52 protein-coding genes and 1 riboswitch (1 of these 53 running past the window's edge) are annotated in these 56,560 nt (G+C 66.5%); of the genes, 23 read left to right on the top strand and 29 right to left on the bottom strand.

Annotation, left to right across the window (positions count from 1 at the left end):
* Both ASF14_RS09645 and ASF14_RS09640 read left to right on the top strand, forming a co-directional pair.
* A protein-coding gene (locus ASF14_RS09645) for a hypothetical protein (RefSeq protein WP_156361111.1) crosses the window boundary here: on the top strand, window positions 1-37 show its final stretch. Its footprint begins 782 nt before the window's first position; the window shows 37 of its 819 coding nt (coding positions 783-819); its start codon lies beyond the left edge, outside the window; it ends in the stop codon at window positions 35-37.
* Window positions 38-119: 82 nt separating this feature from the next.
* Entirely contained in the window at window positions 120-632 is a 513-nt protein-coding gene (locus ASF14_RS09640; RefSeq protein ID WP_056434472.1) for a thioredoxin family protein, read from the top strand.
* Window positions 633-820: 188 nt separating this feature from the next.
* On the opposite strand, the gene purB is transcribed toward ASF14_RS09640, so the two are convergent.
* Window positions 821-2,134: an adenylosuccinate lyase gene (gene purB / locus ASF14_RS09635; RefSeq protein ID WP_056434470.1), complete on the bottom strand. Its 1,314-nt coding sequence runs from the start codon at window positions 2,132-2,134 to the stop codon at window positions 821-823.
* Window positions 2,135-2,349: 215 nt separating this feature from the next.
* Here purB and ASF14_RS09630 point away from each other — a divergent pair, with 215 nt between their 5' ends.
* On the top strand, window positions 2,350-2,793 hold the full coding sequence (locus ASF14_RS09630; RefSeq protein WP_056434469.1) for an EF-hand domain-containing protein: 444 nt from the start codon (window positions 2,350-2,352) through the stop codon (window positions 2,791-2,793).
* Window positions 2,794-3,008: 215 nt separating this feature from the next.
* On the opposite strand, the gene ASF14_RS09625 is transcribed toward ASF14_RS09630, so the two are convergent.
* Window positions 3,009-3,623 (bottom strand): 50S ribosomal protein L25/general stress protein Ctc, encoded by a 615-nt coding sequence (locus tag ASF14_RS09625; RefSeq protein ID WP_056434467.1) that lies wholly within the window; start codon window positions 3,621-3,623, stop codon window positions 3,009-3,011.
* Window positions 3,624-3,759: 136 nt separating this feature from the next.
* Entirely contained in the window at window positions 3,760-4,353 is a 594-nt protein-coding gene (locus tag ASF14_RS09620) for an outer membrane protein (RefSeq protein WP_056434465.1), read from the bottom strand.
* Window positions 4,354-4,444: 91 nt separating this feature from the next.
* On the opposite strand from ASF14_RS09620, the gene ASF14_RS09615 reads away from it, so the two are divergent.
* Both ASF14_RS09615 and ASF14_RS09610 read left to right on the top strand, forming a co-directional pair.
* The gene (locus ASF14_RS09615; protein ID WP_156361110.1) at window positions 4,445-5,056 is read left to right on the top strand and encodes a hypothetical protein; all 612 of its coding nucleotides are present in this window, start codon (window positions 4,445-4,447) and stop codon (window positions 5,054-5,056) included.
* Complete coding sequence (locus ASF14_RS09610; RefSeq protein ID WP_056434461.1) at window positions 5,056-5,292, top strand: helix-turn-helix domain-containing protein; 237 nt, start codon at window positions 5,056-5,058, stop codon at window positions 5,290-5,292. Before ASF14_RS09615 ends, ASF14_RS09610 begins: the two co-directional genes overlap by 1 nt.
* Here ASF14_RS09610 and ASF14_RS09605 read toward each other — a convergent pair.
* From ASF14_RS09605 to ASF14_RS09580, 6 genes are all read right to left on the bottom strand, one after another.
* Window positions 5,247-6,116 carry a diacylglycerol/lipid kinase family protein gene (locus ASF14_RS09605; RefSeq protein ID WP_056434459.1) on the bottom strand — a complete coding sequence of 290 codons (870 nt, stop codon included), beginning with the start codon at window positions 6,114-6,116 and terminating at the stop codon, window positions 5,247-5,249. The genes ASF14_RS09610 and ASF14_RS09605 overlap by 46 nt on opposite strands.
* Window positions 6,117-6,224: 108 nt before the next feature.
* Window positions 6,225-7,112: a TraB/GumN family protein gene (locus ASF14_RS09600; protein ID WP_236697008.1), complete on the bottom strand. Its 888-nt coding sequence runs from the start codon at window positions 7,110-7,112 to the stop codon at window positions 6,225-6,227.
* Window positions 7,113-7,172: 60 nt separating this feature from the next.
* Window positions 7,173-7,616, bottom strand: coding sequence for a hypothetical protein (locus ASF14_RS09595; protein WP_056434455.1), 444 nt, complete (start codon window positions 7,614-7,616; stop codon window positions 7,173-7,175).
* Window positions 7,613-7,804, bottom strand: coding sequence for a hypothetical protein (locus ASF14_RS09590; RefSeq protein ID WP_056434453.1), 192 nt, complete (start codon window positions 7,802-7,804; stop codon window positions 7,613-7,615). The genes ASF14_RS09595 and ASF14_RS09590 overlap by 4 nt, the downstream gene beginning before the upstream one ends.
* Window positions 7,801-8,238, bottom strand: coding sequence for a hypothetical protein (locus ASF14_RS09585; protein ID WP_156361109.1), 438 nt, complete (start codon window positions 8,236-8,238; stop codon window positions 7,801-7,803). The genes ASF14_RS09590 and ASF14_RS09585 overlap by 4 nt, the downstream gene beginning before the upstream one ends.
* Window positions 8,216-8,419, bottom strand: coding sequence for a helix-turn-helix transcriptional regulator (locus ASF14_RS09580; protein WP_056434642.1), 204 nt, complete (start codon window positions 8,417-8,419; stop codon window positions 8,216-8,218). The genes ASF14_RS09585 and ASF14_RS09580 overlap by 23 nt, the downstream gene beginning before the upstream one ends.
* Before the next feature lie 280 nt (window positions 8,420-8,699).
* Between ASF14_RS09580 and ASF14_RS09575 the strand changes: the two genes are divergently transcribed.
* The 3 genes from ASF14_RS09575 (at window position 8,700) to ppdK (ending at window position 14,579) form a co-directional block, all read left to right on the top strand.
* Window positions 8,700-9,539: a glycine--tRNA ligase subunit alpha gene (locus tag ASF14_RS09575; RefSeq protein WP_056434449.1), complete on the top strand. Its 840-nt coding sequence runs from the start codon at window positions 8,700-8,702 to the stop codon at window positions 9,537-9,539.
* Window positions 9,539-11,794 (top strand): glycine--tRNA ligase subunit beta, encoded by a 2,256-nt coding sequence (gene glyS, locus ASF14_RS09570; protein ID WP_056434640.1) that lies wholly within the window; start codon window positions 9,539-9,541, stop codon window positions 11,792-11,794. The genes ASF14_RS09575 and glyS overlap by 1 nt, the downstream gene beginning before the upstream one ends.
* Window positions 11,795-11,918: 124 nt before the next feature.
* Window positions 11,919-14,579 (top strand): pyruvate, phosphate dikinase, encoded by a 2,661-nt coding sequence (gene ppdK, locus ASF14_RS09565; RefSeq protein WP_056434447.1) that lies wholly within the window; start codon window positions 11,919-11,921, stop codon window positions 14,577-14,579.
* A gap of 225 nt (window positions 14,580-14,804) precedes the next feature.
* On the opposite strand, the gene ASF14_RS09560 is transcribed toward ppdK, so the two are convergent.
* The 8 genes from ASF14_RS09560 to ASF14_RS09525 form a co-directional block, all read right to left on the bottom strand.
* Window positions 14,805-15,179 carry a hypothetical protein gene (locus ASF14_RS09560; protein ID WP_056434445.1) on the bottom strand — a complete coding sequence of 125 codons (375 nt, stop codon included), beginning with the start codon at window positions 15,177-15,179 and terminating at the stop codon, window positions 14,805-14,807.
* A 97-nt stretch (window positions 15,180-15,276) separates the two neighbouring features.
* A complete protein-coding gene (locus ASF14_RS09555; protein ID WP_056434443.1) occupies window positions 15,277-16,269 on the bottom strand; it encodes a type II secretion system F family protein in 993 nt (330 codons plus the stop codon).
* Entirely contained in the window at window positions 16,270-17,250 is a 981-nt protein-coding gene (locus ASF14_RS09550; RefSeq protein ID WP_056434441.1) for a type II secretion system F family protein, read from the bottom strand.
* Between the two features lie 5 nt (window positions 17,251-17,255).
* Window positions 17,256-18,518 carry a pilus assembly protein CpaE gene (locus ASF14_RS09545; RefSeq protein ID WP_056434440.1) on the bottom strand — a complete coding sequence of 421 codons (1,263 nt, stop codon included), beginning with the start codon at window positions 18,516-18,518 and terminating at the stop codon, window positions 17,256-17,258.
* A complete protein-coding gene (locus tag ASF14_RS09540; protein WP_056434438.1) occupies window positions 18,515-19,189 on the bottom strand; it encodes a CpaD family pilus assembly lipoprotein in 675 nt (224 codons plus the stop codon). The genes ASF14_RS09545 and ASF14_RS09540 overlap by 4 nt, the downstream gene beginning before the upstream one ends.
* A 26-nt stretch (window positions 19,190-19,215) precedes the next feature.
* On the bottom strand, window positions 19,216-20,766 hold the full coding sequence (locus ASF14_RS09535; RefSeq protein WP_056434436.1) for a type II and III secretion system protein family protein: 1,551 nt from the start codon (window positions 20,764-20,766) through the stop codon (window positions 19,216-19,218).
* Window positions 20,767-20,768: 2 nt separating this feature from the next.
* On the bottom strand, window positions 20,769-21,797 hold the full coding sequence (gene cpaB / locus ASF14_RS09530; RefSeq protein WP_056434434.1) for a Flp pilus assembly protein CpaB: 1,029 nt from the start codon (window positions 21,795-21,797) through the stop codon (window positions 20,769-20,771).
* A 50-nt stretch (window positions 21,798-21,847) separates the two neighbouring features.
* The gene (locus ASF14_RS09525) at window positions 21,848-22,327 is read right to left on the bottom strand and encodes an A24 family peptidase (protein WP_082442171.1); all 480 of its coding nucleotides are present in this window, start codon (window positions 22,325-22,327) and stop codon (window positions 21,848-21,850) included.
* A gap of 65 nt (window positions 22,328-22,392) precedes the next feature.
* Between ASF14_RS09525 and ASF14_RS09520 the strand changes: the two genes are divergently transcribed.
* The 3 genes from ASF14_RS09520 to ASF14_RS20760 are packed head-to-tail and all read left to right on the top strand — an operon-like array spanning window position 22,393 to window position 24,615.
* Window positions 22,393-23,331, top strand: a complete 939-nt coding sequence (locus tag ASF14_RS09520) for an alpha/beta fold hydrolase (RefSeq protein ID WP_056434637.1) — start codon at window positions 22,393-22,395, stop codon at window positions 23,329-23,331.
* Window positions 23,328-24,413, top strand: coding sequence for an NAD(P)/FAD-dependent oxidoreductase (locus ASF14_RS09515; protein WP_056434430.1), 1,086 nt, complete (start codon window positions 23,328-23,330; stop codon window positions 24,411-24,413). Before ASF14_RS09520 ends, ASF14_RS09515 begins: the two co-directional genes overlap by 4 nt.
* 25 nt (window positions 24,414-24,438) lie before the next feature.
* The gene (locus tag ASF14_RS20760) at window positions 24,439-24,615 is read left to right on the top strand and encodes a YegP family protein (protein ID WP_076718339.1); all 177 of its coding nucleotides are present in this window, start codon (window positions 24,439-24,441) and stop codon (window positions 24,613-24,615) included.
* A 37-nt stretch (window positions 24,616-24,652) separates the two neighbouring features.
* Here ASF14_RS20760 and rnhA read toward each other — a convergent pair whose 3' ends face one another.
* From rnhA to ispH, 3 genes are read right to left on the bottom strand one after another with little or no spacing between them, the layout of a single operon-like run.
* Entirely contained in the window at window positions 24,653-25,090 is a 438-nt protein-coding gene (gene rnhA, locus ASF14_RS09510) for a ribonuclease HI (protein WP_056434428.1), read from the bottom strand.
* Window positions 25,087-26,040: a homoserine kinase gene (gene thrB / locus ASF14_RS09505; RefSeq protein WP_056434426.1), complete on the bottom strand. Its 954-nt coding sequence runs from the start codon at window positions 26,038-26,040 to the stop codon at window positions 25,087-25,089. The genes rnhA and thrB overlap by 4 nt, the downstream gene beginning before the upstream one ends.
* Window positions 26,041-26,043: 3 nt before the next feature.
* The gene (gene ispH, locus ASF14_RS09500) at window positions 26,044-27,000 is read right to left on the bottom strand and encodes a 4-hydroxy-3-methylbut-2-enyl diphosphate reductase (RefSeq protein ID WP_156361108.1); all 957 of its coding nucleotides are present in this window, start codon (window positions 26,998-27,000) and stop codon (window positions 26,044-26,046) included.
* A gap of 114 nt (window positions 27,001-27,114) precedes the next feature.
* Here ispH and ASF14_RS09495 point away from each other — a divergent pair, with 114 nt between their 5' ends.
* The 5 genes from ASF14_RS09495 to gcvPB all read left to right on the top strand — a co-directional run bounded on the left by ASF14_RS09495 (window position 27,115) and on the right by gcvPB (window position 32,974).
* On the top strand, window positions 27,115-27,753 hold the full coding sequence (locus ASF14_RS09495; protein ID WP_056434422.1) for a hypothetical protein: 639 nt from the start codon (window positions 27,115-27,117) through the stop codon (window positions 27,751-27,753).
* Between the two features lie 297 nt (window positions 27,754-28,050).
* A riboswitch (glycine riboswitch) is annotated at window positions 28,051-28,159 on the top strand.
* A gap of 162 nt (window positions 28,160-28,321) precedes the next feature.
* Window positions 28,322-29,497: a glycine cleavage system aminomethyltransferase GcvT gene (gcvT, locus tag ASF14_RS09490; RefSeq protein ID WP_082442170.1), complete on the top strand. Its 1,176-nt coding sequence runs from the start codon at window positions 28,322-28,324 to the stop codon at window positions 29,495-29,497.
* Window positions 29,498-29,499: 2 nt separating this feature from the next.
* Window positions 29,500-29,871: a glycine cleavage system protein GcvH gene (gene gcvH / locus ASF14_RS09485; protein WP_056434420.1), complete on the top strand. Its 372-nt coding sequence runs from the start codon at window positions 29,500-29,502 to the stop codon at window positions 29,869-29,871.
* A 191-nt stretch (window positions 29,872-30,062) separates the two neighbouring features.
* Window positions 30,063-31,421, top strand: a complete 1,359-nt coding sequence (gcvPA, locus tag ASF14_RS09480) for an aminomethyl-transferring glycine dehydrogenase subunit GcvPA (RefSeq protein WP_056434630.1) — start codon at window positions 30,063-30,065, stop codon at window positions 31,419-31,421.
* Complete coding sequence (gene gcvPB, locus ASF14_RS09475) at window positions 31,418-32,974, top strand: aminomethyl-transferring glycine dehydrogenase subunit GcvPB (RefSeq protein WP_056434418.1); 1,557 nt, start codon at window positions 31,418-31,420, stop codon at window positions 32,972-32,974. Before gcvPA ends, gcvPB begins: the two co-directional genes overlap by 4 nt.
* Window positions 32,975-33,147: 173 nt before the next feature.
* Here the strand turns inward: gcvPB and ASF14_RS09470 are convergent, their stop codons facing one another.
* Complete coding sequence (locus tag ASF14_RS09470; protein WP_056434416.1) at window positions 33,148-33,405, bottom strand: SemiSWEET family transporter; 258 nt, start codon at window positions 33,403-33,405, stop codon at window positions 33,148-33,150.
* 100 nt (window positions 33,406-33,505) lie between these two features.
* On the opposite strand from ASF14_RS09470, the gene bluB reads away from it, so the two are divergent.
* Window positions 33,506-34,129, top strand: a complete 624-nt coding sequence (bluB, locus tag ASF14_RS09465) for a 5,6-dimethylbenzimidazole synthase (RefSeq protein ID WP_056434415.1) — start codon at window positions 33,506-33,508, stop codon at window positions 34,127-34,129.
* 27 nt (window positions 34,130-34,156) lie between these two features.
* Here bluB and ASF14_RS09460 read toward each other — a convergent pair whose 3' ends face one another.
* Window positions 34,157-35,062 carry a DMT family transporter gene (locus tag ASF14_RS09460; RefSeq protein WP_056434413.1) on the bottom strand — a complete coding sequence of 302 codons (906 nt, stop codon included), beginning with the start codon at window positions 35,060-35,062 and terminating at the stop codon, window positions 34,157-34,159.
* Window positions 35,063-35,154: 92 nt separating this feature from the next.
* Between ASF14_RS09460 and proS the strand changes: the two genes are divergently transcribed.
* A complete protein-coding gene (gene proS / locus ASF14_RS09455) occupies window positions 35,155-36,687 on the top strand; it encodes a proline--tRNA ligase (protein WP_056434410.1) in 1,533 nt (510 codons plus the stop codon).
* A 127-nt stretch (window positions 36,688-36,814) separates the two neighbouring features.
* On the opposite strand, the gene ASF14_RS09450 is transcribed toward proS, so the two are convergent.
* Together ASF14_RS09450 and rnr are read right to left on the bottom strand one after the other, a co-directional pair.
* On the bottom strand, window positions 36,815-37,783 hold the full coding sequence (locus ASF14_RS09450) for a glutathione S-transferase family protein (RefSeq protein ID WP_056434408.1): 969 nt from the start codon (window positions 37,781-37,783) through the stop codon (window positions 36,815-36,817).
* Between the two features lie 177 nt (window positions 37,784-37,960).
* Window positions 37,961-40,159 (bottom strand): ribonuclease R, encoded by a 2,199-nt coding sequence (gene rnr / locus ASF14_RS09445; RefSeq protein WP_056434406.1) that lies wholly within the window; start codon window positions 40,157-40,159, stop codon window positions 37,961-37,963.
* Window positions 40,160-40,389: 230 nt separating this feature from the next.
* On the opposite strand from rnr, the gene ASF14_RS09435 reads away from it, so the two are divergent.
* Window positions 40,390-42,885: a family 20 glycosylhydrolase gene (locus ASF14_RS09435; RefSeq protein WP_056434402.1), complete on the top strand. Its 2,496-nt coding sequence runs from the start codon at window positions 40,390-40,392 to the stop codon at window positions 42,883-42,885.
* Here ASF14_RS09435 and ASF14_RS09430 read toward each other — a convergent pair.
* Together ASF14_RS09430 and ASF14_RS09425 are read right to left on the bottom strand one after the other, a co-directional pair.
* Window positions 42,869-44,794, bottom strand: a complete 1,926-nt coding sequence (locus ASF14_RS09430) for a beta-N-acetylglucosaminidase domain-containing protein (RefSeq protein WP_056434400.1) — start codon at window positions 44,792-44,794, stop codon at window positions 42,869-42,871. The genes ASF14_RS09435 and ASF14_RS09430 overlap by 17 nt on opposite strands.
* 246 nt (window positions 44,795-45,040) lie before the next feature.
* Window positions 45,041-46,834, bottom strand: a complete 1,794-nt coding sequence (locus ASF14_RS09425) for an ABC transporter transmembrane domain-containing protein (RefSeq protein WP_056434398.1) — start codon at window positions 46,832-46,834, stop codon at window positions 45,041-45,043.
* Between the two features lie 225 nt (window positions 46,835-47,059).
* Here ASF14_RS09425 and ASF14_RS09420 point away from each other — a divergent pair, with 225 nt between their 5' ends.
* On the top strand, window positions 47,060-48,277 hold the full coding sequence (locus ASF14_RS09420) for a polyhydroxyalkanoate depolymerase (protein ID WP_056434396.1): 1,218 nt from the start codon (window positions 47,060-47,062) through the stop codon (window positions 48,275-48,277).
* A 109-nt stretch (window positions 48,278-48,386) separates the two neighbouring features.
* Here ASF14_RS09420 and ASF14_RS09415 read toward each other — a convergent pair whose 3' ends face one another.
* Window positions 48,387-48,866 (bottom strand): pyridoxamine 5'-phosphate oxidase family protein, encoded by a 480-nt coding sequence (locus tag ASF14_RS09415; protein ID WP_056434393.1) that lies wholly within the window; start codon window positions 48,864-48,866, stop codon window positions 48,387-48,389.
* Between the two features lie 577 nt (window positions 48,867-49,443).
* Between ASF14_RS09415 and ASF14_RS09410 the strand changes: the two genes are divergently transcribed.
* Complete coding sequence (locus ASF14_RS09410; RefSeq protein ID WP_082442155.1) at window positions 49,444-52,374, top strand: L-glutamate gamma-semialdehyde dehydrogenase; 2,931 nt, start codon at window positions 49,444-49,446, stop codon at window positions 52,372-52,374.
* Window positions 52,375-52,484: 110 nt separating this feature from the next.
* On the opposite strand, the gene ASF14_RS09405 is transcribed toward ASF14_RS09410, so the two are convergent.
* Window positions 52,485-53,648, bottom strand: coding sequence for a mechanosensitive ion channel family protein (locus ASF14_RS09405; RefSeq protein ID WP_056434389.1), 1,164 nt, complete (start codon window positions 53,646-53,648; stop codon window positions 52,485-52,487).
* A 30-nt stretch (window positions 53,649-53,678) separates the two neighbouring features.
* Entirely contained in the window at window positions 53,679-54,680 is a 1,002-nt protein-coding gene (locus tag ASF14_RS09400; RefSeq protein WP_056434387.1) for a DNA topoisomerase IB, read from the bottom strand.
* 123 nt (window positions 54,681-54,803) lie between these two features.
* Between ASF14_RS09400 and ASF14_RS09395 the strand changes: the two genes are divergently transcribed.
* A complete protein-coding gene (locus tag ASF14_RS09395) occupies window positions 54,804-55,376 on the top strand; it encodes a type 1 glutamine amidotransferase domain-containing protein (protein WP_056434627.1) in 573 nt (190 codons plus the stop codon).
* A gap of 235 nt (window positions 55,377-55,611) precedes the next feature.
* On the top strand, window positions 55,612-56,538 hold the full coding sequence (locus ASF14_RS09390) for a right-handed parallel beta-helix repeat-containing protein (protein WP_056434385.1): 927 nt from the start codon (window positions 55,612-55,614) through the stop codon (window positions 56,536-56,538).
* Window positions 56,539-56,560: the final 22 nt, after the last annotated feature.

The raw sequence follows: 56,560 nt of genomic DNA, 5'->3' as shown, positions 1-56,560 counted from the left end.
CGAACGGCATCAGCGCCGGGTCAACGTCCGGGGGTAACTCGGCGGGACGCTGGTTGAGGAGCGCTTGCCAGCATGGCGGGCGCTCCTTCATGATGGTTGGCGATATGAGGAGATTGCCGATGCGGAATATGATGTCTTGCATGACCATGGTGGCGGCCGCGCTGATGCTGCCCGCCGCCGCGCCGGTAGCGGCCCCGCGCGTCGGGATCGCCAGTTTCGAGGCGCTGTCCAAGCCGCTGCCGCTGCCCTATCATGCGGGTGATGCCAAAGCGGCGATCGCGGCGGCGCGGGTGCGGGCGGCGAAGGCGCGTAAGCGGGTGCTGATCGATCTGGGCGGCAATTGGTGTCTCGACTGCCGGTTGCTGGCGGGGGTGATGGAAACGCCGCAGATGCGTCCCTTCGTCGCGAAGCATTTCGAGGTGGTAACGGTCGATGTCGGCCGGTTCGACCAGAATATGGATATTCCGGCGTCTTATGGGATCAAGGGACGGCTTCAGGGCGTGCCCGCGGTGCTGATCGTCGATCCCAAGACCAACAAGCTAATCAATGCAGGACGCGAAACCGCGCTGGCCGATGCGCGGGCGATGACGCCGCAGGCGGTGGCGGACTGGCTGGCGGGTTGGGTGGGGTGATTTTGGAACCCACTGGCGGGTCGCTCACATAACTGCTGATGTTCCCTCCCCCAACCCCTCCCGCTTGCGGGAGGGGAGAGGAAAGAGGGTCCGTATTTCCCCAAGCTACTCCCCTCCCGCAGGCGGGAGGGGCCGGGGGAGGGGAGTCCCTGTCGGCATTTACCGCGCCAACGGGACTCCCCCGACAGTTACTCGCCGAACACCCGCGCGAAGATCGTGTCGACATTCTTATAGTGATAATCGAGGTCGAACCGAGCCTCGATCTCTTCGACCGACAGCGCGGCGGTCACGTCGGCATCGGCCTTGAGCAGTTCCATCAGCGACAGCTCGCCATCCGACTCCCAGACCTTCATCGCGTTGCGCTGGACGAGGCGATAGCTGTCCTCGCGGCTCACGCCCGCCTGGGTCAGCGCCAGCAGCACGCGCTGCGAATGGACCAGGCCGCCCATCTTGTTGAGGTTCTTCTCCATGCGCGCCGGATAGACGACCAGCTTGTCGATCACGCCGGTCAAACGGGCCAGCGCGAAGTCCAAGGTGATGGTCGCGTCGGGGCCGATATAGCGCTCGACCGAGGAGTGGCTGATGTCGCGCTCATGCCACAAGGCGACATTCTCCAGCGCCGGGGTCACGTAACCGCGCACCATGCGGGCAAGACCCGTCAGGTTCTCGGTCAGCACCGGGTTGCGCTTGTGCGGCATCGCCGACGAACCCTTCTGGCCGGGCGAGAAATATTCCTCGGCCTCCAGAACCTCGGTGCGCTGCAGGTGGCGGACTTCGGTCGCGAGACGCTCGATCGAGCTGGCGATGACGCCCAGCGTCGCGAAGAACATCGCATGGCGATCGCGCGGGATGACCTGGGTCGAGACGGGCTCGACGGTCAGGCCCATCTTCTCGGCGACATGCGCCTCCACGCTGGGGTCGATATTGGCGAAGGTGCCGACCGCGCCCGAGATCGCGCAGGTGGCGATGTCGGCACGCGCCGCGACCAGGCGGGCGCGGTTGCGGTCGAACTCGGCATAGGCCTGGGCCAGCTTCAGGCCGAAGGTCACCGGCTCGGCATGGATGCCATGGCTGCGCCCGATGGTGGGGGTCAGCTTATGCTCATAGGCACGACGCTTGATGACGGCGAGCAGCGCGTCCAGATCCTCGATCAGGATGTCCGAGGCGCGGGCGAGCTGCACCGCCAGGCAGGTGTCGAGCACGTCGGACGAGGTCATGCCCTGGTGCAGGAAGCGTGCTTCCGGCCCGGTGCGCTCGGCGACATGGGTCAGGAAGGCGATGACGTCGTGCTTGGTCTCGGCCTCGATCGAATCGATGCGGTCGATGTCGAAGTCGCCTGCGGCCTTGTCGGCTTCCCAGATGCGCGCGGCGGCTTCCTTGGGCACGACGCCCAGCTCGGCGAGCGCGTCGGTGGCATGGGCCTCGATCTCGAACCAGATGCGGAAACGGGTCTGGGGGTCCCAGATCCGGGTCATGGGGGCACGGGAATAGCGCGGAATCATCGGGGCACCTTCAGGTCGTGGAAACGGCACGGCTCACCGTGCACTTCCTCTCGGAATCACGGCGTACCGTGCCGTTAGCAGGGACGAGCCGAGCCTTCAAATCCCAAGGACGGATCCCCATCTGGCATAATGGAGTTTAGGACCGTATCACTAATGGTGAAGATGCGTTCCTGGTCTTCACAGTCATCGATCGACCAACGTAAGGGAGAGACGAGATGATGAAATATGCTTTTCTTGGCGCCGCGATGATGGCGTCTGCCCCCGTTCTGGCCCAGGTCACGCCTGCGCCGGCCCAGACCACTCCGGCCGCACCGCAAAGTGCTCCGGCAACCACCGCCGACCCGGCGCAGACTGCGCAACCTACCGCTGATGCATCCGCATCCACCCAGGGTCAGGTGCAAGCGAACGGCAGCCAGATCGCCCAGGTCGTCGACACGCAGTTCCCGACCTATGACAAGGACGGTGACGGCAAGCTGAACAAGGCGGAATTCGCCCAGTGGATGGTTGCGCTGAAGTCGCAGACCGACCCGTCGACCAAGGCCGAGGCGCCCGCGACGAAGAAGTGGGTCGGCAGCGCCTTTGCCCAGGCGGATACCGACAAGGACAAGACGGTGTCCAAGACCGAGCTGACCGGCTTTCTGAGCCAGGGTCAGGGCTAAGACCGGAACACCCCCCCTCCGTTCCGACGATTCCCCGAGCGGGGATGAGCGGGGCCGTCGGACCTTCGGGTTCGGCGGCCCTTTGCGTTGGGCCATCCCGATCCTTCCTATCGCAAGACGGAGAGGAATGTGACGGGGCACGAAAAAGGGCAGGGGCGTCGCCGCCACCTGCCCTTCTTTTCGTTCGCTGACCTCGAAAGGAAAGCGAGGCCGGATCAGGCCTCTTCCGAACCTTCGGCCTGCGCGTCGGCGTCGACCGCCTCGTCCTCGGCGGTCAGGACCGTCGGGGTAACGATGGTGGCGATCGCGAAGTCGCGGTCGTCGATGGCGGGCTCGGCGCCCTTGGGCAGCTTCACGTCCGAGATGTGGATCGAGTCGCCGATCGCCACACCCTTCAGCGAGACGCTGATTTCGGTCGGGATGTTGGCGGCGTCGACGACCAGCTCGATCTCGTGGCGGGTGACGTTCAGGACGCCGCCCTGCTTCACGCCGCTCTCGTCTTCGTCGGTGAACACGACGGGCACGGCGACCGTGACGGTCTCATGCTCGCCGATGCGCACGAAGTCGACGTGCAGCGGGCGATCGGTGACGGGATGGAACGCGACGTCCTTCGCCAGCGTGCGCTGGCCGTCCACCATGATGACCGAGGTGAAGAAATGACCGGTCATCAGCGCCTTGACGAGGGCCTTCTCTTCGAGATGGATCGACGCGGCGGCCTTGTTCTGGCCATAGATCACGGCGGGGACGCGGCCTTCACGACGCAGCGAACGGGAGGCTCCCTTGCCAACCTGATCGCGCGTCTCGGCGGCGAGCGTAAGGGTGTCGCTCATTCCAGTAACTCCGAAACAAAATGGATATAGGCTTCCGACCACGCCTCCAGGGATGACCATGACCGGAAGCGGCGGCGCATAGCGGCAAAGACTGAAAAATACAAGGCCGATGCCGCCGCGCCGCCCCCGTTCTCGCTTAAAACCGGATCGGCAGGCCGACCATGATGCGGCCATGGGACTCGCCGGCCTGTCCCCGCACGCGAAGCGAGAGGTTGCGGTTCAGCCGCTGCTCGATACCCAGGCCTACGACCAGTCCGCTGGTTTCATCGAGCGAGCCGTTCGACAGGACGTTCGACGAGAGCCGCGTGTCGAAGCGATAGCCGCCATAGCCTGCCTCGGCGACGATCATGGTGTCGCGGCCCAGGACATAGCCCGCGCGGGCGGTCAGGCTGTATCCCCATGTCGCCTTTTGTTCGGCATAGGCGAAGACCTGCTGGCTGCGCGCGGTCCCGCCGCCGCCATGGACCGCGACTTCGCCGCCAAGCCGCAGCCGCTTCCCCATAGGCGCCATCCATCCGGCAAAGCCGCCGCCCGCCAGCCCGGTCGTTCGATAGGTCATGTCGTTATCGCCATTGCCCAGCGTAAAGCCGTGGATCACGGCCCCGGCTTCGGGCCCTGCATAAGGCCCCGCAAATACGGGCTTTTCCTGCGCGAAGGCAGTGGCGGGCAGGCAGGTCAGCAGTATGGCGGCGAACAGGATGCGCATCGAGAACGTCCTTCGATCGGTCATAGGGCTCCCCATCGATTCCCTATGAATATTGATGTATGATAGTTATGAATTTCTGTAAAACAGAAAGATGATGATGGTGGGCAGATATTTCATGAGCCGGGGGCGGGCTCGGGCGGTGCGGGCGTTTGCGGTGTTGTGCTTCCTGATTGCGGGGGCGGGGGTCGCGACGCTGCCCACGATGCTGGTGGGGCCGCAGTGGCAGGCCTTCATGATCGACTGCGACGACGGATGCCGCGCCAAGCCCCAGCCGCTCGATCAATTGTCGCCGGAGGTCCGGCATGTCATCGCCAATCTGCCCAAGGCCTCGGAACGCATGACCGCTGCCATGGCGGAACCCTATTGGTGGTGGCGATTGTTGGGCATCCAGATGCTGGATGTCTTGCCCTTCACGCTATTGTTCTTCTCGGTCGGCATGGCGCTATGGCGTTTCGGCAATCGGCAGGAGCATCGCGATTGGAGCGGAATGCGCTGGTTGCAGCGGGCGACCGCCGCGGGCATTGCCATGGCGATCGCCGAACCCCTGGCACAAGTGTTGCGGGATGCCGTCTTTCTGGGGGCGGTGACGGATGTCGGGGCCTTTTCCTATTCGATCGAATTTACCCTGATTATCGAGCGACTGCTGCTCGCCTGTGCGGCCTGGGCCGCGACCTGGGCGCTGGCGGCGGGGTTGCGCGCGCGGGGCGATCTGGCCGAGATCGTCTGATGCCTGTGACCGTCCATCTCGATCTGATGCTGGTGCGTCGCAAGGTGAAGTCGAACGAACTCGCCCGCGCGATCGGGATCACCGAATCGAACCTGTCGCTGCTGAAGTCGGGCAAGGTGAAGGGGGTGCGCTTTTCCACGCTGGCGGCCATCTGCCGTTATCTCGACTGCGAGCCGGGGGACATATTGGGTTACGAGCCCTCCGACGACGACCTGGCCGCCGAGGATGGCGCCTGATCGGTCGCCAGCACGAGGGCGCTGGTCCGACCGGTGGTGATCGTACAGCGGGGGCCGAGCATCCGGGGCTCGCCGTCGAACAGCGCCAGGCCGGCTTTGCGGCTGGCCAGTCGGAATGACGAGGCGGTGACGCGCGTCACGCCCTTCGCCTCGGCCCAATCGCCCCGCATCGCAGCCCAGCCCAGTTCCATCATCCGCCGCCATTGTCGCGCATCCACCGCCGTCAGCGCCATCGCCGCCTCGTCCGGCTGGACGAACACCGCCTGATAGGCACGGGGCAGCTCCGGCATATCCTGCAACCGCAAGCCCCGGCTGAAGGTCCGGCGCCATGCCTGACCGATCGCACGGAGAAGTTGCCTGGGTCGCCCGGCGCGCGCGGCTTCACGGGCATGAACCCAGCGGGTGGCGGGGCCGAGGATCAGCCCGGCATAGGCGCGGTGTCCGTCGCCGGTGACATAAGGAAGCGCGATCCAGCGGGGCGGCGGCCTCTGCTCCAGCCTTTCCAAGATCGTTTCGGCCGAAACATCGCCGTGCAGCTGCTTGGCCAGCAGGTTCATCGTGCCGCCGGGCAGGATCAGCACCGATCCCGCCCAGCCATCGAGTGCGGTGAGTACGGCGTTGACGGTGCCGTCTCCCGCCAGAAGCACGACCAGCGTCGCGCCCGTCGCATTGAGGTCCATGGGGGAGGGGATGGCCTGATCGGGAAAGCCGGTCCGCCCGACCAAGGTCCGGCCTTGCGCGGCCAGCCGTGTCTCGATCTGCGCGATGCCGTCGGCAGCGGTCGAGCCGGACCCGGCATTCGTCACCAACCAGCATCGCCGCATCGTCGTCCCGCCCCTTCATCGGCCATCCGGGCCAGACTGTCGATAGAACAGGCTTTTGCGTCCGGGCGATGACGATGCCGTCGCCCGGACCGGCCCCCGTGACGGGGATCAATAGGCGATGCGTTCGGCCTTGATCCCCTGCTTGGCGAGCTGTGCCTGGACGCTGTCGTTACCCGCCAGATGCCCCGCGCCGATCGCGATGAAGATGGTGCCGGGCTTGGCCATGCGCTCCTTGATCCACGTCGCCCAGCGGGCGTTGCGGTCGGTCAGCAAGGTCTTGGCGACCTCGGGCGAGTCCTTCAGGCTTTCATTCATCGTCTTAGCCAGTGCGTCGGGATCGCCCTTGGCCCATTCGTCGACCATCTCGGCCATTTCCTCACCCGCCTTGGGCAGGTCGTCGACCGTCGAGGTCAGGAACTCGATCTGTGCCTTTTGCGACAGGCCGTTGAAAAAGCCGATCTGCTGCTCGGCGGTTTCCAGCCCTGCGACGGGCTTGTTCGCCGCCTTGGCCGCGTCGGCCAGCACCGTCTCCGGCCCGTTCTTCGGATCGTAACCCAGCTTCTGGATCGGCGCGAGCGACAGGGTGACGCCCACCAGCCAGGGCTTCATCCGGTCGAAGTTGCGCGGATCGGCCCCCAGATCGGTCACCGCCTTCAGATAGGCGCCGCGCTTGTCGGCGGGCAGCTGCTCGGTCAGGGTCGGGCCGGTGGTGACGAACCCGTTCTTCATCACGATCTGCTGCATGGTCGCCGGATCGGGCTGCACCATCTCCAGCATCAGCTGGTCCGACTTGTCGAAGGCGGTCTTCACCGCTTCGTCGAACCAGGACAGGCCGGGCTTCAGCACATGGATGGTGCCGAACAGATAGATGGTCGTGTCGGCATCCTTGACCACCCACAAAGCGGGATCGGCATCATTGGCAGCTTGCGCGGGCTTGCTCTGTGCACAGGCGGGCAGCGCCAGCATCAGCGCAAGCGAGGTGAGGGCGGCTTTCATGATCGTCTTCATGGGATCGGACTTTCGGAAAAGGAAGGGCCGGATGGGAAAAGGGAGATATCAGGCATATTTGCGCCACATCCAGACGATGCCGCAGCTCGCCATCAGCGCGCCGTACACCCATTCGACCTGAAGGGGCGGGAGCACGCCGCCGCGCCACAGGAACCACCAGACGGGGGCGCCCAGGGCCACGACGTAAAAGGCAGCCAGCGCGCCGTCGCGATAGGCGCGGCTCTCATGCTCGTCGACGACCCGATGCCAGCGCCAGGAGATGATCGGCAGGAAGACGCCCCACACCAGCGCCATGATGATCGCGAACCATAGCGGCAGCGGCGATGTCCACATATCGAGCGAACCGGGCTTGGCCCCGTGGGGCAGTTGGACGACGGACATGATCGCCATCGCAGCGCCGATCACGCCGCCCAGCGCCCCCGAAATGGCGACCAGTCGACGATTGGCACGCTCGCTGGGACCACGGGTATCGCGCTCGGATAGATCGGTCATGGCCGCACCTCGATGGAAAGATGGACGGAAAACTTTGGGATTGCGAGCTTGTGGTCGGCGATGCTGGCAGTCCGTATGGTTGGGCGAAGCGTATCGAGCGTGACCTCGCCCACCCGTCCGACACCCCAGCCGAGCAGCGATAGCGCGATACCGGTACCGATGGCCGTGCGGGTCAGACGGCGAATCATGACCGCACCCGCTGGATCAGGTAATAGATCAGTCCGGTTGCCACGGATATCTTCCAGACATGGGCGTTCCATTCGAAATGCCCGGTCCACTCGCTCAGGACATTGAAGGTCGGAACGAGCAGAAAATTCGTCAGGCCGATGACGGCCCAAGTCTGGATCGCCAGACGGCGTTGCATCTCATCAGTTTCGCGCCAGTTTCGCCAGATGAGCACGCCGCCGATCAGGAAGATCAAGACGATGGCGATGTGCGACAAGGCGCGGGGATTAGGAAACCCCAGGTCGCCGCCGAAGCCGGATAGAAGGGCCCCGATCAGCAGGATGCCGCCCCAGGCCGTCAACAAAACGGTGCGACGTTTGCGGCGTCGTGCCACGCGCCCCGCCTCGCGGCTCTCACCCCAGCGGGCGCTACCCTCACTCACCGTCATGTTCATCATCGAAAATCTCCTCGATGGGCATTTCGAACAGCCGTCCGATGCGGAAGGCGAGCGGTAGCGAGGGGTCGTATTTCCCCGTCTCGATGGCGTTGACGGCCTGGCGCGACACATCCAGCCGCCCGGCGAGTTCCGCCTGGCTCCAGTTGCGTTCGGCGCGCAGCACTTTGAGGCGATTTTTCATGTCCACCTCCTCTTGCATGGCCAACCTCCCTTTGTCACCCAAGCATGACGTAATGTCAGGTGACCATGACAAGGTGACAGTAAGTCGCGACACTGTCAATAAGACCTGACAAAATATCATGTCTGGCTGACTTTGCGCTTGATCCGCTCACGCGGATGCGGCGGCCGGTGCGGTTACGAAAAGCCCGCTCGCCTTGACCGCACAAGGGCCATCCGCCAAAGCCTGCCCCATTATGCAGACCCGAAACGGCCCCCCGGAAGGACCACTTTCCTTCCAGCGCATGATCCTCACCCTCCATGACTATTGGAGCGAGCGGGGATGCGTGATCCTGCAACCCTATGACATGGAGATGGGGGCGGGCACCTTTCACCCCGCGACCACGCTGCGCGCGCTGGGGCCGGACAGCTGGAACGCCGCCTTCGTTCAGCCGTGCCGCCGCCCGACCGACGGCCGCTATGGCGAGAACCCCAACCGGCTCCAGCATTATTACCAGTATCAGGTGATCCTGAAGCCCTCGCCCGCCGACCTGCAGGACCTGTATCTGGGCAGCCTAGCCGCGATCGGCGTCGACATGACGAAGCACGACATCCGCTTCGTCGAGGATGATTGGGAAAGCCCGACTTTGGGTGCCTGGGGACTGGGCTGGGAAGTCTGGTGCGACGGGATGGAGGTGACGCAGTTCACCTATTTCCAGCAGATGGGCGGATACGACATGAAGCCGGTCGCGGGCGAGCTGACCTACGGGCTCGAACGCCTGGCCATGTATATCCAGGACGTCGACAATGTGTACGACCTGCGCTTCAACGATGCGGGCGTGAGTTACGGCGACGTGTTTCTCGAAAACGAGAAGCAGATGTCGACCTGGAACTTCGAGGTCGCCGACACCGACACGCTGTTCGACGCCTTCAAAAAGGCGGCGGCCGAGTGCGAGCGCTGTCTGGAGGCCAAGCTGCCCATCCCCGCCTATGAACAGGCGATCAAGGCCAGCCACACCTTCAACCTGCTGCAGGCGCGCGGCGTGATTTCGGTGGCGGAGCGCCAGGCCTATATGGGCCGCGTCCGCGATCTGGCGAAGGGCGCGTGCGGCGCCTGGATGGACAAGAACGGCTGGGCCGCGTGATGACCGATTTTCTGCTCGAACTTCGCTCCGAAGAAATCCCCGCCCGGATGCAGGCGGGGGCGCGGGAGAACCTCGCCAAGCTGTTCACCGCCGAACTCGCCAAGGCCGGACTGTCGGCGGGTGAGATCGTAACCTATGCCGGGCCGCGTCGCCTCGCACTGATCGCACGTGGGTTGCCTGCCGCGACCGAGGCCGTGTCCGAGGAAGTGAAGGGGCCACGCGCCTCCGCCCCCCCGCAGGCGCTGGAGGGCTTCCTGCGCAAGACCGGGCTGACGCGCGAGCAGCTGACCGAGCGCGACGGCGTGCTGTTCGCGATCACCGAGAAGCCCGGCCGCGCGACGGCGCAAGTGCTGGCCGAGGCGATCCCCGCCATCGTCCGCGCCTTCCCCTGGCCCAAGTCGATGCGCTGGGGGGCGGAGTCCGCCTCGACCGAATCGATGCGCTGGGTCCGTCCGCTGCACGCCATCGTCGCGCTGTTCGGCGGCGAGGTGGTGCCGTTCGCAATCGCCGGGATCACGAGCGGCAATGTCACGCGCGGCCACCGCTTCCACGCGCCCGCCGAGATCGTGCTGACCGGTGCCGACACCTATGTCGAACAGCTTCGCGCCGCCAAGGTGCTGGTCGACCAGGACGAGCGCGCCGCGATCATCCGTGAGCGGGCATCGGCTTTGGCCGCCGAGGCCGGGCTGGAGCTGGTCGAAGACGAAGGGCTGGTGGCCGAGAATGCCGGGCTGACCGAATGGCCGGTGCCGCTGCTCGGGCGCTTCGACGAAGCCTATCTCGACGTGCCGCCCGAAGTCATCCGGCTGACCGCGCGGGTGAACCAGAAGTATTTCGTCTGCCGTTCGGGTGACGGCAAGCTGGCGAACGCGTTCGTCTGCACCGCCAATATCGAGGCGACCGATGGCGGCGCGAAGATCGTCGAGGGCAATGGCAAGGTGCTCGCCGCCCGCCTGTCCGACGCGCGCTTCTTCTACGAGACGGACCTGAAGACGAAGCTCGACGATCTGCGGCCCAAGCTGGAAAAGATCGTCTTCCACGAAAAGCTCGGCACCGTCGCCGACAAGGTCGAGCGGGTGGCCAAGTTGGCCCAATTGCTGGCCAGTGAGGGAGTCGTTTCTAGCTGTGACCCAGTGCTGGCCCGTCGCGCGGCGGAACTGGCTAAGGTCGACCTTGTTACCGGCATGGTCGGCGAATTCCCGGAATTGCAAGGTCTAATGGGCGGTTATTATGCCGCCGCGCAGGGTGAGGACCTGGCTGTCGCCGAGGCGGTTCGCGACCACTACAAGCCGGTCGGGCAGGGGGACGACGTCCCTACTGCGTCCGTCACGGTTGCCGTGGCGATGGCAGATAAGCTCGATACTTTGTGTCAGTTTCTTTTTGTTGGAGATTGGCCAACAGGTTCCAAGGATCCCTACGCGCTTCGACGCGCATGCCTTGGCATCATCGCGCTCATACAATCAAACAATATTCGGGTTTCGATTGCCAATTTAATTAGAGCGATTGCCCTCGTGACTTATGAGGTGATCAACGAAAGTCTGAAATCAACTATCGAGCAACGCGAAAAGCTTGCCGGTAGGATTGATCAAATAAGAATTATTTCGAAGTTCGCTATTGATAACGAACTTGACGCATTCTCCTACCTGTCGGAAATGGCTGGTGAGCAAAGCATTCCTCCGGAGCGGTTTCGGTTGCTCAATGACGCGCTTAATAAAGTCGCTCAAAGCGAGGTGTTTTATGGGCAGGTCGTTGAATTTTTTGCCGACCGCCTGAAAGTTCAGCAGCGTGAAGCGGGCGTCCGTCATGACCTTATTGACGCGGTATTCGCGCTCGGCGGTGAGGACGATCTCGTCAGCCTGCTCGCCCGAGTTCGCGCCCTCCAAGCCTTCGTCACCACCGACGACGGCACCAACCTGCTCGCAGGCTATAAGCGCGCCGCGAACATCCTGAAGAAGGAGGGCGTCGAGGGCGATCAGGCCTGGACCGCGCCGACCTATACGCTCGAACCCGCCGAGGCCGATCTGATCGCCGCGCTCGACGCGGCCGAGCCCAAGGCTGCGCAAGCGGTGCAGGCCGAGGATTTCGAGGCGGCGATGGCCGCGCTCGCCTCGCTTCGCGCGCCGATCGACCGGTTCTTCGACGACGTGACCGTCAACGACGCCGATCCGGCCAAGCGGACTGCGCGTCTTGCGTTGCTCGCGCGGGTCCGGGCCGCCGTGCATACGGTGGCGGATTTCTCGAGGATCGAGGGATGAGTTGAGCCGGATCGGGAGACGGGGGCGAACGTTCCTGTCTTCCCCTCCGGCAATATCGCCTTATTAACACCGACGCCTGTGTCCCCAGGGCGTCGGACGTGACGACCAGTAAAGGATCGAACCGATGACCTATGTGTACCGTTTCGGCGGCGGCGTTTCGGACGGCGGTAAGGGGGACAAGAACCTGCTTGGCGGCAAGGGCGCGAACCTGGCCGAGATGGCCTCGATCGGCCTGCCGGTGCCGCCGGGCTTCACCATCTCGACCGCGATGTGCACCCGCTATTATGAGGATGGCGAGCAGTTCCCGCAGGAGCTGCGCGACGAGGTGGCCGACGGCATCGCGCATATCGAGGCGGTGACGGAGAAGCGCTTCGGCGATCCGGAAAACCCGCTGCTGGTTTCGGTCCGCTCGGGCGCGCGGGTGTCGATGCCGGGCATGATGGACACGGTGCTGAACCTGGGCCTGAACGACGAAACCGTCGAGGGGCTGGCCAAGAAGGCGGGTGACGAGCGTTTCGCCTGGGACAGCTATCGCCGCTTCATCCAGATGTATGCCGATGTCGTCTTGGAGCTGGATCACGGTGCTTTCGAGGAAGCGCTTGAGATCGCCAAGGAAGACAACGGCTTCACTCTCGATACCGAGATGTCGGCCGAGGACTGGAAGGCGCTGGTCACCGTCTACAAGGGCCTGGTCGAGGAGCAGTGGGGCAAGCCTTTCCCCCAGGACGTGCACGACCAGCTTTGGGGCGCGGTCGGCGCGGTGTTCGGGTCGTGGCAGTCGGAGCGGGCGAAGGTCTATCGCCGCCTGAACGACATTCCCGCCGACTGGGGCACCGCCGTCAATGTGCAGGCGATGGTCTTCGGCAATATGGGCGACACCTCGGCGACGGGCGTGGCCTTCACGCGCGATCCGTCCAAGGGTGATCGCGCCTATTATGGCGAGTTCCTGATCAACGCGCAGGGCGAGGATGTGGTCGCGGGCATCCGCACGCCGCAATATCTGACCAAGGCCGCGCGCGAGGAAGCGAACGCCAAGCCCGCCTCGATGGAAGAGGCGATGCCCGAGGTCTATGCCGAGCTGGCCGCCGTCTTCGACCAGCTCGAAACCCATTACCGCGACATGCAGGACATCGAGTTCACGGTCGAACAGGCCAAGCTCTGGATGCTCCAGACCCGCTCGGGCAAGCGTACCGCCAAGGCGGCGCTGAAGATCGCGGTCGATATGGCGAATGAGGGGCTGATCACCCGCGAGGAAGCGATCGCGCGGGTCGATCCGGCGGCACTCGACCAGTTGCTCCACCCGACGCTCGATCCCGATGCCAAGCGCGACGTGCTGACCAAGGGGCTTCCTGCCTCGCCGGGTGCGGCCTCGGGGAAGGTGGTGTTCGACGCCGATGCCGCCGAGCGTGCGGCGGCGGCGGGTGAGGCGGTGATCCTCGTCCGTGTCGAAACCTCGCCGGAGGATATTCACGGCATGCACGCGGCCAAGGGCATCCTGACCGCGCGCGGCGGCATGACCAGCCATGCGGCGGTCGTGGCGCGCGGCATGGGGCGTCCCTGCGTCTCGGGTGCGGGCAGCCTGTCGATCGACAATAAGGCCAAGTTGCTGCGCGTGGGCTCGCGCGAAGTGCGCGAGGGAGACATCCTGACGCTCGACGGTTCGACCGGCGAGGTGATGGTCGGCGCGGTGGCGACCGTGCAGCCCGAACTGGCGGGCGATTTCGGCACGCTGATGGAATGGGCCGATCAGGTCCGTCGCCTGAAGGTCCGCGCCAATGCGGAAACCCCGCTCGACTGCCGCACCGCGCGCGAGTTCGGCGCGGAGGGCGTCGGGCTGTGCCGCACCGAGCATATGTTCTTCGACGCCGCCCGGATCACGGCGGTGCGCCAGATGATCCTGGCCTCGGACGAAGCTGGCCGCCGCGCCGCGCTCGCCAAGCTGCTGCCCGAACAGCGCGCCGACTTCACCGCGATCTTCGAGGTGATGGCGGGCCTGCCGGTGACGGTGCGCCTGCTCGACCCGCCGCTGCACGAATTCCTGCCGCAGCAGGAGGCCGAGTTCGCCGAGGTCGCGACGGCGGCGGGCGTCGACGTCGATACGCTGAAGCGCCGGGCCACCGAACTCCACGAGTTCAACCCGATGCTCGGCCATCGCGGCTGCCGCCTGGGCGTGACCTATCCGGAAATCTACGAAATACAGGCGCGCGCCATCTTCGAGGCGGCGCTGGACGTGGCGGAAAAGTCGGGTGAGGCCCCGATCCCCGAGGTCATGATCCCGCTGGTCGCCACGCGCCGCGAACTGGAGCTGATGAAGACGGTGGTCGACAAGGCCGCGCAGGCGGTCTTCGCCGAACGCGGCAAGACGGTCGAATATCTGGTCGGCACCATGATCGAGCTGCCGCGCGCCGCGCTGAAGGCGGGCGAGATTGCCGAAGTCGGCGAATTCTTCTCCTTCGGCACCAACGACCTGACCCAGACGACGCTGGGCGTCAGCCGTGACGACGCGGCGCGCTTCCTGAGCGCCTATGTCGAGAAGGGCATCTATGCCAAGGACCCGTTCGTCAGCCTGGATGTGGACGGTGTGGGCGAACTGGTCAGCCTGGCCGCCGAGCGCGGTCGCGCGACGCGGCCCGGGATCAAGCTCGGTATCTGTGGCGAGCATGGCGGCGATCCGGCGTCGATCGCTTTCTGCGAAGCGGTCGGGTTGGATTATGTCTCGGCCAGCCCCTATCGCGTGCCGATCGCACGGCTGGCGGCGGCACAGGCGGCGTTGAAGGCGCGGTGATTGTCGGGGAGGGGTGGTTTCGGCGGGTTTGTCGCCCGGAACCTTCCCTCCCCCATCCCCTCCAGCCTGCGGGAGGGGCGCGTTTCCGGGCTGCGGTTTCGCGTCCCTCAAAAACGACGGGCCGATTGAAGCGCTAGACGTTTCCGCTGGGCACACCCCTCCCGCAAGCGGGAGGGGATGGGGGAGGGCCGGGTGTCTCACCGAGCCCTAACTCCACGAAACCAATCACCCGCGCGTCGTCACCCGGTTCCCAAAGTCGAACCACCCGCGACGCTCACCCGCCGGATAGGCCGGACGCGCCGCGCTCGCCGCGACCGGGCGATAGGTCGAGGCGGGTGCCGCCCGCTCCACCACCGGCGCAGCCGCGACCGGCTGGGCACTGGCCAAGCGGCGGTTATCCTTTTCCAGCTCGGCGATGCGGGCCTGTGCCGCCGTCAGCTTGGCCTCGGTATCCTTCACCTGTGCGGCATGGGCATCCCGCTCGGTGGCGTAGCGGGTGCGCCATTTGCGGCCGCCCGGATGGCTCGCCAGCCCGAAGAGCCAACCCGCAATGAGGACCAGCCCCAGCACGGCGAACTGCGTCGTCGAAGTGAACAGCATCGCGTCGATCCCATCCTGTTGATTTTGGTCTGTTACGACCGGTCAACGACTGGCGGGGGCGCTGGTTGCGAGTGGCGGGCTTATTGCCCGGCCGTCCCTATTGTCCGGCGATCAGCGTGTCCTTGATCGAACAGGCGGCGGGGCCGAGGATGACGACGAACAGCACCGGCAGGATGAACAGGATCAGCGGCACGGTCATGATCGCGGGCAGGCGTGCGGCCTTTTCCTCGGCGCGCATCATGCGTTCGTGACGGAATTCGGCCGACAGGACACGCAGCGCGCTGGCCAGAGGCGTGCCGTATTTCTCGGTCTGGATCATCGTGGTGACGACCCCGCGCAGCGAATCGAGATTGACCCGCATGGCCAGGTTTTCCAGCGCCTGCCGCCGGTCGGTCAGGAAGCCGAGTTCGACCGAGGTCAGCTGAAATTCGTCGCCCAGTTCGGGATAGGCGCGGCGCAACTCGCGCGAGACGCGGGCAAAGGCGGCATCGACGGTCAACCCCGCCTCGGCGCAGATGACCATCAGGTCGAGCGCATCGGGCAGGCCCTTGCGGATCGCGGCAGTGCGCTTGTCGACCTGGTTCTTGAGCGCCAAGTCCGGAGCCTTATAGGCCAGCAGGAGCGTACCCGCGACGATCATGTAGCAGCTGAAGCCGCTCCAATCGGCAAAGTCCTCGGTGCCATAGACCCACAGGGCCATGCCGCCGCCCAGGACGATCGGCAGGGCCAGCCGTCCGAAGATGACCGCGAACGCCATCTCCTTCGAGCGGATGCCGGCCTGGAGCAGGCGCAGCTGAATCGCCTTGACCTGTTCGTCCTGCAGCATCTTGAGCGCGTCCAGGACGGTGCGCATCCGCTCCAGCAACGTGGCGCGGTCGATCAGTTGCGCACGGCGCTTCGGCGCATTGTCGATCCCGGCCTTCAGCAGCTCGCGCCGTTCGTTCAAGGCGCGCACCCGCTTCGTCATCGGGTCGCGACTGCCGATCAGGGCATAGCCCGCGACCAGCAGCGCAAAGACGCAGACGCCCCAAAGCAGCGCGCTGAGCGATGCGGGGTCGAGGCCGAGAATGGCGGGCGCGGGACTGGTCATTCAGATCTCGAAACTGATCATGCGGGACATGATGAAGGCGCCCAGGCCCATCCAGACGAAGCCCGCCGCCCCGACCAGCATCAGGCGCGGATCGATGAAGAAGCGGGCCATATAGGGCTGGTTGATCATCCAGATCATGCCGAACACGGCAAAGGGGAGGAAACCGATGATATAGGCCGACGCCTTGGATTCGGACGACATCGCCTTGATCTTCAGCTTCATCTGCGCACGCTTGCGCAGCACATCGGCCAGGTTGGACAGCGTCTCGGCCAGGTTGCCGCCGGTTTCGCGCTGGATGGCGATGGCGATGACGAAGAAGCGGAATTCGGGAATGTCGAGCCGGTCGGCGGTTTCCTGAAGCGCGGCGTCCATGCTGCGGCCGATGCGCATCCGGTCGGTGACGGCGCGGAACTCCTCGCCGATCGGACCCGGTAGTTCGAGCGCGACGACCGCCATCGTCTCGCTGATCGGCAGGCCCGAACGCAGGCCGCGGACCAGCAGTTCGATGGCGTCGGGAAAGCGGACGACGAACTTGTTGCGCCGCTTCACGATCATGCGGCCGACGACCAGATGCGGCACCCAGAGGCCGAGGGCGATGCCGAGCAGCAGCGCGCCGAAGAAGGGCAGGCCGAAGACCATCAGCAGGATCAGCATCCCGAACGACAGTCCCGCACTCGCCATGCCATATTGGCCGACGGTCCAGTCGCGTCCGGTACTGTCCAGCCGGGTGGCCAGCTTGGCGGGATTGGGGAGCAGGCGGCCAAACGCCTTGTCCATCCGCGTGTCACCGGCCAGCGCGATCCCGCGCGAGGCGGCGACGGCCTCCAGCGGCTTGCCGAGGTCGAGCGCGACGCGACCGCGAAGCCCCGCCAGCCGTCGCGTCTGGCTGCGCGAGCGGGCAGGCGCGGCAAAGGCCGCCATGGCCAATACCAGCGTCAGGAAGACGCCCATGGCCAGGATCAGGGTCGCCGTCATCGACATGGTCGTCAGTCGGCCCGGGCCCGCTTGCCGAGCAGCGACTTCAAGTCGAACCGGTCGAGCAGCCCGCGCTTGGCCGACATGTCGACAATGCCCTCGGCCGAGGCGCACAGCCGCTGGGTCAGCTCGATCAGCGGGGCGATGGTGCGCGAGGTGCGGCCGAGTTCGGCGATGGGCTTGCCGACCTTGGCCGCCTGGACGACCAGCTTGGGATCATAGGGCATGACGAAATCGATCGGGCGCTCGATCGACCCCTCGAAATCGCTCTGCGCGATCTCGCACTGGCCGGGCGGCTGGACCCGGTTGGCGATGGTCAGCACCGTCGCCTGCGGCGCATGGGTCTTGGCCCAGGACAGCAGGCGGATGGTGTCGCGCGCGGCGGCCAGGGTCAGCTCGGTGACGAGCAGGATGGTCTGCGCCGATCCGACCAGCATCGGCTGTTGGATCATCATCCCGCGCGGCAGATCGACGATGGTCGTCTCGAAGTTCAGGCGCATTTCGTCCTGCAACTGGGCAAAGGCCTGGCCATCGGTCAGGATCGGCGCGCTGATCGGCGCTTCGGCCGACAGGATCGCCAGCTTTTCCGACGCCTTGACCATGGCGCGTTCCAGGAACAGCCCGTCGATGCGGCTGGGATTGTCGATCGCATCGACCAGCCCGCGTCCCGGCTCCAGGTCCAGCGCCAGCGCGGCGGTGCCGAAATGCACGTCCAGGTCGAGCAGCGCCGTCGTCCGGTCGAGCCGCTCCGCCATCAGCCAGCCGAGCGAGGTGGCAACGGTCGAGGCGCCCACGCCGCCACGCACGCCGACCACCGCGACGCTGCACGTCGCCTTTTCGGGGGCCATCTCCATGGCGCGGGGGGCATGCAGGATGGTGCGGGCCTGCGCGATCGTCTCGCGCAGCTGGTCGGCGTTGATCGGCTTCAGCAGATAGTCGTGCAGACCGCTGGCGATCAGCGAGCGGTACAGCCGGACGTCGTTGACCGATCCGACCGCGATCACGATCGTGCCGGGTTCGCAGACTTCGGCCAGATTGCCGATCTCGCTGGCGGGATCGTCGGTATCGGTCAGGTCGACCAGCAGGATCTGCGGGCTGGCCAATACCGACAGCGACTGGATCGCCGCGGACAGGCCGCCTTTCATCACCTTGTCGACCGACCATCCCTGTTCGGCGACCAGCGGGCGGATCGCCTCGACCGTCCAGTCGTCGCTGACAAAGGCGAGGAACGGGTCGCGAATGGTCAGCATGGCGGGTTTCCAGGGGGCGTTCACTGTGCGCCTCCCGCAGAAGCGCCGCCACCACCGCCGCCCTGGCTGCTATTGGGATCGCGCAGCGTGGTACCGCCACGCCCCGTCGGCGGCGCGGCGCGCAGGGCCTTGACCCCGCGGGTGCCGGTTTCGGTATCGCTGGTGGCGGCACCGGGCACGCCCTGTGCCAGGTCGGTGGGGTTGGCGACCATCGCGGCAAGGTTGCGATTGATCGCACAGCCATGGTTGGACGAGGTCTTGCCATCCCAGTCGAGCGCGGTGTCGCTGCGCAGGTCGGGGCAGCCCGGCACGGTGGCACGGGCGCGAGTCACGACCACGCGAATCGTGGCGGGGGCGACCGGGCTGCGCGTGATCGGCGACGCCTGACCGAGCAGCAGGCCATAGCGACCGATGACGCCCGCGACTTCGCGATAGGCGCCGGGGCCTTCGCCCGCCGGGTCCTCCACCACGACGCGGTCGCCATAGCCGAGATGCAGGTTGCGCGCCCAGCCGTCGAGCCGCCGATCCTCGTCCGCCGCCAGCCGTCCGCCGGACAGCGCCAGGTCGAGCGCATAGTCGGTCTGCGACACGACCGGCTGATGCCGGGTTTCCAGATCCGGCTGACCGGCACCCATGCAGCCGCCGGTCATCAGCATCAGGCCGAGCGGCATCAGAAGGAGGGGCGAGCGACGCATGGGGCGCATTATCCTTGGGCAGGCGGTCATTCGGAAAAGCCCGGAGTCGGCATGGTCTTCTTCTTCGCGGACAGTGCGGTCGCGGAGCCATGCGGCACGGGGGCGACCTGGGCCGCCATCGGTCGACCCTGAACCGGCGGGGTCATGGTCGGCACCGGGCGCGGCGTCGACGTATCGCCGCCGCCGCCCATCCGGCCCAGCAACACGCGTTCGGCGTCATTGGCCGGACGCATCCCGTCGGTCGGCAGCGCGATCTCGGAGGGCGAGTTGACCGGCTTCACCAGATAGGGGGTGATGATGATGACCAGCTCGGTCTCGTTGCGCTTGAACGCGTTGGAGCGGAACAGCGAACCGATCAGCGGCAGGTCGCCCAGCCACGGCGTCTTCTCGATCGAATTGTCGCGCGAGTTGGACAGCAGGCCGCCGATCATCATGCTCTGGCCTGACCCCAGCTCCAGCGTGGTCTCGGCCCGCCTGGTGGTCAGTGCGGGGATCGAGGTTCCGCTGATCGTGACCGAGCCCACCGACGACAGCTGCGATACCTCCGGCCGGACGCGCAGCGAGATGCGCCCGTCGGACAACACCGTCGGCGTGTAGGACAGGCTGACGCCATATTGCTTATACTCGACCGACACCGCGCCGAAGCCGCTGGCCAGCGGAATGGGGATTTCGCCACCCGCCAGGAAGGTCGCGGTTTCCCCCGACAGGGCGGTCAGATTGGGATTGGCCAGCGTCGCCACCTGACCCAGCGACTCGCCCAGGTCGATCGCGCTAAGCAGGTCCATGCCCAACACGCGCCCGCCCAGGCCCAGCGTCGTGCGCTGCGTGCCGGGGTTGAACGTATATCGGGTACCGGCCGGAAGACCCGCCGCATCGGTCAGCTTGTCGATGCTGCCCGCATTCCGGCCCGACGCGATGCCGAACACGAAGCCGCTGGAATTGGCGTCACGGTTCAGCAGGTTGACGCCGATCTGCTTGACGAAGCTGCGATTCACTTCGGCGATGCGGACCTGAAGGTTGACCTGGAGCGGGGTCGCCGTCTTCAACCGGCTGATGATCCGCGTGTCCTTGCCGACATAGGCCTGGACCAGCCGCTCGGCCTCGGCGGCGTCGTCGGGCGCGGCGATGGTGCCGGTCAGCAGGATCAGGCCGTTCATCGGCGTGGCGACGATCTGCGCCTCGGGCATGGCCAGCTTCAGCATCCGGCCGATCGAATCGAGATTGTTGCCGATACGGACGGTCGCCGCATAGACGACCGCGCCGCCGCGCCCTGTGGCAGAGACGGTGGTCTCGCCGGGCTTCTTGCCGAAGATATAGAGCTGGGTCGGCGAGCGGACCTGCACATCGGCGATACTGTCGTCGGCGACGAACAGGTCGGTCATCGGACGGGGCAGGGTGATCAGCCGCGCCCGGCCGGTGTTGATCTCCAGCGCGCCCGAACCGTCGCTGGCCGGGGTCGAATCACCCGGCCCGGACGGCGCCGACCGCGCGGGCGACGGGGCGAGAAGCAGCGGAGCCAGCATCAGCACGAAGGCCGAGGTGCGCGGTGCGCGCAAGAGCAGCGAACGAAGCGACATGGTCAATTTCCATCCCCCATCGGCGCGGCGCCGGATGACGTGCCGGATGACGCGGCGACCGAGCGGCCCCGAGCCACACGCACGCCGGCGCTTTCGGACCTGCCGCGTGCCTGACCGATGGCAGGGGCCGCAGGGTTGATGGCGGAATTGTCGTTGGCCATGGCGATCGCGCCGTGGCTGGGCGTGGAGGCGGTGTTGCGGCCGGGTATGGTGCGGCGCTGATAGCGCGACACGTCCGCTCCGGTGACATAGGACGCCCGGTCGACCATCGGCTGGGCGACCGCGCTGGGATCGCCACCCGCCGCCAGGTCGGCAGGCTGCTCGGCCAGCGCGCGCAGCGACAGCGACAGCGTACCGACCGTCTGCGCGACCGCCAGTTGCTCGGCCATTTTCGGCGTCGTTTCGACGGTGACGGTGGTGAAGGTGTGGACCTGGGTCTTGCCGTCCTCGGCCGCCTGATTGTCGGTGCGCTGGTCGGTCGCCAACACGCGGATGTTGCGCAGGATCGTCTCCGACACCTTGAGCGGAGGACCGTCGCCGCCACCCGCGACATCCTGGGTCAGGACCATGTCGATCCGGTCGCCTGGAAACACGAAGCCCGCAACCGCGGTCTGCGCCGACACGGGCACGGTGACGGCGCGCATGCCGGGCGTGAGCGCAGCGGCCAGGAAGCCGCGATCCCCCGGGCTGACGACCGCGCCCTGCGTCAGCGGCTGACCGGCGGTGATCGCATAGCGCAGCACGGTGCCCTGCAACTTGGCGATGTCGGCCTTGCCGCGCACATAATAGGCCCCGGCCAGCATGTCCTTGGGCCAGGGCTGGAACTTCAGGGCGGTGGGGTCGATGATCGTGCCGACCGGCAAGGTGCGGGTGGCCACCAGGACTTCGGCCTGCGGTTCGACGGGGGCGGCGACCGTGACGGCCTGGGCCTGGGGAACGCTGCTACCCGCGGTGACGGTCCGGGCGAATAGGGCCGTCATCCCTGCCACCAGCAGGGCCCCGACCAGCAGTAACACTTTTCGACTGTCCATCCTGCGTTCTTCGGCCTTGGCCGAGCCCGATGCTCGGTTCGATTGGTTGGTTAAATGGACGGAAAGGGGTTAAATAACGGTTCCTGAAGGACGACGAGCGCGGCCACCGCGATGGCCACACCATAGGGAACCTCGATCGCCGGAGCGGTATCGCCCAGCCTTCGGACGCACAGGCGGTGGTCGACCAGCATCGCGATCGTGACCGCGCCGCCCGCGAGCGACATGACCAGCAACATGCGGAACAGCGACGGCAGGGGCAGCCACAGGGCTACGGCCGCGATCATCTTCACATCCCCGCCGCCCATCATGCCGATGCGAAACGCCTGGGCGAACAGCAGGAACATCGCGACGCCGACGCCGAGCTGCACCACCATGCCGGGCCAGACGGGAACGCCGCTCGCCCACCACCACAGCGGCGCGAGCAGTGCGATCGCGATATTCTTGCGGTCGGCGATCTCACGGGTCCGCGCATCCTCGATCCCCGCCGACACCAGCAGCAGGACGAGCGCCACCACCAGCGCGATACGCATTATGGTCCATTCCATGGCATCAAGCCCTAGACGGCGGGGCTTTCAAAACCGTAACCGGGATGCGGATGACCGACACCCTGTCCCTTCGCCGCAGTTTCCCGGCCGCCGCCACGCTGTCGCGCTGGCACGCGCCCGACGGGTGGGAGCATCGGCGCTTCGACTGGGCGGCGCGCGCGCCGCGCGGACGGCTGTTGTTCCAGACCGGCCGTGCCGATGTGATCGAGAAATATCTGGAGGTCTTTGCCCATCTGGTCGGGCGGGGGTGGAGCGTCACCGCCTTCGACTGGCGCGGGCAGGGGGGATCGGGGCGGTTGCTGGCCGATCGCCATGTCGGGCATGGCGGCAATTTCTCAGGTCTGGTTGAGGATTTGCGGGCCTTCTGGACGGTATGGCGGGCCGAGGACTCCGCAGGCGAACTGCCGCATGTCCTTCTGGGTCATTCGATGGGCGGGCATCTGGCGCTGCGGGCGGTGGTCGAGGGGGCGGTTGATCCGCACGCTCTGATCCTTGTCGCGCCGATGCTGGGCCTGCGCCTGCCGACCGGCGCGCTGCTGGGTGCGGGGATCATCCGCCTGATGAACGCGCTGGGCCGGGCCGAGCGCGGCATCTGGCAGGCCAAGCAAGGACCCGGCCATCATACGCGGCAGCGCAACCTGACCCATGATGTCGAGCGGTTCGAGGATGAGGGTTATTGGTACGCCCAACAGCCCGATCTGGCGCTGGGGCCGCCAAGCTGGGGCTGGCTCGCCGCCGCATTGCGCTCGATCCGGGCGCTGGCGCGCGATCCCCGGCTGGACCAGGTGAGCGTGCGCTCGCTGATGCTGATCGCCGAAGCCGACCGGCTGGTGGATCCCAAGGCCGCCACCGCCATCGCCGCCCGGATCGGCGCGCGGGTCGAGCGATTCGGGCCGGAGGCAGCGCATGAGTTGCTGCGCGAGATCGATCCGGTGCGGCTGCGCGCCTTGGCGGCGATCGATGCTTTTCTGGACGGGGTGGCGGCGTGATCCACGACGTCGCGATCGTGGGTGCGGGCATGGCCGGGGCAGGGCTGGCCGCCGCGATCGGATCGCGCGCGCGTGTCCTTCTGCTGGAGGCGGAGGACATGCCCGGCCGCCATGCGACGGGGCGTTCGGCGGCCTTCTGGTCGGAAACCTATGGCGGCCCGGCGGTGCAGCCGCTGACCACCGCCTCGGGGCCTGCCCTGCGCGAAGGCGGCTATCTGACGCCGCTCGGCTCGCTGCATGTCGGCCGCACGGAGGACGAGGCACGGATCGAGCGGCTGCTCACGGATTTCGACGGGAGCGGGGTGGTGCTCTCACGCGTCGATCCGGCGGCGCGTATCCCCGGCCTTCGCCCCGAATGGGTGCACGGCGTCTGGGAGCCGAGCTGCGCCTATATCGACGTCGCCGCGCTCCACGCGGACTGTCTGGCGGCGGCGAAGGCTGCGGGTACGGAAATCCGGACCGACGCGGCTTTGCTGGCGGCCGAGCGGCGCGATGGCGTCTGGCATCTGGAAACCCGCGCGGGATCGTTTTCGGCCAAAGTGCTGGTCAATGCAGCCGGTGCCTGGGCCGATGACGTGGCCAAGCTCGCGGGCGTCGTGCCGATCGGCATCACGCCCTATCGCCGGACGATGGTGCAACTGCGCACCGATCCGCCCGTGCCCGAGGGGCTGCCCCATGTCGTCGACATAGCGGGCCGTTTCTACTTCAAGCCCGAGGCGGGCGGGCGGCTCTGGCTGACCCCGCATGACGAGACGCCGAGCGTGCCCTGCGACATCGCGCCCGAGGAATGGGACGTGGCCGTCGCCATCGACCGGCTGGAAAAGGTCGTCGACTGGCGCGTCGAGGCGGTCGAGCGCCGCTGGGCAGGGCTGCGCAGCTTCGCCCCCGACCGCGCGCCGGTATACGGCTTCGATGCACGCATACCGGGTTTTTTCTGGTGCGCGGGGCAGGGCGGCTTCGGCATCCAGACCGCCCCCGCCGCCTCGGCGCTGGCGGCGGCGTTGCTGCTGGGCGAGAGGCCTGTGCCCGAGGGGGTCGACCCCCAACGCTATGGCGCAGGCCGATTTTCTGCTAAGGGTTGATCGCTTCTTTTCCGGAGAGATCAACATGGCACACAGCTTTGCGATCGAGAAGAACAAGGCGGGCGAATATGTCGCCAAGTTCCGCTACAACAGCGAACTGATCTGGTGGACCGAGGGCTATGCCAGCAAGGCCGGAGCCCGCAACGCCATCGAATCCGTCTTGAAGAACGGACCGAACGCCCCGATCCACGAACCGGAGTGATCTGCGCTTCGGGGCAAAGGACGCGGCAGGCGTTGGATTATTTCCGAAACGTCTCCGCCGCGTCGCTGGCCAGCTTGTCAGCGCGCTCGTTGTCGGGGTGGCCGGCATGGCCCTTCACCCATTTCCACTCGATCTGGTGGCGTTCGGCCGCCGCCAGCAGGGCCTGCCAGAGTTCGGCATTCTTGACCGGCTTCTTGTCCGCCGTGCGCCAGCCATTGCGCTTCCAGCCGTGGATCCACTTGGTCAGTCCGTCCATCACATAGCGGCTGTCGGTCGACAGCGTGACGGCGCAGGGGCGCTTGAGCGCGTTCAGCGCCTCGATCGCGGCCATCAGCTCCATGCGGTTGTTGGTCGTCAGCGCCTCGCCGCCGGACAATTCCTTTTCATGCGTACCCGCGCGGATCAGCGCGCCCCAGCCGCCGGGGCCGGGATTGCCCTTGCACGCGCCGTCGGTGGCGATCTCGACGGGGGTCACAGTCCGGCCTTTCCGTCGCGATAGGCGATATAGCGCCGCCAATAGGCCAGCGGGTCCTTGCGCGTCACCAGCGCGTCGGCGGGGGTGTTGAGCCAGTCCCACGCCCGCGACAGGGCGAAACGCAGACACGCCCCCATCGCCAGCTTCGCGAACGCCGCGCGCTCCGCCTCGGTCAGCGGGAAGTGGCGTTCATATCCCTCGACCAGTGCCTCGCCGATATTGGGCGCGTACACTTCACCGCTGGCGTCGAAACTCCAGGCTGAGTGCATGACGGCCAGGTCATAGACGCGGAAATCGGTGCAGGCGAAATAGAAGTCGATCAGCCCGGTGACCTTGTCGCCCAGCACCAGCACATTGTCGGGGAAAAGGTCGGCATGGATCACACATGTATCGAGGCCCTGCGCCTCCCAGCCCCCCAGCACGGCGTCGAGCGCCTCGCCCATCGCGTCGTGCAGACCCGGCTCGATCCGGTCGAGATCGCGCCCGCATTGCGCGAACAGTGGGCGCCAGCTGGCATGACCCATCGAATTGGGCCGGTTCTGCGGGAAGTCCTGCACCGCCCGGTGCATCGCCCCCATCGCATCCGCCGCCGCCAGCGCCTGGGCCGGGGTGGGGTGCGACAGCGACACGCCGGTCAGGAACTGGATCAGGCAGGCGGGGCGGCCCGCCAGCTCCTGTATCTCCACGCCTTCCCGGTCCTTGATCGCGGGTGGCACCGGCAGGCCCTTCGCCGCCAGATGGTCGAGCAGCGCCAGGAAGAAGGGCAGGTCGCCCGCCGCCACGCGCTTTTCGTACAGCGTCAGGATGAATCGCGCGGTCGTGGTGTCGACCAGGTAATTGCTGTTCTCGACGCCCTCGGCGATCCCCTTGGCGGAGATCAGGTCGCCCACGTCATAGCGTGCCAGAAACGCCGACAGCGCTTCGGCCGAAACCTGCGTATAGACGGCCATGGTTCAGGCGGCCGTTTCCAGCCCGCGGGGCAGCTTGAAGGCGATGGTCTCGCGCGTCGTCTCTTCCTCGCGCTCGGAAACGATGAAGCGTTCCGACAGGCGATCGACCAGTTCGCGCACCAGCAGCTCGGGCGCGGAGGCCCCGGCGGTCAGGCCCAGCGTCTTCACGCCGTCCAGAAACGCCCAGTCGAGATCGGCGGCACGCTGGATCAGCATCGCGCGCTTGCCCGCCCGCTCGGCCACTTCGACCAGGCGCAGCGAGTTGGAGGAATTGGGCGCACCGATCACCAGCACCGCGTCGCACTCGGCGGCGATCGCCTTGACGGCGGCCTGACGGTTGGAGGTGGCGTAGCAGATGTCCTCGCCGCGCGGCCCCTGGATCGTCGGGAATCGGCGCTGCAACGCCTCGATCGTCGCGGCGGTGTCGTCTACCGACAAGGTGGTCTGGGTCAGGAAGGCGAGATTGTCGGGATCGGCGGGTGCGAACGCCTCGACATCCGCAACCGTCTCGACCAGCGACATCGAACCTTGCGGCACCTGGCCGAAGGTGCCGATGACCTCGGGGTGCCCGGCATGGCCGATGAAGACGATGTGGCGGCCCATCTCGACCAGCCGCTCGGCCTGGCGATGCACCTTGGACACCAGCGGGCAGGTGGCATCGAAATAGGCGAGGCCCCGGTTCTCCGCATCGGCGGGCACCGATTTCGGCACCCCGTGCGCGGAGAAGACGACATGCGCGTTGGGCGGCACCTCGTCCAGTTCCTCGACGAAGATCGCGCCCTTGGCCTTCAGGCTGTCCACGACGAACTTGTTGTGGACGATTTCGTGCCGGACATAGACCGGCGCGCCATGTTTTTCGAGCGCCAGCTCGACGATGCGGATGGCGCGGTCGACACCGGCGCAGAAACCGCGCGGGGCGGCGATCAACAGGTCGAGCGGCGGCTTCGTGGCGTCGGTCATGGATGGGGTCATGGGGACGGCTCTACGCCATTGCTTGCGCGCGTCCAACCCGGTTCCTATGCTGGCGGCCAAACCGGCATCCTGCTTCGGCATCTAGAATAGGCGTTTCGACCTGTGAAAGCATCGTTTCTCGCTCCCGTCGCCCTTGCGCTCGTTCTCGGCGGTTGCGCCCGTACGGGTGAGATCGATGCGTCGGGCGGCATCACCGCCGTCCGCTCGGCTTGCCCGATCGTCGGCGTCGCGGCGGGGACCGGCGACATCACGCTGTTCAAGACGCCGGGCGCGACCGACCAGGGTTCGATCGACCTGATCGCCAACCTGACCAATGTTCGCGGCAACTGCGCCGATGCGGGTTCGGACATCGTGACGACGGTCAATTTCGACGTCGAGGCGCGGCGTACCGACACGGCGGCGGCGCGGGACGTGGTGCTGCCTTACTATATCGCGATCGTGCGCGGCGGGACCAACGTCGTCGCCAAGCGCGTCGGCCGGGTGAACGTGCATTTCGATGCGGGCCAGGCGCGCGGCCAGGTGGCGGGCGAGGCCTCGACCACCATCGCGCGGGCGGCAGCGACCTTGCCCGACGATGTTCGCGAAAAGCTGACCCGTCGCCGTAAGGCCGGGGACGAGGATGCGGCGGTCGATCCGCTGACCAATCCGGAGGTGCGCCAGGCGGTGGCCAGCGCCAGCTTCGAGGCACTGGTCGGGTTCCAGTTGACCGACGCGCAGCTGCGGTACAACGCGACTCGGTAATTGGATGTGCCCCGGCGGAGGCCGGGGCCCAGTTACTTGAAGGCTTGTGGTGCGCGGAACATCGCGTGGGAGGCTCAAGTGACCCCCTTGCATTTGCCTCCCACGCGATGTTCCGCGCGTCTCTGACCAAGCGGCGCCTGGGCCCCGGCCTTCGCCGGGGAACGAAGAAGGGCGTCGATCTCGCATCCCGCTCGACCCCACAATCCACAACATTGATCGCGCCCACCGCCGTTCCCGATTGACTTGAGGCAACCCTGTCGGCAGAGGGCGCGGCGTCGATGTCGGACATGTCCGACATAGGCGCGCGCGGGAGAGCGCCGGGTTCGCCTTTCAGGTGACGAAAACCCGGCCGCCGAAGGAGCAACCACCCCGGAATCTCTCAGGCAAATGGGACCGCGCGATCGCCATCGACACTCTGGAAAGCGCGCTTCGGCTCACGCCGTCGTGCCACCGAAGGGGTAAGCCGGAATTTCCGGCGAAAGCTCTCAGGTTCCGTGACAGAGGGGGATCGGATCGGGTAAGGACATTTGCGTCCCTAGCCGACACCCTTTTGACGGAGACCGGCCCCGTGAGCGACACCGCAGACCTGAACGTAGAAGACGCCCCCGAGGGTCAGGAGATCATCCAGACGCTGCCGCTGGACGCATGGCATCGTGCGCGCGGCGGCCGGATGGTCCCGTTCGCGGGCTATGAAATGCCGGTCCAGTATGAAGGCATCATGGCCGAGCATCTCTGGACCCGCGAGTCGGCCGGGCTGTTCGATGTCAGCCATATGGGTCAGGTGGTCTTCACCGGCGAGAACGGTCTGGGCCCGGTCATCACCGCGCTGGAAAAGGTCCTGCCGGGCGACATCGCCGGCCTGGGCTCTGCCAAGAACCGCTATTCGCTGCTGCTCAACGAAGAGGGCGGCATCCTCGACGACTTGATGGTGACCAAGCGCACCCTCGACGGCGCGGAAGAGCTGTACATGGTCGTCAACGGCGCGACGAAGTATGACGACATCGCCTATCTGCTCGACTTCATCCCCGACGATGCGACGCTGAACCTGCTCGACGAGCAGGCGCTGCTGGCGCTCCAGGGGCCGAAGGCGGTCGATGCGCTGTCGCGGATCGTGCCGGGCGTCGAGGCCTTGGTGTTCATGACCGCCGCCGACTTCAACTGGAACGACGTGCCGCTGTGGATCAGCCGCTCGGGCTATACCGGCGAGGACGGTTACGAAATCTCGATCCCGGCCGAGCATGCCGCCGCGTTCGCCGACCGCTTGTGCGAACAGGCGGAAGTGAAGCCGATCGGCCTGGGCGCGCGTGATTCGCTGCGTCTGGAGGCGGGGCTGCCGCTTTATGGCCATGATCTCGACCCCGAGACGACACCGGTGATGGCCGATCTGGGCTTCGCGCTCGCCAAGAAGCGTCGCGAGGCGGCGGACTTCCTGGGCGCCGAGCGGATCCTGTCCGAGCGCGAGAACGGCCCGGCCGTCAAGCGTGTCGGCCTGACCGTCGCGGGTCGCCAGCCGGTGCGCGAAGGCGCGTCGGTGGTGGCCGAGGACGGCTCGGTCATCGGCCGCGTGACCAGCGGCGGCTTTGCCCCCTCGATGGGTGCGCCGATCGCGATGGCCTATGTCCCGACCGCGCTGGCGACACCCGGCACGGCCCTCAAACTGCTTCAGCGCGGCAAGACCCATGACGCCACCGTCACGGCGATGCCGTTCGTCCCCCATCGTTATGTTCGTTCAGGAGCCAAGTGACCATGAGCCGCTATTTCACCGAAGATCATGAGTGGATCGACGTCGACGGTGATGTCGGCACGGTCGGCATCTCCGATTATGCGCAAGGAGCCCTGGGCGACATCGTGTTCGTCGACGTCCCCGAGGAAGGCCGCGAGCTGAGCAAGGGTGACGAGGCTGCGGTGGTCGAGTCGGTCAAGGCCGCCTCGGACGTCTATGCGCCGGTTTCGGGCACCGTCGTCGAGGGCAACGCCCAACTGGCCGACGAGCCTGCGCTGGTGAACAGCGATCCGGAAGGCGAGGGCTGGTTCTTCAAGATCACGCTGTCGGACGCCTCGGAGCTGGACGCGTTGATGGACGAAGCCGCCTACGCCGCGTTCGTCGCAAAACTCTGATCTTCTTACTCCCCTCCCGCAGGCGGGAGGGGCTGGGGGAGGGGACTCGTTCTCCCCCCGGACCATCAGGCTTGTTGAAGCCGACTGCCCTCCCCCGACCCCTCCCGCCTGCGGGAGGGGAGAAGAAGGGGAAGGGCGATGACCCCTCGATCCGCGAGGTTTTCGGGGTGAGGGGCGGAGAAATGGAACGCATGCGCTACCTGCCCCTTACCTCTTCCGATCGGGCCGAGATGCTCTCGGTCATCGGTGCCGGATCGGTCGACGACCTGTTCGTCGACGTGCCCGAATCCGCCCGCCTGTCCGGCCCCATCGAGGGGCTGCCCAACCACGCGTCCGAACTGGCGGTCGAGCGGCACATGACCGCGCTCGCGCGCAAGAACATGGTCGCGGGCGACGTGCCCTTCTTCCTGGGTTGCGGCGCGTATCGCCATCATGTGCCCGCCAGCGTCGATCACCTGATTCAGCGCGGCGAGTTCCTGACCGCCTACACGCCCTATCAGCCCGAAATCGCGCAGGGCACGCTACAGATGCTGTTCGAGTTCCAGACGCAGGTCGCGCGTCTGCTCGGCACCGATGTCGCCAACGCCTCCATGTATGACGGCTCGACCGCCTGCTGGGAAGCGATCGGCATGGCGCGGCGCATCACCAAGAAGTCGAAGGCGATCCTGTCCTCGGGCCTGCACCCGCACTATGTCTCGGTCGCCAAGACCATGGCGAAGTATACCGGCGACACGCTGGAAACTAGCACGCCCGTCCTGACCGCCGAGACCGATATCGACCAGATGATCGCGGCGATCGATGGCGACACGTCCTGCGTCGTCGTCCAGTATCCGGACATTCTCGGCCGCATCGCCGACCTGACGCCGCTGGCCGAGGCCTGCCACGCCAAGAAGGCGCTGCTGATCGCAGTCGTGACCGAGCCGGTCGCGCTGGGCGCTGTCCGTAGCCCGGGCGAGATGGACGCCGACATCGTCGTCGGCGAAGGCCAGTCGCTGGGCGTCGGGCTTCAGTTCGGCGGGCCCTATGTCGGCCTGATGGGCTGCAAGGACAAATATATCCGCCAGATGCCGGGCCGCTTCTGTGGCGAGACGGTGGACGCCGACGGCAAGCGCGGCTTCGTGCTGACGCTCTCGACCCGCGAGCAGCATATCCGCCGTGAAAAGGCGACGTCGAACATCTGCACCAATTCGGGTCTGTGCGCGCTCGCCTTCTCGATCCACATGACGTTGCTGGGTGAGGCGGGTCTGCGCCGCATGGCGGGGATCAACCACGCCAATGCATGCCGCGCGGCCGACCGTCTGGCGAAGGTGCCGGGCGTCAAGCTGGTCAACGACGTGTTCTTCAACGAGTTCACGCTGGACCTGGGCCGCGAGGCGCGCCCGGTCGTGCGGACGCTCGCCGAGCGCGGCGTGCTGGCGGGCGTGTCGCTCGGGCGGCTCTATCCGGGCGAGGACGCCCTTGCGAACGGACTGGTAGTGGCGGTCACCGAGACGGTGACGGCGGAGGATATCGAGACGCTTGCCAAGGCTCTCGAGGAGGTGCTGGCATGACGATCAACCAGAGCGGCTGGAAGCCTACGAGCCCCGAAGCCAACCAAGCGTCGGTCCCGGCGACCTTCACCGGCAATCGCGCGCTGATGCTGGAAGAAAAGCTGATCTTTGAGATCGGCGACAGCGAGACGACCGGCGTCGACTTCGCCGAGGGCGATGTCGCGGGTTCGCGTCTGGGCGACCTGTCCCGCAAGGACCCGATCGGCCTGCCCGGTCTGTCGGAGCCGGAGACGGTGCGCCACTATACCCGTCTGTCGCGGCAGAACTACGCGATCGACCTGGGCCTGTTCCCGCTCGGTTCGTGCACGATGAAGCACAATCCGCGCCTGAACGAGAAGATGGCCCGCCTGCCCGGCTTCAGCGACGTTCACCCGCTGGCTCCCGTCGACACGGTGCAGGGCGCGCTGGAGGTCATTCACCAGCTGGCGCACTGGCTGGTCACGCTGACGGGCATGACCTCGGTCGCGATGAGCCCCAAGGCGGGCGCGCATGGCGAGCTGTGCGGTATCCTGGCGATCAAGGCGGCGCTGGAAAAGCGCGGCGAGGGCCATCGCAAGGTGATCCTGGTGCCGGAGTCAGCGCACGGGACCAACCCGGCGACGGCGGCGTTTGCAGGCTTCTCGGTCGAGGACATCCCCGCGACTGCGGACGGCCGTGTCGACACGGCGGCGCTGAAGGCGCGGCTCGGGCCGGACGTGGCGGGCGTGATGATCACCAACCCGAACACCTGCGGCCTGTTCGAACGCGACCTGAAGGACATTTCCGACGCGGTCCATGCGGCGGGCGGATACGTCTATTGCGACGGCGCGAACTTCAACGCCATCGTCGGGCGCGTCCGTCCGGGCGATCTGGGCGTCGATGCGATGCACATCAACCTGCACAAGACCTTCTCGACCCCGCATGGCGGCGGCGGGCCGGGTTCTGGGCCGGTGGTGTTCTCGGAGGCGCTGACTCCGTTCGCGCCTTTGCCCTTCGTCGAGAAGACGGGTGAGGGCTTCCGTCTGGTCGAGGAGGAAAATGCCGACGACCATCACGCCGACAGCTTCGGCCGCATGGTCGCCTTCCACGGCCAGATGGGCATGTTCACCCGCGCGCTGACCTATATCCTCAGCCACGGCGCCGACGGCCTGCGCCAGGTCGCCGAGGATGCGGTGCTCAACGCCAACTATGTCCTGCGCTCGCTGGAGAACACGCTGGACGCCCCATTCGCCAAGAGCGGCCCGTGCATGCACGAAGCCATCTTCTCGGACGAAGGCCTGGCCGAGGGCTTCTCGACGATCGACGTCGCCAAGGCGCTGATCGACGAGGGTTTCCACCCGATGACCATGTATTTCCCGCTGGTCGTCCACGGCGCGATGCTGGTCGAGCCGACCGAAACCGAGTCGAAGGCCGCGCTGGATCAGTTCATCGGCGCGCTGGCGTCGGTGGCGGAGCGGGCCAAGGCGGGCGATCCGTCGCTCAAGACCGCGCCGCACTTCGCGCCGCGCGCACGCCTCGACGAGACGCTCGCCGCGCGCAAGCCCGTGCTGGTGTGGAAGGACAAGGCGGCCTGATCGCATAGCTGCCCTCACCCTTCCGGCGCTTCGCGCCTCCCTCCCTCTCCCCATGGGAGAGGAGTGACGGGTCGTCCATGCCCCCGGCATGGACTGAACAGCGCGGGGCGCTGTTCACCCGGCACTGGGCCCGCCCGCGATAGCGGGTGGGAAGGGTGAGGGTAGTTGTCTGATCAAAACGCCGTGAACAGGCAAATCCCGCCCAGGATCACGCCGGGCGCATTGGCGAAGACGATCGGCCAATCCCGCTTCTCGCGCAGAAACCCGTACGCGACCCAGAGCGCGCAATTCACCATCGTCGCCAGCGGCTGAATCACCGAACCCTTCTGGCCCGCCAGGTTGAGCTGAATCTGGTCGATATAGGACAGGTACATGGCCACCGCCGTGGCGGTCGCGATCCAGCCGAGCAGCATCAATTTCCGTTCGCTCACAGCCGTTTGGTCTCCTTCTTCATGACAGATAAATCGATTGAAGCCTGGTGCTGCAACGCGCAAGCGGGGCAGGATGCTCCGGGGCGGAAAAGGGACGAGCATGCGCTTTGACACAAGCGACGCGACGACGCTGGAGACGATCCTGCGCTGGCGCCGCGACGTCCGCCATTTTCGCACCGATCCGATCGACGAGGCGGTGCTGGCGCAGCTGGCCGAGACGATGGCGCTGGCCCCCTCGGTCGGCAATGCCCGGCCATGGCGGGTGATCCGCGTCGAGGACCCTGCATTGCGCGCCGCCGTCCGCGCCGATTTCCGACGCTGCGACGAAGAGGCGGCGGCCGATTATGCCGACGAACAGGCCGCGGCGTATCGCGCACTGAAACTGGCGGGCCTGGACGCCGCGCCGGTCCAGCTGGCGGTCTTCACCCATGTCGATCCGGCGGAGGGGCACGGCCTGGGTCGCCGCACCATGCCGGAGACGCTGCGCCAGTCGACCGCGATGGCGATCCACACGCTGTGGCTGGCGGCGCGCGCGGCCAATCTGGGGATGGGGATGGTCTCGATCCTCGATCCGGGCGCGATGGAGCGGCTTTTCGCGGTGCCCGAGGACTGGGCCTTCACGGCGTATCTGTGTCTCGGCCATGCCGAATGGGACGACGACACGCCCCTGCTCCACCGGGCCGGATGGCAGGAGAATGCGCCGACCCGCTGGGAGGTGCGGTAACAAACTTTCTCCCCTTCCGGGGGAGGATCAATCCTCCGCGGCGGCCGAACTGGTCTGCTGCTTGCCCAGCCTTTGCTCGCGCCAGACGATGAACAACCCGCTGGCGATGATCACCGGCGCGCCTGCCCAAGTTCCCGCCGTCGGCAGCACCCCGAAGATCAGCCAGCCATAGACGGTCGCCCAGATCAGCCCCGAATAATCCATCGGCACGACAGCCGCGACCGGCGCCAGCCGCGATGCGCCGGTCAGCGCCAGTTGCCCCAGGCCGCCCGCCAGTCCGATCGAGACCAGCACCACCCAGGTCAGTGGATCATGCATCTTCAGGTGGAAGGCATAGGGCACGGCGATGAAGGGCAGGGTCAGGACGGTGAAGTAGAAGACGGTCGTGGTCGCGGGCTCGTCGCGCAGCTGGCGCAGGACGATCGCGACGATCGCGACGAACATCGCCGCCATCAGCCCGACGCCCGCCCCGAACAGCGACATGTCGCTCGCCCCCGGCCGCACGACGAGCAGCACGCCCGCAAAACCGACCAGCACCGCGCTCCAGCGCTGCAAGCCCGTCTTCTCGCCCAGCACCAGTGCGCCCAGCAATGTCGCGAAGATCGGCACGGTAAACTGGAACGTCGTCGCCTCGGCCAGAGGCAACAGCATCACCGCGCCGAAGGTGAAGACCATGCCGACCAGCCCGACCATCGCCCGCTTGGCATGCCCCTTGAGCCGCTGGGTGCGCAGCGACGCCAGGCCCGGCCCCGCCAGGACGAAGGCGAGCACGACCGGCAGCGCGCAAAGCTGGCGAAAGAACATGGTCTCGGACAAGGTCGCCCCGCGCGACTCGGCCAGCTTCACAAGGGCCGACATGGTCGACAGGAAGAAGATGGCGATCAGGCGCAGGCCGATGCCTTTCAGCACGCGGTCGTCGGACTTGGGGGACATGGGACGCCTCCTAGCCGCAGTGCGACTATGGCGAAAGGCCGCAAGCGTCCGCCCTCTTGGCGAAACCGGGTCTTTGCCGCTATCGGGCGGGCATGAAGCATGCTCTGTCCGTCACCCGCGACGCGGATTTCTCCGCCTGGTATCAGTCCGTCATCGCCGAGGGCGATCTGGCCGAGGAATCGGGCGTCCGTGGCTGCATGGTTATCCGCCCCTGGGGCTACGGCATCTGGGAGCGCATCCAGCGCCTGCTCGACGATCGCATCAAGGCGACGGGGCATGAGAATTGCTATTTCCCGCTGTTCATCCCGCTCAGCTATTTCGAGAAGGAAGCCGAGCATGTCGACGGCTTCGCCAAGGAAATGGCGGTCGTCACGCATCACCGGCTGATCGCCGATGGCAAGGGTGGGCTGGTCCCCGATCCCGAGGCAAAGCTGGAAGAGCCGCTGGTCGTGCGGCCGACGTCGGAGACGGTGATCGGCACCGCCTTTGCCCGCTGGGTCCAGTCGTGGCGCGACCTGCCGGTGCTGATCAACCAATGGGCCAATGTCGTCCGCTGGGAAATGCGCACCCGCATGTTCCTGCGCACCGCCGAGTTCCTGTGGCAGGAGGGGCATACCGCTCATGCCACGGTCGACGAGGCCCGCGCCGAGACGATCCAGATGCTGGAAGTCTATCGCAGCTTCGCGGAGGATTGCCTCGCCATGCACGTCATCGCGGGCGAAAAGCCGGAGAATGAGCGCTTCCCCGGCGCGGTCGAAACCTATTCGATCGAGGCGATGATGCAGGATGGCAAGGCGCTTCAGGCCGGGACCAGCCACTTCCTGGGCGACAATTTCGCGCGAGCCCAGAATATCCGTTTCCAGAATGCCGAGGGTGGCCTGGACTTCGCGCAGACGACGAGCTGGGGTGTTTCAACCCGGATGATCGGCGGCATGATCATGGTCCACGGCGACGATGACGGCATGCGCGTGCCGCCCAAGGTTGCACCGTGGCAGGTGGTGATCGTCCCGATGCTGCGCGATCAGCCCGAGGACGAGGCGCTGCTGAGCTATTGCCGCGACCTGCAAAAGGAACTGGTCGGTCAGTCCGCGCTGGGCGAGCCGATCCGCGCGATGGTCGATGCCCGCGCGCAAAAGGCCGCCAACAAGCGCTGGGGCTGGGTCAAGAAGGGTGCGCCGGTCGTCATCGAGGTCGGCGGTCGCGACATGGCGGGCGGCAACGTCTCGGTCATCCGCCGCGACCGGCTGTACCGCGAGGACGGCAAGCTCGACTCGGTCGTGCAGCCGCGTGGCGATTTCGTGAGCGGTGTCGCCGATCTGCTGGCCGACATCCAGGGCGAACTCCACCGCCAGTCGGCCGAGCGGTTGAAGGCGCAGATCGTGCCCGTCGACGACTGGGCAGGTGTCGAGGCGCATTTCGCGGACGGCGTGAAGAACCCCGGCTGGGTCGATGTCCGTTGGGCCAAGCCCACGGGCAAGGAACTGGAGCAGGTGGTCGAGAAGTTGAAGGGCCTTAAGCTGACCATCCGCAACGCCCCGATGGGCCAGACGGGTTGCGACGACGGTCCCTGCATCTTCACCGGCCGCGAGGCGGTGGAGCGCGTGCTGATCGGCCGGGCTTACTAACGGAACTCCCCCTCCCGCAGGCGGGAGGGGGTTGGGGGGAGGGCCGGAGGTCTCACCGAGACCATCGCTCGTGGCGTTTCCCTCCCCCGGCCCCTCCCGCCTGCGGGAGGGGAGAAGAAGAGGGGGCTTACCCGCTCACCAACCCCGCCCACGGCAAGTCCGGCCCGGCGGGCACGATCCCGGTCGGGTTCAGCTCCAAATGGCTGGCATAATAATGCGTCTTGATGTGATCGAGATGCACCGTCGCTGCGATCTCCGGAATCGCCAGCATCCGCTCCAGCAAGGCTTCCAGTGCCGGATAGTCCTGCACCCGCCGGACATTGCATTTGAAATGCCCGTGATAGACCGCATCGAAGCGGACCAGCGTGGTGAACAGCCGAATGTCCGCCTCGGTCATCCGATCACCGATCAGCCATTCTCGCCCCTTCAGCCGCGCTTCCAGCGAATCCAGTTCGGCGAATAGCGGGCCGACCGCTTCGTCATAGGCCGCTTGGGTCTTGGCAAAGCCGCATTTGTAGACGCCGTTGTTCACCCGGTCATAGACGGTGGCGTTGACCGCATCGATCTCTTCGCGAAGGTCCGAGGGGTAGTAATTCCCCTCCCGCGCGCCCAGCCCGTCGAACGCGGTGTTGAACATGCGGATGATCTCGGCCGACTCGTTGCTGACGATCGTATCGCGCTGCTTGTCCCACAGGACCGGCACCGTCACCTTGCCGCTGTAACCGTCGCGGGCTCGGGCATAGAGCTGCCACAGATAGTCCGAACCGTGGAGCGGGTCGCCGGTGCCGCCGCGCTCGGTGGCGAAGGTCCAGCCATTTTCGCGCATCAGCGGATCGACCACCGACAGGCCGATCATGTTCTCCAGCCCCTTCAGCGCGCGGACGATCATCGTGCGATGCGCCCAGGGGCAGGCATAGGAGACATAGAGGTGATAGCGCCCCGCCTCCGCGCGGTGGCCGGTCTGGCCGTCGGGGCCGGGTTCTCCGTCCGCCGTCAGCCAGTCGCGAAAACCGGAGTCGGGGCGTTTGAAGCTGCCCTTCTCGTCCGATTTGAACAGTCCGTCGGCGTGCCAGACGCCGTCCACCATATTGCCCATGCGTGTGTCTCCTTTGGGGAGGGTACGCATGGGGCGGGGGAGCGATCCAATCCTCCCCGGTACGGGGAGGGGGACCATGCGCAGCATGGTGGAGGGGGCGTGCCGCAAGGTGGGGCCTGTGTGGAGGCCCCCCTCCGTCAGCGCTGGCGCGCTGCCACCTCCCCGTACCGGGGAGGATTAGCGCCGTTTGCCGTTGTGGCGGATGTTGGCGGGCCGCCCACGCCGTTTCAGCACCCGGCGCGGTTCGGGGGCCGCACCCTTGCCGTCGGGCAGCTCGAAGCGCAGCGCGCCCGATACTGGGTTCGCCTCGGCCAGGCGCAGCGGCAGGCGCTGGCCCAGTTTGTAGATTTCGCGGCTCTTCTCGCCGAGCAGTTGCTGCGACGACTCGTCGTAATGGAAATAGTCGCCGCCCAGGTCGCGGATCGGCATCAGCCCATCGCCGCCCACGCCGTCGACGGTGGCGAAGAAGCCGAAATTGGTGACGCCGGTAATCCGCGTCTCGACCACCTGGCCGACATGCTCGGATAGATAGGCCGCGACATAGCGGTCGATCGTCTCGCGCTCCGCCTCCATCGCGCGGCGTTCATACTGGCTGATCGAAGTGCCCAGCCGCTCCATCTCCTCGCCCTCCGGCAGCAACCCGCCATCGCCCAGCTTGTACGCCCCGACCAGCGCACGGTGCACGACGAGGTCAGCATAGCGCCGGATCGGCGAGGTGAAATGCGCGTACGACCCCAGCGACAGGCCGAAATGCCCCTGATTGACCGGAGCGTAATAAGCCTGGGTCTGCGAGCGGAGGATCTGCTCCATCACCTGCGGCTTGAAGTCCGCGTCGCCGATCTTGTCGATGATCCGGTTGAAGGTCGCCGGGCGGATCACCTGTCCCATCGCAAATGGAATGTCGAAGGTTTCCAGATACTCCTTCAGCGCGACCAGCTTGGTGCGGCTGGGCACCTCATGCACGCGGTACATGACGGGGGCCTTCTTGGCCTCCAGCGCCTTGGCGGCGGCGACGTTGGCGGCGATCATGTAATCCTCGATCAGCCGGTGCGCATCCAGCCGGGCCCGCGGCGCGACCGACAGGATACGGCCATTCTGGTCGAGCACCACGCGCCGTTCGGGCAGGTCGAGGTCGAGCGGCTCGCGATCGTCGCGCGCCTTGGCCAGCGCCGCCCAGCAGTCCCAGAGCGGCCGCAGGGCCGTCTCGGTCAGCGGGTGCGACAGCTCGCCGTCGATGGCGGCCTGTGCGTCCTCATACGCGATATTCGCCGCCAGCCGCACGACCGCGCGGGTGAAGCGGAAGCCCTTGAGCTTGCCGTCCTTCGTCACCTGAAGATGACAGGCGAGCGCGGCGCGGTCCTCGCCCTCCTTCAGCGAACAGACATCGGCCGACAGGATCTCGGGCAGCATCGGCACCACCCGGTCGGGGAAATAGACCGAGTTGCCCCGCCGCCGCGCATCCTTGTCGATCGCCGAGCCGGGACGGACATAGAAGCTGACGTCCGCAATGGCGACGATGGCGCGCCAGCCCTCGGGGTTCGCGGGATCGTCGTCGGGCGCCGCCCAGACCGCATCGTCATGGTCGCGCGCATCGACGGGATCGATCGCGACGATGGGCAGGTCGCGCAGATCCTCGCGGTCGTCGCCCAGCGGCTGGCGCGCGACGCGCTCGGCTTCTTCCAGCGTCTCGGGCTGGAAGCGATCGGGGATCTCGAACTTGTGGATCGCGATCAGCGAGAAGCTGCGCGGGGCGAAGGGATCGCCCAGCCGTTCGACCACCTTTGCGGTGATGCGCGGCGGACGGCCCGCCTTTTCGGCGAGCACCAGGTCGCCCGCTTCCGCGCCGCCGGTGTCCGACACCATCATCTCGCGCCGGTCCTTCTTGTCGACGCTGGTCAGCCAGAAGCGCCCCGCCTCCTCGCGCAGCACGCCCAGCACCTGTTCGGAGGCGGGGGCGATCGTCTTCATGACATGCGCGATCCAGCCGCCGCCCGCTTCCTCGGTACGCGCCAGCACCCGCTGGCCGATGCCGAGGCTCCCGCGCTTGCGCTCGCGGATGCGCAGGCGAGGAATGGGGACGCCGTCCGCCTCCCAACGCTCGGGCTGGCCCCAGACATTGCCGCCGTCATCGACATCGACGACACGCAGCACCGTCACCTTGGGCAGCCCGCCCATCTTGTGAAAGGCGCGGCCCGGCGCGCTGTCGATCAGCCCTTCATCGGCCATGTCCTTGAGCAGCGCCTTCAGGCCGATCTTCTCCTGCGCGGAGAGACCGAAAGCACGTGCGATCTCGCGCTTGCCAGCGGGCTGGTCCGACTGTTCGATAAAGGAGAGGATTTGCTCACGGGTCGGTAGACCCGGTTGGGGTTTTTTCATGGGATGGAGATAGGGGGTAGGGGAGGCGGCGTCACCCCCGAAGCTGATCCTCCCCGGCACGGGGAGGGGGACCGCCGCGAAGCGGTGGTGGAGGGGGTTCGCCACATAGGGTTCGCTTGCTGGAACGCCCCCTCCACCATGCTTCGCATGGTCCCCCTCCCCTTGCAGGGGAGGATTAATAACGACATGATCCAATGTAATACCAGTATGGCGTAGCGGGACCGACGAATATGATGACATTATGGGCTTCGGCCGCGATCCTGGCGGCGGCTCCCGCAGCGCAGGGCGATTTGGACCGGTTGGCGGCGACGCTCGGCTATCGCTACACCATCCTGACCAACCGTCCCGCATCCTGCCCGACCGGCACGCCGCGCTGTTTCGAGGCGGATATCGCCATCGCCGTGCCCGAGGGCGCGCCAAGCCTGCCGGTCGAAATCCGCTACAGCCTGGTCAACCCGGTGCTGAAGATCGACAGCGACACCTTCGACAACCGCATGATCAACGGCGATCTGAACGTCCTGACGCTGAAGCCCGGCCAGCAGTTGAAGCCGGGCCGGACCTATCATGTGAAGCTGACCGGCCTGGGCGCCTTCTTCTCGCGCAATCACATGATGCCCAACGCGATGCTGGCGGCCGAGGGCCTTACCCCGCGTGTGATCGCCGCGACCCGGACGGGGACCGATGCCGAGACGGGGCTGGAGACGCTTCCTTTCGTAGCCCCGATGACCGATGAGGCCGCGCTCGCCCGCAGCGCCCCCGACGACCAGACGGTCTGGCGGACCCCGGAGCGCGCCTTTGCTCTTTATGCCGAGCGGGGGGCGGCGACGCCGGTCGATGTCGCGATCCTGCCCCGACCCGCGAAGGTCACGCGCCCGGCCGGTGCGCCGGTCGATCTGTCCAAGGGAATGCGCGTGACGACGCAAGGTTTCACCCGCGCCGCCATCGCGCCCGCGCTGGCCGGATTGCCGATGGGGACGGTGCCGTTGACCATCCGCAAGCAGGCGGGCATCGCCGCCGAGGGTTATCGCCTGACCGTGGCACAGGGCGGTATCACTGTCGCGGCGGCGGATGCGGCGGGGGCATCCTATGCGCTTCGCTCGCTGGCGCAGCAGATGGCGGCGGAGGGGACGACGCTCCGCCCGCTGATTACCGAGGATGCGCCGCGCTACGGCTTTCGCGGGCTGCATATCGATCTGGCGCGCAACTTTCACAGCAAGGCCGAGATACTGAAGCTGATCGAGCAGATGGCGGTGTACAAGCTGAACACGCTGCACCTGCATCTCGGCGATGACGAGGGCTGGCGCTTGCAGATCGCAGGCCTGCCCGAACTGACCGAGGTGGGGGCGTATCGCTGCACCGACCTGTCGGAGAAGAGCTGCCTGTCGCCGCAACTGGGGGCAGACCCGGCCAGGGAGGCAGTCACCAACGGCTATCTGACCGCGGCCGACTATACTGAAATCCTGCTTGCCGCCGCCGCGCGGCAGATCGACGTCATCCCCTCCTTCGACATGCCCGGCCATTCGCGCGCGGCGATCCGGTCGGTGGAGGTGCGCTATCAGCGGCTGATGGCCAAGGGCGACCGCGCTGGGGCCGAGCGTTTCCGGCTGGTCGAGCCGGGCGATACCACCCGCTATTCCAGCGTCCAGCATTATGACGACAACACGCTGAACGTCTGTATTCCCAGCACCTATCGCTTCATCGAGACGGTGATCGACGATATCGCCGCCCTGCACAAGGCGGCGGGGGTGCCGCTGACCACCTATCATATCGGCGCGGACGAGACGGCGGGGGCCTGGGTTCAGTCGCCCGCCTGCAAGGTGATGATGGGCCAGACGGGCCTGCAGCCCAAGCAGCTCGGCGCCTATTTCATCGAACGCATTTCCGCCGACCTCGCAAAGCGCGGCATCGCGGTCGCCGGATGGAGCGATGGCCTGGGCCACACCGACCCTGCCAAGATGCCGCCCAAGGTTCAGACCAACATCTGGAGCAACCTGCACGCGGGCGGCGTGGCCGAGGCGCATGGCCAGGCCAATCGCGGGTGGAAGACGGTGCTGTCGATCCCCGATCTCGGCTATTTCGACATGCCCTATGCCGCCGATCCGAACGAGACCGGCTATGATTGGGCCTCGCGCGGGGTGGATAGCTTTCAGGTATTCGGCTTCATGCCGGGCAATCTGGCCGCCAACGCCGCGCTGATCCCCAACATCCTCGCCCAGCCCAAGGCGATCGCCGACACCGTGCCGCTCCAGCCGGGCCGCAGCATCGCCGGGCTCCAGGCGCAGTTGTGGAGCGAGACGGTGCGTCGCGACAGCCAGGTCGATTACATGCTCTTCCCGCGATTGCTGGCTTTGGCCGAGCGGGCGTGGAGCAAGCCGGATTGGGAGCCCGCTTATGTCGCTGGTACCGGCTATCAGCCGAACGACCCCCGCGTGGACCGGACGAAGCTGCTGGCCGGATGGCGGGATTTTGCGGGCCGGATGGGTGCGCAGATGCGACTGCTCGACCGGGCGGGCGTGACCTATCGCCTTGCCCCGCCGGGCGCGCGGATCGCGAACGGCAGGCTGGAGGCGAACACCGAGTTCGCCGGAACGCCGATCGAGTATCGCAGCGGCGGCTCGGCCTGGACCCGCTACACCGGGCCGGTGGCGGTGACGGGGGTGGTCGAGCTTCGCACCCGTACCCCCGATGGCCGCCGCGCCAGCCGGACGGTTACGGTTTCGCCGTAACCGCGATCAGGCTGGGCGCATCGGCGATGAAGCGGTCGAGCACGCCGTCGGCGATCTTGATCGGCCCGTCGAAGCGCACCGCGCCCTTGATGCTCTGCACGGCGGCGGCCTGATCCGCGATCCGCTTGGCGTCGGCGAAGTAGCGGGTCGCCGCTGCATTGCCCTGCTCGGCGGCGTCCAGTCCGGAGGCGGTCTGCCCCAGCGCGCGGCCCCAGAGCTGCATCGCCTCCAGCCAGGGGGCGGCCTGTTCGGCAAAGGCCGGGTCGACCACGCCCGCGCGGATCGTGTCGGGCGCATCGGCCAGCGCATCGGCCTTGGCATGGAGTTCGGCCAGTGCCGCACGGCGTTCGCCCGCGTCACCGTTCGCCAGCGCCTCGCGAACATGGTCGAGCAGCGCCTTCAGCTTGGGCGCCTGTTCCTGCCAGGGCTGGCTGCCGAAAGTGGGGGCGAGATGCTGGGTGTCGAACAGCTCCAGCAGTGCCGCCGTTGCGCGGGCATCTCCCCCAGCCAGATCGCGAGCGGCGTAATGCCAGGTGCGGTCGGCGTCATAGCCCTTGTCGTTCCACCCGAACGCCAGCACCCCCGTCACCGCAACCCGGCTGGGCGCTTCCTGGTTCATCGGGTTGGAGAGAATACCGGTCAGCTCGGACGACAGCCCGGCCTCGCGCTTGGCATAGGGGGCAAGCAGCAGACGTCCGGCCGAACTCGCATAGTCGTTGACCGGATAATTGTCCCACAGCAGCGTCTTGCGCCCGAACGCCTTGGTCGCGGCCTTGGCATCGGGGATGGAGATGGCGGGCGGCACGACATCGGTGCCGGTCCACTGCACGACGATGCGCGGGTTCAGATTGGCGCGGAGGGCCGCCTTGTAGGGGCTTTCCTTCGCATCATAATATTCGGTCGGCACCATGATCAGCGGGCGCGAGGCGGGGTCCTGTTTCAGCAGGTCGGCCTGGACCGCGTTCAGCAGCTTGGACTGGGCGACACCCGCCGCCTGCGCGCCCGAGGGGCCGAATGCGGCCTTGTCCGCCTCGCAATTCCACTTCTGATATTCGATATCGTCCAGCGCGACATAGAAGCTGTGTACGCCGATCCCGCGCAACGCCGCGAACTTGCGCAGCAGCGCCTGCTCGTCCGCCGGGTCGGAGAAGCAGATGCTTGGCCCCGGCGAGATGGCATAGACGAAATCGACATGGTTCGCCTTGGCGCGCGCGGCGAGCGTACCCAGCGCGCTCAGCGTCGCGGCGGGATAGGGATCGCGCCACTTGTCGCGCGCGAAGGGATCGTCCTTCGGGCTGTAGACATAGGTGTTGGCCTTCATCTGACCGAGGAAGTCGAGATGCTTGGTCCGGTCGGTCATCGACCAGGGCTTGCCGTAGAAACCTTCGATCGTGCCGCGGATCGGCATGGCGGGATGATCGCGGATGGTCAGCGCCGGGATGGTCTGGCGGGCCAGCAACTGGCGCAGCGTCTGGACGGCGTGGAACAGTCCGTCCGCGTCATGCCCGGCCAGCGTGATGAGCCCGCTGCGACCGGCGGCGAGGACGGTCAGCGTATAGCCTTCGCGGGCGTCGTCGGGGCTGGCGTCGCTGCGCGACAGGGCCTCACGGACCAGGGCGGCGCTGTCCGGGCCGATCACGATGGTCGGGCGGTCGGGCGAGGCGGGCAAGCGCGTGGCCGTGGCGATCTCGGTGACACCGGCATTTGCCAGCAGGTCGCGCACCAGCGCGGCGGTCTCCGGCTCGGTGCCGGGTGCGACGATCAGCGTGACCGCACGGCCCAGCGTCACCGCGCCGTCGCCCAGCGTCATCGCGGCGGGGGCGGGAAAGATCGCGGGCAGGGTGGCGGGGCTCGCTTGAGCCGCCGGGGTCAGCGTCGCCAGTGCGATCGCCGCCAGGGCCGCCCCCATTGCTCTGTTTGCCGCCCGCGTCATCCTCAATCTCCGGTATTGAACTGGTATTGTCGGAGCCTAGGGGAGTGGGGGGCGGGCTGCAAGCGCGATTGCGGGTTGGATTTCAATAGGTTGAGGCGTGGCCTTCGACTTCGCTCAGGCTGAACGGAGCGAGGAAGCAGGGTCCTGCCAAACCCCCGTTCAGCCTGAGCGAAGTCGAAGGCCACGGGAATCCCCTCGTCAAGTGATATTAGACCGGCCCCATCAATCGTGAAATTGCAGGCTCGCCAACCGGGCATAGAGCCCGCCGCCCGCGATCAGCTCTCCATGCCGCCCCTGTTCGACGATCCGGCCGCCATCCATCACCACGATCCGCTCGGCCGCCCGGACCGTCGCCAGCCGGTGCGCGATGACCAGCGTCGTCCGGTTGGCCATCAACCGCTCCAGCGCCTGCTGGACCAGCTGCTCGCTCTCGGCGTCAAGCGCACTCGTTGCCTCGTCCAGCAACAGGATCGGCGCATCGCGAAGCAGCGCGCGGGCGATGGTGATCCGCTGGCGCTGCCCGCCCGACAGCCGGGCACCGCCTTCGCCCAGAAAGGTATCCAGCCCCTGCGGCAGCGCGCGCAGGAAGTCGGCGGCGTTGGCGGCCTCGGCGGCGGCCCAAAGCTCGTCGTCGCTTGCCTCCCACCGGCCATAGCGCAGATTGTCGCGCGCCGAGGCGCCGAAGATCACCGTCTCCTGCGGCACCATCGCGATGCGCGCGCGGATCGCTGCCGGATCGGCGTCACGCAAGGACACGCCGTCGAGCGAGATGTTGCCGCCCTGCGGATCGTAGAATCGCTCGGCCAGCTGGAACAGGGTCGACTTGCCCGCGCCCGAGGGGCCGACCACCGCCACCGTCTCGCCGGGGCGAATGTCGAGCGAGAAGTCGTTCAGCGCCGCGACCTCGGGCCGGGTCGGATAGTGGAACACGACATTCTCGAAGCGCAGCGCCCCCATCGGGATGACCGGCAGGACGGCGGGGGCAGGGGGCGGCGCGATCTCGGGTTCCTCGGCCAGCAGCTCGGCCAGCCGCTGCGCCGCGCCCGAAGCGCGCAATATGTCGCCCCACACCTCGGTCAGCGCCTGGAACGAGCCCGCAACCAGCATGCCCGTCACGACGAACGCGGTCAGCGACCCGCCCGACAGCCGCCCGCTGGCGACATCGGCGACCGCTTCCCACAGCAGCAGCGTCAGCCCGCCGAAGAACAGGCCAATGACCATTGCCGTCATGATGGCACGCAGCAGGAAGCGCTTGCGCGAGGTGGCGAAGCCGTTGCTGACCGCCAGCTCGAACCGTTCCGCCTCGCGGCGCTCCTGTCCGAACGCCTGGACGACCTTCATCGCCCCGAGCGTCTCCACGGCGGTCGCGCCGATATCGGCCAGCCGGTCCTGGCTGTCGCGCGAATAGCTGCGGACCTTCTTGCCCAGTACGACGATGGGCAGGACGATCAGCGGGATGCACACCAGCAGCGACAGGGTCAGCTTGGGCGACAGCGCGAACAGATAGATGGTCCCGCCGATCCCGATCACCGTGTTGCGCAGCGCGATCGACACGGTCGAGCCCACCACCTGCTCGATGATCGCGGTGTCGGCGGTCAACCGGCTGGCGATCTCGGACGGGCGGTTCTCCTCGAAATAACGGGGTGCTAGGCGCAGGAGGTTGGCCTGCACCGCGATGCGGATATCGGCGACCGTCCGCTCGCCCAGCCACGACACGAAATAGAATCGGAACGCGGTGGCGATCGCCAGCACCACGACGACCGCCAGCAGCCCCTGGAAATAGGGTGCGATATCGCCGGTGTCGGCGATGTTGCCGAAGCCGTGGTCGATCACCTTTTGAAAAGTGCGCGGGATGAACAGCGTGGCCAGTGCCGCGACCGCCAGCGACACGGTGGCGGCGGCCAAATGCCCCGGATAGCGCAGCGTATAGCGCCAGACCATCTTAAGGTTGCTCAGGCGGCGGCTGGCCGGGACGGGGGGCTCGGCGGATTTGCGGGACGCGGCGGATCTGGCCATGCCGGGGACCTAGCAGCGTGGGCGCATGGGCTCAACGCCGGGCTATAGGCTCGACGCATCGTTTGGGCGCTTTGGTGCGTTCAGGGGATGTGATGAAGATCATGAACCTGTCATCGGTTCGGCACTATGACCGATCGGCCATATTCTGGTCATCATGCGCAAACGGTTTCGTGATAGACAAATGCCAATCACGGCTCCGTCCGGCGGAGCGCAGGGGAATCGACGATGTTGTACGACGCCTATGAAATGCAGCGCTCGATGCTGGCGGGCGCAAGCGCGCTGGCCAATTTCGGTGCGGGGCTGCTCCAGAATCCTGCCAATCCCTTCGCCTATCTGGGCGGCGGCGCGATCATGGGATCCGCGCTGGAGGTGTTCGCCCATGCCGCCGCGCCGCGCGGCAAGCCCGCTTTCGGCCTGACCAAGACCGAGATCGACGGGCGCGAGGTGGTCGTCCATGAAGAGATCGTGCTGCGCAAGCCCTTCGGCCAGTTGAAGCGCTTCCGCCGTGAGGGCGTGGAGGACAGCCCTAAGCTGTTGATCGTCGCGCCGATGTCGGGCCATTATGCGACGCTGCTGCGCGGCACGGTTCAGCGGATGCTGCCGACCTGCGAGGTGTACATCACAGACTGGCGCGACGCGAAGCTGGTGCCGCTGTCGGACGGGCGGTTCGATTTCGACGATTATGTCGATTACATCATCGACTTCCTGACCGAGATCGGGCCGGGCGCTCATGCGCTGGCGGTGTGCCAGCCTTCGGTGCCGTCCTATGTTGCCGCGGCGGTGATGAGCGCGGACAAGCATCCCTGCACCCCGCGCACGCTGACGCTGATGGGCGGGCCGGTCGACACGCGCGAGGCGCCGACAGCGGTCAATCTGCTGGCGACCGATCGCCCGCACGCCTGGTTCGAGCAGAATGCGATCGCCACCGTGCCCATGACCTATCCGGGTGCCGGGCGGCGGGTCTATCCGGGCTTTCTGCAACTTGCCGGGTTCATGTCGATGAACCTGGGCAACCACATGATTTCGCATTGGGAGATGTTCAAGCATCTGGTCCAGGGCGACGGCGAAAGCGCCGACTCCACCAAGCGATTCTATGACGAATATCGCGCGGTCTGCGACATGACGGCGGAATTCTATCTCCAGACCGTCGAGCTGGTGTTCCAGCGTCACGCGCTGCCCAAGGGCGAGATGCTACACCATGGCAAGCGCGTCGATCCGGGAGCGATCACCGATATCGGCATATTGGCGATCGAGGGCGAGCGGGACGATATCTCCGGGCTGGGCCAGACGCGCGCCGCACTGACGCTGGCGACCAATCTGCCGGAGGAGAAGAAGCGCTATTACATGGCCGAGAAGGTCGGCCATTACGGCATCTTCAACGGCTCGAAATGGCGCAACCGCATCGCGCCGGTGGTCGAGGAGTGGATCAAGGCGAACGGGTGAGGAGGCTGCTCCCCGCACTTCGCTCAGGCGGAACGGGGCGGGGGATGGGGAAATAGAAAAACGCCCGGAAGCATGGCCTCCGGGCGTTTCGCCTTCCAGCAATTGTGGATTACGCGACCGAGCCGACCACCGCATGGCTGGACGACTCGTCCGAGTGGATCGTGCCGCCGAACAGCATCTTCACCCGGCCCGACAGAGAGATGTCGGTTTCCCACAGCTCGGCCGAGCTGATGTCGAAGCGCAACAGCGTCAGGTTGGGGTCCGACTTTCCTTCCGGGAACCAGGCCTCGACCTGATTGCTCCACAGCTTGTCGATCTGCGCCGGATCATTGTCCTTCGACACATGGCCCGCCAGGCAAGCGAAGAAGTCATGACCCTTGCCGACAAACTGCGCCATAGCCTCGCCACCGCCCGCGATGCGGTTGTCGCGACCGGCGAAAAAGAACAGCGTGTTCGGCTGATCGTCATCGATCTGCGCGGTCATTGGTTCGGAATGCTGGCCGTCGTTCAGGCCGATCATGACGAACGGGCTGCTCTTCAGCTTGTCGAGGAACTTGGCGGCGATTTCCTGGGGGCTGTCGTCGGCCATCGTGGCTCTCCTTTCAGGGGTTTGGCGGGAGAACGATGTGGGGGCGGGGATGGTTGCGAATAAGATCTCACGTTATCGAACGCCGATTTGACATGATCTTGTATGGCCGTTCGAGTTAGTGATCGCTCGACGGCAATTCCGCCGCCAATCACAGAAAGGACCACGGATGTCCGTAGCCGATCTGAGCCTGATCCTGGGCGTCGTCATCGCCTTCGCGACCTTGGTCGTGAAGATTATCGACGTTCGCAACAGGTAAGGTGCCCGGCGGGGCTCGGGTAGCAGCCTGAGCCCCAAAGGATTTGAGCCCCGGCCGTAGCAGCGACCGGGGCTCTACAGAAAGGCGGATGTCCTCGCCTGCGAGTCATATACGCCAACGACGTCAAAATTTCAATTCTGATGGCAGTCGCGAAGCGCGCTTCATCTCGTATCAAACGATACCCAATCCCCATATTTCCCGCTAAGCGCTGGTCCATCACAGCATAGCCATGCGACCCGCCAAGCGCTCAGCCGCACGCCGGGCCGCCCGACCGGACGAAGACCTATGACCTCTGCCGTTACCGCCGATGCGCGCAAGACCATGAAATCGCTGTATCGTGCGCCCGAACCCGATGTCCTGAAGCCGCTGCTCGACCGCGCCGCCGCGACGCCGGAGATGCGCGAGCGGATCATGGGCCATGCCTCGGGCCTGCTCGCCGACCTGCGCGCGGCGCAGAATCGCGGCTGGGTGAACCAGTTCCTTCAGGAATATCGCCTCAACTCGTCCGAGGGCGTCGCGCTGCTGAGTCTCGCCGAGGCGTTCCTGCGCGTGCCCGATCCCGAGACCGCCGACCTGTTGATCGCCGACAAGCTCGGCGAGGCGGATTGGCGCGCGCATACCGGGCGGTCGGCGTCGAAGCTGGTCAACTCGGCCACCTGGGGCCTGGTCGTCGGCCGCGCGCTGGTCGGTGAGGGCGAGGCGGGGCCGCTGAAGCGCTTGCTGTCGCGCGCGGGCGAGCCGTTCGTGCGTCAGGCGGTCGGCGCCGCGATGCGGATGATGGGCGAGATTTTCGTGATGGGCCGCACCATCGAGGAAGCGATGCGCCGCATGAAGAAGCCCGAAAACAAGGGTTTCACCGCCAGCTTCGACATGCTGGGCGAGGCGGCGCGGACGCATGAGGATGCCGAGCGTTATTTCCAGGCCTATGTGAAGGCGATCGACGCGGTGGGGTCGGACCCGGCGGCGGGCCATTCGATCTCGGTCAAGTTGTCGGCGCTCCACCCGCGCTACGAACTGCCGCGCGCCTATGAGTGCGTGCCAGCACTCACCGACATGCTGGCGCAGCTGGCGCGGCAGGCGGCGGACAAGGGCATTGCCCTCACCGTCGATGCCGAGGAGTCCGAGCGGCTGGAGATGAGCTTGGACATCATCGGCGGCGTCGCGGCGCTCCCGGCGCTCAAGGGCTGGGACGGGTTCGGCATGGCGGTGCAGGCTTACGGCAAGCGTGCGCGCGCGGTCATCGGCTGGGCCAACGGCCTCGACCGGATCATGAACGTCCGGCTGGTCAAGGGCGCCTATTGGGACAGCGAGATCAAGCGCACCCAGGTCGAGGGGCTGGCCGATTACCCGCTGTTCACCCGCAAGGCGGCTACCGACGTGTCCTATCTGGCGGTCGCCAAGGACATGCTGGCGGCCGAGAATATCCGCCCGGCCTTTGCCAGCCACAATGCGCTGACCGTCGCGACCATTCTCGAATGGGCGGGCAACAGCCACGACTTCGAGTTCCAGCGGCTGCACGGCATGGGCGACGGCCTGTATGAGCGGCTGGTGCGCGAACATGGTCACAAGTGCCGCATCTATGCGCCGGTCGGCGGGCACCGCGACCTGCTGGCCTATCTGGTCCGCCGCTTGCTGGAGAATGGTGCGAATTCCAGCTTCGTGCATCAGCTGGCCGATGCGCGGCTGACCGAGGCGGAGATTCTCGCCGATCCGGTCGCCAAGATCGCGGCCGTCGGCGGCGCGCGTCACCCGAGCATCCCGCTGCCCATCGACCTGTTCGCGCCGGGCCATCGCAATTCGACCGGCATCGACCTGAGCGACATCGCGACGCTGGACGCCACGGTGAAGGCGGTCAACGCCCCTGCCGTGAAGCCGGTTGCCGCGACCGCCGATGTCGCGTCGCTGGTCGCGCGCGCCCATGCGGCCTTCCCGGCCTGGAACGCGACGCCGCTCGATACCCGCGCGACCGTGCTGGAGAAGCTGGCCGACCTGCTGGAGCAGGATCGCGAGCGGCTGATGGCCATCCTGGTGCAGGAGGCGTTCAAGACCATCCCCGACGCGATCGGCGAGGTTCGCGAGGCCGCCGATTTCTGTCGTTACTATGCGCAGCAGGCGCGGGCGCGGCTCGGTTCGGTCGAGTTGCCCGGGCCGACGGGCGAGCGCAACACGCTGCACCTGGAAGGACGCGGGGTCTGGGCGACGGTCGCGCCGTGGAACTTCCCGCTGGCGATCTTCCTGGGCCAGACGGTTGCGGCGCTCGTCACCGGCAACACCGTCGTCGCCAAGCCCGCGCCGCAGACGCCCGCCATCGCACAGGCCGCCGTCGAGCTGGCCTACCGTGCGGGCGTGCCGCGCGACGCACTGCTGCTCGCGGTCGGTGGGCCGGAAGTCGGCCAGAAGCTGACCGAGGATCACCGGATCGCGGGCGTCGCCTTCACCGGCTCGACCGCTACCGCCAAGCGGATCGCGCGCACGCTCGTGGCGGACGACGATCGCCCGATCGTGCCGCTGATCGCCGAGACCGGCGGCATCAACGCGATGATCGTCGACTCGACCGCGCTGCCCGAACAGGTGGTCGCGGACGTCATCACCTCGTCCTTCCGCTCGGCGGGGCAACGTTGCTCGGCGCTGCGGCTGTTGCTGGTGCAGGCGGATGTCGCCGACAATGTCATCGAAATGCTGAAGGGCGCGATGGAGACGCTGGTGCTCGGCGCGACCGGCAATCCGGCGACCGATGTCGGTCCGGTCATCGACCAGGCCGCCTATGACAAGCTAATGGCGTACCGCGCGTCGATGGTGACGCAGACGATCAAGACGCTCGATGCGCCTGCCGATGGCCTATTCGTCCCGCCGACGCTGATCCGGCTCGATCGGGTCGAGGACTTGACCCAGGAATGGTTCGGCCCGATCCTGCACGTCGCGACCTGGGAAGCGGGCACGCTGTCCGAGACGATCGCAAAGGTGAACGCCAAGGGTTACGGCCTGACCATGGGCCTGCACAGCCGCATCGCCCGCGCTGGTGAGGTGATCGAGGCGGAAGCAGCGGTCGGCAACCTGTACATCAACCGCTCGATGATCGGCGCGGTCGTGGGCAGCCAGCCTTTCGGCGGCGAGGGCCTGTCGGGCACCGGGCCGAAGGCGGGCGGGCCGCATTACGTGTACCGCTTCTGCGCGGAGCGGGCAGTGTCGGTCGACACGACCTCGGCGGGCGGTAACGCCACGCTATTGTCGCTGGACGAAGGCGGGATCTGAGTGCCGCCATACCCTCACCCTTCCGGCGCTTCGCGCCTCCCTCCTTCTCCCAATGGGAGAGGGAAGGGGCCCGCCCCGCTTTAGCGGGTGGGAAGGGTGAGGGTGTTCGTTCAAGCCCGATGCACCTCGACCGGCTGGACCTGAGGATAGGGCATCACCAGCGTCCCGTCCGGCGCGGCGGTATAGGTTGTCTGGGTCGGGTAGGGGATCACGATCCCCTCGGCCGCGAACCGCTTCATCAGCGTCACCAGCACCCGGTTGCGCAGGTCGTGTGCGGTGGCCCAGTCGTCGCCGGGCACGTCGAACTGCAGGGCGAAGTCCAGGCTCGACGCGCCGAAGCTTTCGAAACCGGCCCGTGCCACCTTGCCGCCTTCGCCCTCGACGATCTCGGTCAACAGGGCGGGAATACGCGCCAGGGTTTCGGGTGAGGTCTCGTACGCGACGCCGATCATGAACGACAGGCGGACATGCTGGCGCACCGTCTGGTTCTGGATTTCCTTGTCGAGCAGCTGGCGATTCGAGATGATGCGCAGCTCGCCGGTAAAGGCGCGGATACGGGTGGATTTCAGGCCGATCGCCTCGATCACGCCGCTGGTATTGTCATAGGCGATCTTGTCGCCGCGCCGGAACGGCCGGTCGAAGATGATGGCGAGGGCGGCGAAGAGGTCGCCGAAAATCCCCTGTGCGGCCAGACCGATGGCGATGCCGCCGACACCCAGACCCGCCACCAGGCCGGTGACGTTGACGCCCAGATTGTCGAGCACCACGACGAGCGCGATGGCGAACAGCACCGCCGTCACCAGCAACCGGATCAGCCCCATGGCCGACAGCAGCGCCTCGCCCGAATAATGTTCGGATTGGGTGCGATGCTCGATCGTGCCGAGGATCAGTTCGCGCGCCCAGATCGCGGCCTGGAATACGCTGGCGATGGTGAACAGGAAGTTGATCGTCCGGGCGACTTCACCCGGCGCGCCTGCATAGCCCGCGACGAGTTGCGCGGCGAGCGTGACGATGAAGAACATGTTGGTCCGTGCGATGGCATGGCCCAGGATCACGCCCCATCCGCCCGCGAAACCGGGACGGCTGCACAAGCGGTCGCCGAGCTTGCGGACCCAGAGCAGCGCCAGCACGATGACCGCGCCGAAACCGATCGCGATCAGGACCTTTAACCAGTAATGTTGCACCCACCAGGAGGTGGCATCGATGATGCTGCCGACCTGATCGGGGATGCGGGAGCCGTCGAAGATCGGCGCCTTGGGCGAGGATTTCGCCATGGGGACTCCTTGAAAAAAATCGGGGGGCGGTCAGGCCGCCTTGCTGGCCGGGGTTCCGGCCTCCAGAAATGCGATCAGCCCGCACTCGATGCGGGACAGTCCGGCACGCGCACGCGGCAGGCGCAGGGTCTTGCGAAACGCTGCCTGGCCCTCTTTGACGAGCGCGATCAGCGAGGGGTGAACATAGGATTTGCGTGCGATGGCAGGCGTGTTGCCCAGCTTTTCGACGACCGGTTCCAGCATCGCCTTCAGGCTGAGATCCGCCTCGGCCAGCGCCAGCGCCTCGAATGCGGCGACGCTGGCCGCCCAGGTACGGAAATGCTTGGCGGTGAAGTCGCAGCCCGTGGCTTCGCGGATATAGGTGTTGACGTCGGAGGACGTGACCGGATTGGCCTCGCCCTCGTCATCGACCCAGGCGAAGAGATGCTGCTCGTCCAAGTCCTGACAGCGCTTCACGAAGCTGGCGAGCGACCGGTCGGTCAGCGTCATGTCACGCATCTTGCCCGACTTGCCCCGATAGCGCAGCCGCAGGGTCGTGCCCTTCACCTGGCCGTGCCGCTTGCGCAGGGTCGTCGCACCGAAACTCTTGTTGGTCGCGGCATAGGCTTCGTTGCCGACGCGGATATGGCCGTTGTCGAGCAGCCGCACGACGGCGGCAACCGCGCGCTCCTTGCACAGGCCGCGCTTCTTCAGGTCCGCCTCGACCCGCTTGCGTAGGGTGGGAAGCGCATGGCCGAACGCGGCGCAGCGTTCATATTTGGCTGCTTCCTGCGCTTCGCGGAAATCGGCGTGATAGCGATATTGCTTGCGCCCTTTTTCGTCCCAGCCGACCGCCTGGATATGGCCGTTGGCGCGCGGGCAGAACCAGGCATCCTTATAAGCGGGGGGCAGGCCGATGCGGTTCAGCCGGTCGATCTCGTCCGCGTCGGTGATCCGCTCGCCCTTGGCGGTCCAATAGGCCCATTTGCCGCGAACCTTGGTCCGGGTGATGCCGGGTTTGCTGTCATCGCAATAGACTAGACGGGTGGCCATCGCTCTCTCTCGGGTCATCTCTGCAAATGCGCCGCCGGTCGCTTCGTTCCGGAACGGCCGATGCGGTCGCGGGTTCTGGTGCTGGCTCCCCCCAAGCCATTTCCCCGACAGGAGTTTTTCATCATGGCCGATCTTTCCCAGGCACGCGTCCTGATGCTCGCCGCCGACGGTTTCGAGACCGTCGAGCTGTTCAAGCCCCGCCAGGCGCTGGAGGAAGCGGGGGCGAAGGTGACGCTCGCCTCGCTCAAGTCCGACCCAATCCAGGGCATGGAAGGCGATATCAACAAGGCGGAGACCGCCACGCCGGACCTGACCGTCGACGAGGTCGATACCGACGATTACGATGCGCTCGTCATCCCGGGCGGCACCTGCAACCCCGACAAGCTGCGTCTCAACGAGCGCGCGGTCGAGATCGTCACCGAATTCATGGAAGACGACAAGATCGTTGCCGCCATCTGCCATGGCCCCTGGCTGCTTGCCGAGGCGGACGTGATCGACGGTCGCCGCCTGACCAGCTATCCCTCGATCCGCACAGACCTGTCCAATGCGGGCGCGGACGTGGTGGACGAGGAGGTCGTGGTCGACGGCAACCTGATCACCAGCCGCAAGCCGGACGACATCCCCGCCTTCAACCAGGCGATCCTGACCGCGCTGGAGGAAGAACTGGCCGACGAGGACGAAACCGAAGAGGCGTAAACCCCGATCCTCCCCAAGCTATGCTTGGGGAGGGGGGCCATCGCATCAGCGATGGTGGAGGGGCAAGACGGACCGGCCATGCCCCTCCACCACGCCCTGCGGGCGCGGTCCCCCTCCCCGAGCAAGCTCAGGGAGGAATGCAATCGTGTTCCCTTCGCGGGACGATCACGGGCGTCGCATCCTGTTCCCATGCGTGGCAGGGTGCAGCGCCCGTTCGCTTTTTCAGGATGACCCCATGCGTCTGGTTCCGCTCCTAATCCTCGGTATGACGTCGGCGGTCGCGCTCGCGCAAGGAAGCGCGCAGCCCTTCATGGTCGGCGGGCGCGGCTTCGCCACGTTGCAGGCGGCGGTCACGGCGATCGGCGATGGCGAGGGCACGATCCGCATCGCGCCGGGCACCTACCGCGAATGCGCGATCCAGGGGGCGGGGCGGATCAGCTATGTCGCGACCGAGCCGGGCAAGGTGATCTTCACCCGCATCGCCTGCGAGGGGAAGGCGGCGCTGGTCCTGCGCGGGCGGGGGGCTTCGGTCCAAGGCATCGTCTTCAGCCATATCGAGGTCGGGGACGGCAATGGCGCGGGCATCCGTATCGAAAAGGGGCCGCTGTCCGTCAGCAACGCGATGTTCCTCGACAGCCAGTCGGGCATCCTGTCGGCCGAGGACCCCAATGGCACCGTCACCGTCGACCACTCGACCTTTTCCGGCCTGGGCAACGACCCGACCGGCAACGGCGCGCACGGCATCTATATGGGCCGCTACAAGTCCCTGCGCGTCACCGCCTGCCGCTTCGAGCACGGGCAGGGAGGCCATTACGTCAAGAGTCGGGCGCCTTATGTCGAGGTGCTCGACAGCAGCTTCGACGACAGCAAGGGCCACTCGACCAACTATATGATCGACCTGTCCAACGGCGCGAAGGGGCGGATCGCGGGGAACGAGTTCGTCTTCGGCCGCGACAAGGACAATCACTCGACGCTGATCACCGTCGCGCCGGAGGGGGCCAAGAACGACTCGTCGGGCTTGGTGATCGAAAACAACCGCGCCCGCCTGGCCCCCGGCGTCGATTTCAAGCCGGTCTTCGTCGGCAACTGGTCGGGCGAGCCGCTGGTGATCCGGGGCAATATCCTGGGCGCCGGCATCACGCCGACCGCTCGGCGGTTCTAGGCCGGATCGACATCACATCGAG

Origin of the sequence: Sphingomonas sp. Leaf257 (assembly GCF_001422185.1) — a bacterium.
GTDB lineage: Bacteria > Pseudomonadota > Alphaproteobacteria > Sphingomonadales > Sphingomonadaceae > Sphingomonas > Sphingomonas yabuuchiae.
Note: the sequence above shows the minus strand (reverse complement) of the source record. Positions and strands in the feature narration are given on the sequence as shown.

Coding starts and splice junctions, on each gene's coding strand:
- ASF14_RS09640 (WP_056434472.1), top strand. CDS start 120: ATGCGGAATATGATGTCTTGCATGACCATGGTGGCGGCCGCGCTGATG.
- purB (WP_056434470.1), bottom strand. CDS start 2,134: ATGATTCCGCGCTATTCCCGTGCCCCCATGACCCGGATCTGGGACCCC.
- ASF14_RS09630 (WP_056434469.1), top strand. CDS start 2,350: ATGATGAAATATGCTTTTCTTGGCGCCGCGATGATGGCGTCTGCCCCC.
- ASF14_RS09625 (WP_056434467.1), bottom strand. CDS start 3,623: ATGAGCGACACCCTTACGCTCGCCGCCGAGACGCGCGATCAGGTTGGC.
- ASF14_RS09620 (WP_056434465.1), bottom strand. CDS start 4,353: ATGACCGATCGAAGGACGTTCTCGATGCGCATCCTGTTCGCCGCCATA.
- ASF14_RS09615 (WP_156361110.1), top strand. CDS start 4,445: ATGAGCCGGGGGCGGGCTCGGGCGGTGCGGGCGTTTGCGGTGTTGTGC.
- ASF14_RS09610 (WP_056434461.1), top strand. CDS start 5,056: ATGCCTGTGACCGTCCATCTCGATCTGATGCTGGTGCGTCGCAAGGTG.
- ASF14_RS09605 (WP_056434459.1), bottom strand. CDS start 6,116: ATGCGGCGATGCTGGTTGGTGACGAATGCCGGGTCCGGCTCGACCGCT.
- ASF14_RS09600 (WP_236697008.1), bottom strand. CDS start 7,112: ATGAAAGCCGCCCTCACCTCGCTTGCGCTGATGCTGGCGCTGCCCGCC.
- ASF14_RS09595 (WP_056434455.1), bottom strand. CDS start 7,616: ATGACCGATCTATCCGAGCGCGATACCCGTGGTCCCAGCGAGCGTGCC.
- ASF14_RS09590 (WP_056434453.1), bottom strand. CDS start 7,804: ATGATTCGCCGTCTGACCCGCACGGCCATCGGTACCGGTATCGCGCTA.
- ASF14_RS09585 (WP_156361109.1), bottom strand. CDS start 8,238: ATGATGAACATGACGGTGAGTGAGGGTAGCGCCCGCTGGGGTGAGAGC.
- ASF14_RS09580 (WP_056434642.1), bottom strand. CDS start 8,419: ATGAAAAATCGCCTCAAAGTGCTGCGCGCCGAACGCAACTGGAGCCAG.
- ASF14_RS09575 (WP_056434449.1), top strand. CDS start 8,700: ATGATCCTCACCCTCCATGACTATTGGAGCGAGCGGGGATGCGTGATC.
- glyS (WP_056434640.1), top strand. CDS start 9,539: ATGACCGATTTTCTGCTCGAACTTCGCTCCGAAGAAATCCCCGCCCGG.
- ppdK (WP_056434447.1), top strand. CDS start 11,919: ATGACCTATGTGTACCGTTTCGGCGGCGGCGTTTCGGACGGCGGTAAG.
- ASF14_RS09560 (WP_056434445.1), bottom strand. CDS start 15,179: ATGCTGTTCACTTCGACGACGCAGTTCGCCGTGCTGGGGCTGGTCCTC.
- ASF14_RS09555 (WP_056434443.1), bottom strand. CDS start 16,269: ATGACCAGTCCCGCGCCCGCCATTCTCGGCCTCGACCCCGCATCGCTC.
- ASF14_RS09550 (WP_056434441.1), bottom strand. CDS start 17,250: ATGTCGATGACGGCGACCCTGATCCTGGCCATGGGCGTCTTCCTGACG.
- ASF14_RS09540 (WP_056434438.1), bottom strand. CDS start 19,189: ATGCGTCGCTCGCCCCTCCTTCTGATGCCGCTCGGCCTGATGCTGATG.
- ASF14_RS09535 (WP_056434436.1), bottom strand. CDS start 20,766: ATGTCGCTTCGTTCGCTGCTCTTGCGCGCACCGCGCACCTCGGCCTTC.
- cpaB (WP_056434434.1), bottom strand. CDS start 21,797: ATGGACAGTCGAAAAGTGTTACTGCTGGTCGGGGCCCTGCTGGTGGCA.
- ASF14_RS09525 (WP_082442171.1), bottom strand. CDS start 22,327: ATGCGTATCGCGCTGGTGGTGGCGCTCGTCCTGCTGCTGGTGTCGGCG.
- ASF14_RS09520 (WP_056434637.1), top strand. CDS start 22,393: ATGACCGACACCCTGTCCCTTCGCCGCAGTTTCCCGGCCGCCGCCACG.
- ASF14_RS20760 (WP_076718339.1), top strand. CDS start 24,439: ATGGCACACAGCTTTGCGATCGAGAAGAACAAGGCGGGCGAATATGTC.
- thrB (WP_056434426.1), bottom strand. CDS start 26,040: ATGGCCGTCTATACGCAGGTTTCGGCCGAAGCGCTGTCGGCGTTTCTG.
- ispH (WP_156361108.1), bottom strand. CDS start 27,000: ATGACCGACGCCACGAAGCCGCCGCTCGACCTGTTGATCGCCGCCCCG.
- gcvH (WP_056434420.1), top strand. CDS start 29,500: ATGAGCCGCTATTTCACCGAAGATCATGAGTGGATCGACGTCGACGGT.
- gcvPA (WP_056434630.1), top strand. CDS start 30,063: ATGCGCTACCTGCCCCTTACCTCTTCCGATCGGGCCGAGATGCTCTCG.
- gcvPB (WP_056434418.1), top strand. CDS start 31,418: ATGACGATCAACCAGAGCGGCTGGAAGCCTACGAGCCCCGAAGCCAAC.
- bluB (WP_056434415.1), top strand. CDS start 33,506: ATGCGCTTTGACACAAGCGACGCGACGACGCTGGAGACGATCCTGCGC.
- ASF14_RS09460 (WP_056434413.1), bottom strand. CDS start 35,062: ATGTCCCCCAAGTCCGACGACCGCGTGCTGAAAGGCATCGGCCTGCGC.
- proS (WP_056434410.1), top strand. CDS start 35,155: ATGAAGCATGCTCTGTCCGTCACCCGCGACGCGGATTTCTCCGCCTGG.
- ASF14_RS09450 (WP_056434408.1), bottom strand. CDS start 37,783: ATGGGCAATATGGTGGACGGCGTCTGGCACGCCGACGGACTGTTCAAA.
- rnr (WP_056434406.1), bottom strand. CDS start 40,159: ATGAAAAAACCCCAACCGGGTCTACCGACCCGTGAGCAAATCCTCTCC.
- ASF14_RS09435 (WP_056434402.1), top strand. CDS start 40,390: ATGATGACATTATGGGCTTCGGCCGCGATCCTGGCGGCGGCTCCCGCA.
- ASF14_RS09430 (WP_056434400.1), bottom strand. CDS start 44,794: ATGGGGGCGGCCCTGGCGGCGATCGCACTGGCGACGCTGACCCCGGCG.
- ASF14_RS09425 (WP_056434398.1), bottom strand. CDS start 46,834: ATGGCCAGATCCGCCGCGTCCCGCAAATCCGCCGAGCCCCCCGTCCCG.
- ASF14_RS09420 (WP_056434396.1), top strand. CDS start 47,060: ATGTTGTACGACGCCTATGAAATGCAGCGCTCGATGCTGGCGGGCGCA.
- ASF14_RS09415 (WP_056434393.1), bottom strand. CDS start 48,866: ATGGCCGACGACAGCCCCCAGGAAATCGCCGCCAAGTTCCTCGACAAG.
- ASF14_RS09410 (WP_082442155.1), top strand. CDS start 49,444: ATGAAATCGCTGTATCGTGCGCCCGAACCCGATGTCCTGAAGCCGCTG.
- ASF14_RS09405 (WP_056434389.1), bottom strand. CDS start 53,648: ATGGCGAAATCCTCGCCCAAGGCGCCGATCTTCGACGGCTCCCGCATC.
- ASF14_RS09400 (WP_056434387.1), bottom strand. CDS start 54,680: ATGGCCACCCGTCTAGTCTATTGCGATGACAGCAAACCCGGCATCACC.
- ASF14_RS09395 (WP_056434627.1), top strand. CDS start 54,804: ATGGCCGATCTTTCCCAGGCACGCGTCCTGATGCTCGCCGCCGACGGT.
- ASF14_RS09390 (WP_056434385.1), top strand. CDS start 55,612: ATGCGTCTGGTTCCGCTCCTAATCCTCGGTATGACGTCGGCGGTCGCG.